The sequence below is a fragment of the Actinomycetota bacterium genome (assembly GCA_040881665.1).
Lineage (GTDB): Bacteria > Actinomycetota > UBA4738 > UBA4738 > HRBIN12 > JBBDWR01.
In genome coordinates this window covers 57,672-115,342 of record JBBECT010000005.1, presented here as the reverse complement: position 1 = coordinate 115,342, position 57,671 = coordinate 57,672, and the positions used below count along the sequence as shown (strand labels likewise).

The following is a 57,671-nucleotide window of genomic DNA, read 5'->3' as shown; positions in this document are numbered from 1 at the left end:
CGAGGGGTTCGGAGAGTCGAGGGCTCGTCGATCGAGGGGGAGAGACGATGAGGAAGCTGCTGGCCGTCCTGGCCGTGAGCGCGTTGGTGTTCGCCGCGTGTGCGGAGGATGACGACGGAGCCGAAGACCAGCCGACCGCCGGTGCGACGACGGCCGCCTCGTGCGAGAAGGACTCCCTCAACCTCTTCGAGGACGGCCAGCTCACGATCGCGGCCTCGAACCCCGTGTTCCCGCCCTGGTTCCAGGGCAGCGTCGCCGGCAGCGACTGGAAGGACCCCTCTCCCGAGAGCGGTGAGGGCTTCGAGAGCGCCCTCGCGTACGCGCTCGCCGACGAGCTCGGCTTCACCGAGGACGAGGTCGTCTGGGTCGAGGAAGGCTTCAACAAGACCTACGCGCCCGGCCCGAAGGACTACGACTTCTCGATCCAGGAGATCTCGATCACCCCGAAGCGTGCCGAGGCCGTGACCTTCAGCGATGGGTACTACAACGCGAACCAGGCGTTGATCGCTCTGGACGACGGGCCACTGCAGGACGCCGAGACCCTCGAGGAACTCCAGAGCGCCAAGCTCGGCGCGCAGATCGGGACGACCGGCCTGACGTTCATCGAGGAAGTCATCGTGCCGGACGATGAGGCCGCAGTCTTCGACGACACGAGCGCCGCGAAGCAGGCATTGGAGAACGGTCAGATCGATGGGATCGTCGTGGACCTGCCGACCGCGTTCTTCATCACCGCCGTCGAGATCCCGAAGGCCGAGGTCGTCGGTCAGTTCGAGAGCACGCCCGACGTCGTGGAGGAGGAGCAGTTCGGCCTCACCTTCGAGAAGGACAACCCGCTCGTCGAGTGCGTGAACCAGGCCCTTACGTCGCTACGCGACTCGGGAGAGCTGCAGGCGATCCAGGACGAGTGGCTGTCGGAGACGGTGGACGTCCCCGTCCTGGGGTAACGATCGGGACGGCGTACGCTCCGTGAGCCTCGCCGGCCCCCCCGAGGGAGCAGGGTCGATCGACCCGGGCTTGCCACCACCACGCCGGCCCCGCCTGCGCGACGGGCTCCGCGCCGAGGGTGGCCGTGGCGCCCTCATCGCGACGGTCTCGACCGTCGTGTTCCTCGCGGTCGTGGCGGTCCTCGTTCTCAATTCACCCGGCTGGGACCGCGTCCGGCAGGCGTTCTTCGACGGGACCGACTTCGCCGCTTCTCTGCCCGACGTGCTCAGCGGGTTCTGGGTCAACGTCCAGATGTTCATGATCGCTGAAGTGCTCGTGCTCGCGTTCGCGTTGCTGCTCGCCGTGATCCGCGCGATCCCGGGACCGGTGTTCTTCCCGTTGCGCGCGTTATCCACGATCTACACGGACGTCTTCCGTGGGATCCCGACCCTGCTCGTGATCCTGCTGCTCGGGTTCGGCATGCCCGCACTCGACCTGCAAGGCGTCCCCGACTCGGAGATGTTCTGGGGCATCGTCGCGCTCGTGATCGTGTACTCGGCATACGTCGCGGAGGTCTACCGGGCGGGCATCGAGTCGATCCACCCGAGCCAGCGAGCCGCCGCGCGTTCTCTGGGACTCAGCCAGTGGAAGGCCCTGCGGTTCGTCGTCGTGCCGCAGGCGGTACGCCGGGTGATCCCGCCCCTGCTCAACGACTTCGTCGCGATCCAGAAGGAGACGGCGCTCGTCGCCATCCTGGGCGTGCGGGAAGCGGTGCGTGAGGCACAGATCTATTCGACGTCGACCTTCACGTTCACGAGCTACGTCGTTGCGGCGCTCCTCTTCCTGCTGGTCACGATCCCGCTCGCGCGCTTCACCGACTACCTCCTCGATCGAGAACGCCGGCGCCGCCAGGCGAGCTCCGGATGAGCTCCGACCGCGCCGGAGAGGTTCTCCGGATCCAGGGACTCCGCAAGTCGTTCGGAGAGCTCGAGGTGCTGCGGGGGATCGACCTGTCGATCGCCGACCACGAGGTCGTGTGCCTGATCGGTGCCTCCGGATCCGGCAAGTCGACGTTGCTGCGATGCGTGAACCTGCTCGAGCGGATCGACGCGGGCCGGATCGTCGTCGAGGGGGAGGAGATCACCGCGCCGGGGGTCGATGTGAACCGGATCCGGCGCCACCTCGGCATCGTGTTCCAGTCGTTCAACCTGTTCCCGCACATGACCGTGCTGCGCAACGTGACGCTCGGGCCGATCGAGGCGGCCGGACTGTCGAGGGACGAGGCACTGGACCGTGCGCGCTCGCTGCTCGACCGGATCGGTCTGCTCGACAAGCAGGACGAGTACCCGGACCGGCTCTCGGGCGGTCAACAGCAGCGCGTCGCGATCGTCCGCGCGTTGGCGATGCAGCCCAACGTGCTGCTGCTCGACGAGATCACGAGCGCCCTGGATCCCGAGCTGATCGCGGAGGTGCTCAACCTCGTCCGTGAGCTCGCGGGACAGGGGATGACGATGCTGATCGCCACCCACGAGATGGGCTTCGCTCGCGACATCGCGAACCGGGTCGTGTTCCTCGACGAGGGCGTGATCCTGGAGGAGGGGCCTCCCGAGCAGATCTTCAACGCCCCGCGGGAGGAGCGCACGAAACGCTTCCTCCAACGGATCGTCGAGGCCGGACGCCTCTGACCAGTTCCCCTCCCCGAGGGCCGGCCGACGACTGTGAGAGTCGGCCTACGACTGTTGATCGATGTGGAGCTTCGCGGTCCCGTCCTCGGCGACCTTGATGCGGGCCACGGCGTCGAAGCGTCGCGTCCCCGGGGCCCATCGGGTCGCGACCTTCTCGGCGGACCAGGTCGTGTTCCCGGTCGTGCACACCTGCGCGCCACCCTGACCATCGAGCGTCGGAATCTCCGAGAGCACCGACCCGGTTCCCTGCCGCGATCCGAGACGCCCGTCGAAGGCGAAATGCACCTCGGGGAACGAGTAGTCGTCCGAGAATCGGCGGTCGAAGTCCATCCGCATCCCACGGCCTGGGTACGACACCCCGACCAACCATTCGTAGGTCGTGGCGTCCGGGCATTCCATCTCCACGACGAAGTCGATGAACTTCAGGGACTTGCGACCCGTGGCCGGTCGATCGACCAGCGCAGCCATCGGAACCGACTGCGTCGTCTCTCCGAGGTAGAGCACTTGGCGGCGCCGTTCGGTGGTGATGGCGGAGGCCGATGTGCCGAGGTCCACGGCCGACAGGCCGGCCAGCAGGGAACAGGCGCGCAGCGTTCGGATCGTTCTGCGCACGGTGAGGCTCCTGTCGTGTCGACGATGTTGGGGGAGTATCCCCCGCTCGTGGTGTCCCAACAAGCAACTCGCGTCCGTGCGTGGTGGTCACCCCATCGCTGTCGGCGGGCGGGCCTACAATCGCCGCGTGCCCCCCTTCCGCATCGCATCCGAGTTCCGGCCCTCCGGCGACCAGCCGGAGGCGATCGATGCCCTGGTCCAAGGCGTTGCGGCGGGCGAGGACCGGCTGACACTGCTCGGAGCCACGGGGACAGGCAAGACCTACACGGTCGCTCATGTCGTCGAGCGGGTCCAGAAGCCCACCCTGGTGATCGCGCCGAACAAGTCGCTGGGAGCGCAGCTCGCGAACGAGTTCCGCGAGGTGTTCCCCGACAACGCGGTCGAGTACTTCGTCAGCTATTACGACTATTACCAACCCGAGGCCTACGTTCCGCAGACCGACACCTACATCGAGAAGGACTCCTCGATCAACGACGAGATCGACCGCCTGCGGCATTCGGCGACGAACGCCCTGTTGACGCGCCGCGACGTCATCATCGTCGCGAGCGTGTCGTGCATCTACGGCCTCGGTTCCCCGGAGGAGTACGAGGGCCAGCTCCTCCGCGTCCACAAGGGCGTCCCGATCGACCGAGACTTCGCGATCGGGCGGCTCGTCGACATCCAGTACGAGCGCAATCAGGTCAGCCTGGCTCGCGGGAAGTTCCGCGTGCAGGGGGACACCTTGGAGATCCATCCTGCCTACGACGAGCGGGCCGTGCGGATCGAGTTCTGGGGTGACGACATCGAACGGATCACCCTGTTCGACCCACTCACGGGCGAAGTGGTCGCCGATCTGCCGGAGATCACCGTGTATCCCGCGTCGCACTACGTGGCGTCCGAGGAGCGGATGACCCGCGCGATCACCTCGATCGAGGACGAGCTGCGCGAGCGCCTCCGGACCTTCGACGCGCAGAGCAAGCTCCTCGAGGCCGAGCGGTTGAAGATGCGGACGAACTACGACCTGGAGATGATGCGCGAGGTCGGGTTCTGCAGTGGGATCGAGAACTACTCGCGCCACATCGACGGACGCTCCGAGGGCGAGGCCCCGTACACGCTCCTCGACTACTTCCCGGACGACTACCTCGTCGTGATCGATGAGTCGCACGTCACCGTCCCGCAGATCGGTGCGATGTACGAAGGGGATCGCAGTCGGAAGGACACCCTGGTCGACTTCGGGTTCCGGCTGCCGAGCGCCCGCGACAATCGACCACTGACCTTCGACGAGTTCACCGGGCGGGTCAACCAGGTGGTGTTCCTGTCGGCGACCCCGGGTTCCTACGAGCTGCGCACATCGAAGCGTGTGGTCGAGCAGATCGTCCGGCCGACCGGCCTGGTGGACCCGGAGGTCCAGATCCGCCCCACGCGCGGACAGGTGGACGACCTGATCGAACAGATCCGGGCGCGTGCCGAGAGCGATCAGCGGGTGCTCGTCACGACCCTGACGAAGAAGATGGCCGAGGATCTGACCGACTACCTGCTCGAGATGGGGATCCGCGTTCGGTACCTCCACTCGGAGATCGACACGTTGCAGCGGATCGAGATCCTGCGCGATCTGCGACTGGGGGAGTTCGACGTACTCGTCGGGATCAACCTGTTGCGCGAGGGACTCGACCTTCCCGAGGTGTCGCTCGTCGCGATCCTCGACGCCGACAAGGAGGGTTTCCTCCGGTCCGAGACCTCGTTGATCCAGACGATCGGGCGCGCGGCGCGCAACGTCGACGGCACGGTGATCATGTACGCGGACGAGGTCACCGACTCGATGAAGCGCGCGATCTCCGAGACGCAGCGCCGCCGCCAGATCCAGCTCGCCTACAACCGCGAGCACGACATCGATCCCCAGACGATCCGCAGGAAGGTCTCCGACATCCTCCTCGGGATGCAGGCGGATGTTCGCAGCGGGAAACGTGCCCCGATCCCCGAGCGGACCGGCCGGCGAGCGACGGCGGGAACGTCCGAGCTGCCGCGGGACGAGCTGACCCGCCTGATCCAGAGCCTGGAGGACGAGATGCACGAGGCCGCGAAGGATCTCCGGTTCGAGTACGCAGCCAGGCTCCGAGACGAGGTCAACGATCTGCGCAAGGAGCTGAAGGCGCTCCAGGACGCCGGCGTGCGCTGACGGAGGGTCGGGCGCCCCTCGGTCGTGCTCGTAGGCACCCCGCGATCCATCGTCGCGGTATGGGGTGAGGCCGACCGGTCACAACGGGCTACGCAGTTCCGAGCAAGGCCGTCGGCAGGCCTCAAGCCCCCCCCCGAGCAGCCGATTCAGCCTGCATGGGGCGGACCAACCTCAGCCGCGGTCGCGGTACCGCGCTCGGCCTGATGCTGCTCGCCGCCGTGATGCTCGCGGCGGGGGTGGGCTTGGCCATGCAGCAGCGTGCCGCAGCCGCGAGCGAGCTCGACGACACGCTCGTCTCCGCCGCCCGGCACGAGTCGCAGGTGTTGGCGAACCAGTTCGACCGCGCGCGAGCGATCGCACTGCTGAGCGCCGACAACCCCGCGTTCCAACGCTTCTACGAGATGGGCGGTTCCCGTCTGCGTCGTATCTCCGGCGGTGGACGCACGATGGACGACATCAACAGCGCCCTGATCTACCTGCAGCGGTTGTATCCGGACATCCTGACCGCGAGCTTCGTCGACCGCGAAGGCGGTGAGAACGCGCGGGCCGATCGGCTGCTGCGCGCGCCGGTCACCGGACTCTCGCGGGACCAGCGCGAAGCTCCCTTCTTCATCCCGGCGTTCTCGATGGAGACCGGCGACGTGTATCAATCGGCACCCTTCGTGTCCCCGTCGACGGGGCAGTGGGTGATCTCGTTCGCGACGCCGGTGCCGAGCATCGACGGCGTGACACGAGGGATCGTGCAATACGAGATGCCGGTCGAGACGTTCCGGATCGAAGCCTGGGCGGTCGTTCCCGATGGGATAGAGATCCGGGTCGTGGAGGCGCCGACATCCTCGGTGGTGATCGACGCGGCTGTTCGTCAGGGATCGGGAGCGACGATCGTGGACGGATCGGACGCGGGCAGCGGCAACGACGACCTCTCGGGGTTCGCCCTCGGTGATCCGACCGACGAGCGCTTCGACTGGCTCCGTTCCGCCGGAACGCGAGGCCTGAGCGACGCCGCCGGTGTCCGTGTCGCCTACGAACCCGTGATCGGTGGAGTTGGGAACGAGAACCACTGGGTCGTGGCCGCCGAGCCCGCCGAGCCGCTGGGCCTGTTCGCCGGCGTCGGTCCGGGAACGGCGTCGCTGGTCGCGGTCGGCCTCGTGCTGTTGTTCGCGGGAGCGCGGTCGTACCGTGCGGTGAACCGGGAACTGGCCGACGCCGTCACCAGCGACAGCCTCACGGGGATCGGGAACCGTCGCAAGCTCATGGCCGACCTGGACGAGATGGTCGAAACGGGAGCGCCGTTCGCGCTCGGGATGTTCGACCTCGACGGCTTCAAGCACTACAACGACACGTTCGGTCACCCGGCGGGAGATGCCCTGCTGATCAGGCTCTCGGCCAAGCTCACCGAGGTGATGAGCGATCGCGGCTGTGCGTACCGGCTCGGGGGCGACGAGTTCTGCATCCTCACCGAACGGACCGGCGAGGATCTGGACGATCTGCTGGGCGCGGCCATGCTCGCCCTCTCCGAGCAAGGTGACGGATTCGAGATCGGCTGTTCCCACGGCATCGTCCGGATCCCCGACGATGCGGCCGACGCGGAGGATGCGCTGCGCCAGGCGGACAAGCGGATGTATGCGGAGAAGCACGGCCGCCGGCTCACCGCGGAAACCCAGAGTCGCGACGTGCTCGTGCGCGCGCTGCTCGAACGTCATCCGCAGCTGGGGGAGCACCGCGACGAGGTCGCAGACCTCGCGGAGGCGATCGCCCGCCGGTTCGGCGCCGAGGACTACGAGCTCGCTCGTGTGCGTCGTGCCGCGGAGCTGCACGACATCGGGAAGGTTGCGATCCCCGAGGAGATCCTGTCGAAGAACGGCCCCCTCACGGATGAGGAGTGGCGATTCATGATTCGGCACAGTGAGATCGGGGAGCGGATCCTGGACGCGGCTCCGGCGCTTCATCAGGTCGCCGAGCTGATCCGTCACCACCACGAGCGGTGGGACGGTAGCGGGTACCCGGACGGGCTCGCCGCCGACTCGATCCCACTCGGCGCCCGCATCGTGGCGGTGTGCGACGCCTACCACGCGATGCTGTCCCCGGATCGCGCGTACGGGAAGCCGCGCACGCGCAAGGAGGCTCTCGACGAGCTGCGTCGCTGTGCCGGAAGCCAGTTCGATCCAGAGGTCGTCGAGGCCCTGTGCGCGCTCCTGGATGACCGGCGCCCCGCCAGCACGACCACGGCCGCCTCGGCCTGACCCACGCGGGCAAATCCCCCGTCCCGCCGGTCCCCCCACTAGCGTCTGGCGGATGGAAGACCTCCTCGTTCGAGCTGCCTCGGCATGGATCCGGCCGGGAGAGACGATCCACCACGCCGCGATCACCGCGTCGGCGGGCTCGCTCACATACGTGGGCCCGACCGCCGCCGCACCCGACGCCCGAGATGTCGTCCGCGTCGACGGCGTGCTGATGCCGGCGATCGCAGACCGGCACGTCCACATCGGTCTCGCCGATCCCACCGCGGTCCTGCTCGGTGGGGTGACGGCGGTCCGCGACCTCGGGTGGCCCGCCGACCGGATCTTCGGACTGACCGAGGCATCCGAGCTCGTGACCTACAACGGACCGTTGATCCGTGCGGCGGGTCCGTTCCTGACCGCCCCCGGCGGCTATCCCACCCGTGAGTCGTACGCGCCACCGGGGTACGCGCACGCCGTGGCGGATGCCGACGAGGCCGGGCGAGCCGTCTCGGTGTTGCTGTCGCAGGGCGCCGCCGCGATCAAGGTCTCGCTCAACGCCGTCGACGGGCCCACTCCCGGTGACGCGGAGCTCGCCGAGATCTGCCGCGTCGCGGCGGACGCGAACATCCCCGTGACCGTTCACGCACAGGGCGCCGGGCAGGTGGAGCGTGCACTCGGAGCGGGGGTCCAGGAGCTCGCGCACGCGCCGTTCTCCGAGCGCCTGTCCGAACAGATCGTCGGAGCCCTCGCCGGGCGTGTTCGGATCGTCTCGACACTCGATCTGATCCGGATCCACCATGGGAACGACGCTGTGCGGATCGCACTCGACAATCTCGCACGGTTCCGAGAGGCGGGCGGTTCGATCGTCTACGGCACCGACATGGGCCCACCCGAGTGGGGTCTGCCCCCGGGGATCGATGTCCGGGAGGCACTGCTGCTGCGGGAAACGGGGATGGATCACGACGACGTCCTCGGGGCGATGGTTCGCAGTCCGCTCGAGGTCGGCGCTCCGGCGGACCTGATCGCGATGGCGACCCACCCGGGGGAGCGGCTCGAAGCACTCGCCGAACTCACGCTCGTCGTGCGCGCGGGCCGAGTGATCCTGCGCAGGGAACGACCTCGGGTCTAGCTTTCGGTGCGCCGGTTCAGTCCGCGGCGGGATCGTTCGGGTCGGTCCCGGGCGAAGCGGGTGGCACCTTCTCGTGCTTGTCGAGATAGTCGAGGTAGTAGGGGCGGAGCGCCTCGGCCAGGTCGCCCTCGTCCGCGCGGCCGAGATCGTTGAGCAGCGCGGACAGCCACATCACGTCGGCCTTGCTCTCCTCCATGTTCCCGGCGGCGACTTCCGCTTCCGGGATCGTGCGAACCAAGCCCCAGAGGAACCGGACGTCGAGGCGATGCCGTGCCAGGGAGAGGGCCCGGTCGGCAAGCTCGTCCGGGGGCAGCTGCTCGAGCTCTGATCGGGTGGTCATCCACGCCGAGCCTACCCCGGCGCACGGGAGTATCCGCGCACGCCCGTACAATCGCGGCGTGGGCAAGCACCGCACCCCCTCCGACCGCGATCTCGAGCGCAACGCCCCCGGCCCCGTGGGTACCGATCGCCTGGTGATCCACGGGGCTCGCGAGCACAATCTGCGCAACGTCACGCTCGAGCTCCCGCGCGACCGGTTGATCGTGTTCACGGGCCTGTCCGGGTCGGGCAAGTCCTCCCTCGCGTTCGACACGATCTACGCCGAGGGTCAGCGGCGCTACGTCGAGTCGCTCTCCTCCTATGCCCGCCAGTTCCTGGGGCAGATGGAGAAACCCGACGTCGACTTCATCGAGGGGCTCTCACCGGCGATCTCGATCGACCAGAAGAGCACCAGCCGCAACCCGAGATCCACCGTCGGCACGATCACCGAGATCTACGACTACCTCCGGGTGCTCTACGCCCGCGTGGGGCATCCGCACTGTCCGAAGTGCGGGCGTCCGATCGGGCGCCAGACCCCCGACCAGATCGTCGACCAGGTGATGGAGCTGCCCGAGGGAACGAAGTTCCAGGTGCTCGCCCCTGTGGTGCGTGGCCGGAAGGGGGAGTACGAGAAGCTGCTGGCCGACCTCGCGTCGCGCGGGTTCGTGCGTGCGCGGATCGACGGCGACGTTCGCGACCTGGGAGAGAACATCAAGCTCCCGAAGACCTACAAGCACACGATCGAGGTGATCGTCGACCGCCTCGTGGCCAAGCCGGACATCCGTCGCCGCGTGGCCGACTCGATCGAGTCCGCGCTCGAGCTCGCCGAGGGAACGGCGGCCGTGGCGGTCGCGACGCACGACGAGACCGAAGAGGTGCAGACCTTCTCCCAGCACCTCGCCTGCACCTTCGACGGACTCAGCTTCGACGAGCTCAATCCTCGCAACTTCTCGTTCAACTCTCCGTACGGCGCGTGTCCGACGTGCGACGGGCTCGGGACCCATCTCGAGGTCGATGCCGAGCTGTTGGTTCCCGATCCGGATCTGTCCCTGGCCGAAGGGGCGGTGGCGATCTGGTCCAGCGGCCGCCTCGAGTATTGGGACCGTGTGCTCGAGGCGGTCGCGGACGCCCACGGATTCTCGGTCGATACGCCGTGGAAGAGGCTCTCGAAGAAGGCCAAGGAGATCGTCCTGCACGGCTCGGACGAAGAGATCTACGTCCGGTACAAGAACCGCTACAACCGGCAACGCTCGTACTGGACGACGTTCGAGGGCGCGGTGTACAACGTCGAACGCCGTCACGGCGAGACCGACTCCGAAGCGCAGCTCGAACGGCTCGAACAGTTCATGCGCGAGATCCCGTGCCCTTCGTGCGGGGGTGCGCGCCTCAAGCCGGAGAGCCTCGCGGTGACCGTCGGCGGCATGAGCATCTCCCAGCTGACCGACCTCTCGATCAGCGACACCCTGGCCTTCGCCGACGACGTCGAGCTCAGTGAGCGCGAGCGGATGATCGCCGAGCGGCTGCTGAAGGAGATCCGATCCCGTCTCGGGTTCCTCATCGATGTCGGCCTGGATTACCTCACCCTCGACCGCGCCTCGGCGACCCTCGCCGGCGGCGAGGCGCAACGGATCCGGCTCGCGACCCAGATCGGTTCGGCACTCGTCGGGGTGCTCTACGTGCTCGACGAACCCTCGATCGGGCTGCACCAACGCGACAACCGACGCCTGATCGACACGCTGATCCGGCTGCGCGACCTCGGGAACACGCTGATCGTCGTCGAACATGACGAGACGACGATCGAGGCGGCCGATCACGTCGTCGACATCGGACCGGGGGCGGGGGAGCACGGTGGCGCGATCGTGTACACGGGCGACGTGAAAGGCCTGCTCGAGGACGAGGGGTCGATCACCGGGCAGTACCTCTCCGGCCGTCGCGAGATCGCGATGCCCGAGGTCCGGCGGGCTCCCTCCGGACGGTGGCTCAAGGTGCAGGGCGCCCGCGAGCACAACCTGAAGAACGTGAACCTGAAGATCCCGCTCGGAACGTTCACCTGCGTGACGGGGGTCAGCGGGTCCGGGAAGTCGACGTTGGTGCAGGACGTCCTGCTGCGGGCCCTGATGCAGAAGGTTTATCGATCCCGGGTGCTCCCGGGGCGGCACCGCAAGCTCGTCGGATGGGAGCAGGTCGACAAGGTGATCGACATCGACCAATCCCCGATCGGGCGCACACCCCGCTCGAACCCAGCGACCTACACCGGTGTCTTCGACCATGTGCGCAAGCTCTTCGCACAGGTGCCCGAGGCCAGGGCGCGCGGGTACCAGCCCGGACGCTTCTCGTTCAACGTGAAGGGCGGGCGCTGCGAGAACTGCGCGGGCGACGGGCAGATCAAGATCGAGATGCACTTCCTGCCCGACGTGTACGTCACGTGCGAGGTCTGCAAGGGACACCGCTACAACCGCGAGACGCTCGAGGTGAAGTACAAGCACCGCTCGATCGCCGACGTGCTCGAGATGAGCGTCGAGGAAGGCCTCGAGTTCTTCCAGAACATCCCCGTGATCTCGCGCCACATGCAGACGCTCTCGGACGTGGGTCTCGGCTACATCAAGCTGGGACAACCGGCGCCGACGTTGTCGGGCGGCGAGGCCCAGCGGATCAAGCTCAGCTCCGAGCTCCACAAACGGGCGACGGGCAACACGCTGTACGTGCTCGACGAACCGACGACGGGGCTGCACTTCGAAGACATCCGCAAGCTCTTGGGTGTGCTCCAGCGGCTCGTCTCGACCGGCAACACGGTCCTGGTGATCGAGCACAACCTCGACGTGATCAAGACCGCCGACTGGATCGTCGACCTCGGCCCGGAGGGCGGCCACGGAGGAGGCGCGATCGTCGCCGAGGGGCCGCCCGAGCAGATCGCGATGCATCCCGACTCGCACACCGGACGCTTCCTGGCGGAGGTGCTGGGCACGCTGTCGGTCGAGCCCGAACCTGCCGGCGCACGGTGACCGACGCGCGGCGGTGACGCCGATCCGGCTGCCGAGGACGTGCCTACGATCGCGGTTGCCCGGGCGGAACCTTGCTAGGATGCGCCTCGCCGTGACCAGCAAGCTCCTCCTTCTCGCAGCCTCGATCGCCGTCGTCGCGAGCGCGTGCGCCGGACCGTCGGAGCCGACGATCGACCTCGGTGAGGGCCGCCGATTCATCCCCGAGGTCGTCGATTTCGTCGGGGACGTGGGCAGCTACCCGTCGATCACGCTGAACGCCGACGCCGCCCCGTATGCCACCTACTGGGGCTTCCCCGAGGTCCTCGAAGAGGGGGGCATCCCCGCGACCCGTCCGATCCAGTCGCCCACCCCGCCGGGCGTGTTCCTCGTCAGCGACAAGGAGGGTCTGTTCAGCCGGGGCGCGATCGCGCAGGGCGCACCGGTCGCCTCCGGGGTGAAGGTCCCCTTCGTACCCGTCTACGAGAAGGCGTTGCAGACCGCGACCCCGGAGAACTCTCAGGGGACCGCGGTCGTCGTCGGTGGCGACGGGACGATCCACTCCGCGTGGGTTGCGGACAGCGGGCTGTGGTACGGCACCACGACCGACGCCGGGCCCTCGGAGGCCGAGCTCGTCGTGAGATTGGCGAAGAGGCCGAAGGTGGCGGGACCGATCGGATGGCCTGCGATCACGCTCGGGGACGACGATGTTCCCTGGATCGCCTGGGGTGACGCGACGGGCGCCGGGCAGACGATCGAAGCGGCGATCAAGGACGGAGACGGCTGGAGGTTCGAGACCGTCGCGGACCTGGGTGCATGCGGTGGCTGCCCCGACCCGCAGCGTGTCGCGGTCGAGTGGACCCTTGATGGTCCGATGGTCGCCTTCGCCGACACGGCGGCCGAGCAGCCGGTGTCGGCGGTGCAAGGCGAGCGCGGCTGGGAGCTCCAGACGATCGAGCCGCAGGGAGGAGGTCATGGGCTCTCCCTCGCGGTGAACGGCGACGAGACTCGCGTCTCGTACTTCACGGGCGACGGCGCGGTTCACGAGGCGCGATGGGCGAGCGGATCCTGGGCGCGCGTCGAGGTTGCAGCACCGGCCGATCCCTCCCCGGCTCTCGACGTGGAGCAGGTCGACCGATTCCGCACCACCGGGATCGCGATCGACGACGACGCGACGAGCTGGGTGACCTGGTTCGACGCTGCGATCCCCGGCATCAAGGTCGCATCGTCGGCAGACGGGGAGGCGTGGGAGGAGGTCCAGACGTCGAACACGGCCGGAGGCGCGATGCCCGACATCGCGGTCGCGCCCGACGCCTCGGTCGTGTATACGACCTGGTACGACAGCGAGAATCAGAACTTCGTTCTCGGCACCTACGCGGACGAGACGGAGCTTGCCCTCGCGAATCCGAGCCCCACAGCGACGGGGCCACCGGCGGCGGCCGAGCCCACCGGGGAGCCGACCGGTCAGGCCGAGACCGAGCTGACGATCGTCGCTCCACCCGGAGCCATAGGGACCGGGTTCGACACGGCGAGCCTGCTTGCGGCGGCGAAAGAGGATCTCACCGTCACCTTCGACAACCAGGACCCGGGTGTTCCGCACAACTGGAAGCTGTTCGACGGGGCCGATGACGCCGCGCCCGAGATCGCGAGCAGCGCCGACCTCACGGGCCCGGCCAGCGAGGACGTCTCCGTCGAGCCCCTCGATCCCGGCGACTACTTCTACCTCTGTTCCTTCCACCCGACGACGATGACGGGAACCCTGACCGCCGCGTAGCTCGAGCGCCGAAACGCCCTCCCCGGGATCGCTCCCCGGGCATCGCGGAACCGCTGGGTAGGATGGGTCGTGTGAGCGTCCCGAAACCCGCCGCGTCGACGATCCCCGACGAACCGGGTGCCTACCTCTTCCGGGACGGTGACGGGCGCGTCGTCTACGCCGGCAAGGCGCGATCCCTCCGCAAGCGCCTGGCCTCCTACTGGGGCAAGCCCTTGCACCCACGGACCGCCGCGATGACCGAGGCGGCCACCTCCGTGGAATGGATCGTGGCGGGATCCGAGCTCGACGCGCTCATGCTCGAGTACAACCTGATCAAGGAGCATGTTCCCCGGTTCAACATCCGCTACCGCGACGACAAGTCCTATCCCTACCTCGCGATCACCGTCGGGGAGCGGTGGCCCCGGGCGCAGGTGCTGCGTGGATCGAAGCGCAAGAAGGTGAAGTACTTCGGTCCGTACGGTCACGCGTACGCGATCCGCGAGACCCTCGACAGTCTGACTCGCGTGTTCCCGGTTCGGACGTGTTCGAACGCCTTCTTCCAGCAGCGGGAGCGGGCCCGCCGGCCTTGCCTCTACTACGACATCGGTCGCTGTTCGGGTCCGTGCGTTCCTGAGCGGACCGGGGTCACCGACGAGCGCTACCGCTCTGACGTCGACGCGATGATCGACTTCCTCACGGGCAACCATCGCGAGGTGCTCCAACGGCTCGAGCGCGAGATGGCGGAGGCGTCCGAGCGCAAGGAGTACGAGCTCGCCGCGAAGCTGCGCGATGCGCTGACGGCGGCCCGGCGGGCGATCGAGAACCAGGAGATGGTGCTCACCCAGGACGAGAACCTCGACGTTATCGGGCTCGTCGAGGACGACCTCGAAGCGGCCTTCCAGGTGTTCTTCGTTCGGCGTGGGCGCGTGATGGGCCGCAAGGGCTGGATCGTCGATCGCGTCGAGGAACTCGACCGCCCCGGATTGATCGCCTCGTTCTTCGGAGAGCTGTACCGCGATCGGGACGACATCCCGCCCCGCGTGCTCGCGCCGGAGATCCCCGCGGACCGAGAGGTCCTCGAACAGTGGCTCGCCGACCGGCGTGGGAGCTCGGTGACGATCGGGGTGCCCGAACGCGGTGCGAAACGGAAACTGATGGAGACGGTCACGCGGAACGCCGGCGAGGCGTTCCAACGTCACAAGCTGAAGCGCGCCTCGGACTTCGGTGCGCGTTCCCGGGCCCTGTCCCAGCTCGCGGAGGAGCTCGGCCTGCCGCAGGCGCCGCTCCGGCTCGAGTGCTACGACATATCGAACCTCGGTCCGACCGACACGGTCGCGTCGATGGTGGTGTTCGAGGACGGTCTTCCGAAGCGTTCGGACTACCGCCGATTCTCGATTAAGCAGGTCGAGGGACAAGACGACTTCGCGAGCATGGATGAGGTGCTGCGCCGCAGGTTCGGGCGGCTGCTCGAACAGCGCGACGAGCCATCGAACGCCGATGGGAAACCCCGGCGCTTCGCCTATCCTCCGCAGCTCGTCGTGGTCGACGGCGGCCGGGGGCAGCTCAGCGTCGCGGTGAAGGTGCTCGCCGACCTCCGCCTCGAGATCCCGGTGATCGGCCTCGCGAAGCGACTCGAGGAGGTCTACGTGCCGGGTGATCCTGAGCCGTTGATGATCCCGCGGGGCTCCGAGGCGCTCTTCGTGCTCCAGCACCTCCGGGACGAGGCGCACCGCTTCGCCGTCAGTTACCACCGACAGAAGCGCGCGAAGCGCGCGCTCGTCTCACCCCTGGACGAGATCCCGGGCGTCGGTCCTACACGGAAAAAGGCTCTGCTCCGCACCTTCGGGTCGCTCACGCGGCTCCGCGCGGCCTCCGTCGACGAGATCGCCGGCACCCCAGGCGTAGGCCCCGCGCTGGCCGCCACGATCGTCGAGCGATTGCACGCGCCCGCGTCTGCCGGCAGGGAGAGCGCCTGATGGCCGAGCGTGCTGTGAAGGGCGAATCTCCCGCCGATCAACCTCCGCTGTTCGAAGCCCCGGACACGGGTCCCGGGTTCACGATCATCACCGGCCTGTCCGGCGCCGGCCGGTCCGAGGCGGCGCGCAGCTTCGAGGATCTCGGCTGGTTCGTCGTCGACAACCTCCCGCCGGAGCTGCTCGCCAAGATGGCGGAGCTCGCCGACCGGCCGGGAGGCCCGGCCCGTGTCGCGATCGTCGTCGACGCGCGAGGCGGCGTGTTCTTCGGGGAGCTCGCCACAGCGCTGGACGAGCTGAAGGCCCTCAAGATCGGCTACCGGATCTGCTACCTGGAGGCATCCGACGAGGATCTCGTTCGCCGATACGAGGCCACGCGGCGGCGGCATCCGTTGGCTCCCGCCGACCGGGTCGTCGAGGGCATCCGCAAGGAACGCTTGATGATGGAATCCCTGCGCGGCGACGCCGACCTGATCATCGATACCAGCGGCCTGAAGCCGCAAGGGCTCCGCGATCGGATCCGGGGCGCGTTCTCCGACGATCTCCCCGAGACGTCCCTGCAGGTGTCGCTGGTGTCCTTCGGCTACAAGTACGGGACGCCGCGCGACGCCGACATCGTGATCGACGCCCGGTTCCTGGCGAACCCGTACTGGGTCGACGAGTTGCGTCCGCAGACCGGCCTGGAGCCGGCGGTCCAGGAATTCGTGGCCGGCCAGGATCGGTATCGGGACTTCATCGTGCGGCTGTGGGATCTGGTCGAGCTCGTGCTGCCCGGGTACCTGACCGAGGGGAAGTCCTATCTCACGATCGCCGTCGGCTGCACCGGCGGCCGCCACCGCTCCGTCGTCGTGGTCGAGGAACTCGCCCGATCCTTCCGGGAGCGCGGTCTGCCGACCGCGGTCGACCACCGAGACGTCGACCGGGGTTAGGCGCACCGACCGGCGCCTCCTATCGCCGCGGGACGATTGCCGGAAGGCGTGGATAGGATGGAGGTCCGCCGCACCCAGGAGGATCCATGTCCATCAAGATCGGCGTGAACGGCTTCGGCCGGATCGGCCGCAACTTCCTTCGAGCCGCGATCGAGCGAGGCGAGGTCCTCGACCTCGTGGCCGTGAACGACATCACCGACCCCGCAACCCTCGCCCACCTGCTGAGATACGACTCCGTGCTCGGCCGCTTCAAGGGAGAGGTCGCCGCCGAGGGCGACACGATCACGGTGAACGGCGACGCGATCAAGGTGCTCGCCGAGCGCGATCCGGCGAACCTACCGTGGAAGGACCTCGGCGCCGAAGTCGTGATCGAGTCGACCGGTCTGTTCACCAAACGCGACGATGCGGCAAAGCACCTCGCGGCAGGGGCGCAGAAGGTCCTCATCAGCGCCCCCGCGAAGGGGGAGGACCTCACGATCGTGCTCGGGGTCAACGACGACGCCTACGATCCCGCGAACCACCACATCATCTCGAACGCCTCCTGCACGACGAACTGCGTCGCCCCCATGGTGAAGGTGCTCGACGATGCGTTCGGGGTCGAACAGGGCTTCATGACGACCGTCCACGCGTACACGAACGACCAGCGGATCCTCGATCTGCCGCACTCGGATCTGCGTCGCGCGCGCGCCGCGGCGGTCAACGTGATCCCGACGTCCACCGGTGCGGCGAAGGCAGCCGGTCTCGTGCTGCCGCACCTGCAGGGCAAGCTCGACGGGATGGCGTTGCGGGTGCCCGTCCCCGACGGGTCCGTGACCGACTTCGTCGCCACCGTGCGCGGCACTCCGGACGTCCGCGAGGTCAACGCCGCGTTCGCCGCCGCGGCACAGGCCGGTTCGCTCGCGGGCAAGCTCGTCTACACCGAGGACCCGATCGTCTCCTCAGACATCGTCGGTAGCCCCGCGTCGTGCACCTTCGACTCGCTCTCGACGATGACGATGGGAAGCACGGTGAAGATCCTGGGTTGGTACGACAACGAGTGGGGATACTCGAACCGGCTCGTCGACCTCGTGAAACTCGTCGCCGCGACGTGAGCCTCCCGACCCTCGACGACGCAGGAGACGTCGGCGGTCGGCGGACCTTCGTCCGCGTCGACTTCAACGTCCCGCTCGCCGGGGGAACGATCACCGACGACGCACGGATCCGGGCGGCACTCCCGACGATCCGCGAACTCCGTGATTGCGGAGGGATGCTCGTACTCGGCTCGCACCTCGGGCGTCCGGACGGGAAGCCGGTCGATGCCCTGCGCATGGAACCGGTCGCCCGGCGTCTCGGCGAGCTGCTCGGGGTCCGGGTCGAAGCCACGCAGCGGATCACCGGTCGCGAGGTCTCCGCGGCGGTTCGGGAGTTGCCGGACGGAGGGGTCCTGGTGCTCGAGAACCTGCGATTCGATCCGCGTGAAAGCCAGGACGACCCGGGGTTCGCCGCCGAGCTGGCCGACCTCACGGAGGTCTACGTGGACGACGCGTTCGGCGCCGTTCATCGGGCGCACGCGTCGGTTCACGCGCTGCCGCGCGCGATCCGCGAGGCGGCCAGACCGGCGGTCGCCGGCAGGCTGCTCGAACGCGAGCTCACCGTGTTGTCGCGTCTGCGCGACGGGGATGTCGAGACCCCGTACGTCGCGGTGCTCGGGGGAGCGAAGGTTTCGGACAAGCTCTCCGCGATCGATGCTCTGCTCGACCGGGTCGACGCGATCCTGGTCGGTGGAGCGATGGCGTTCACGGTGATCGCCGCCCAGGGAGGGGAGATCGGCACCAGCCTCGTCGAGCGCGACCGATTCGAACAGGTCCGGACGACGCTGTCACGTGCCGATGAGAAGGGCGTCCTGATCCAGCTCCCCGAGGACGTGATCGCCGCCTCCGAGATGTCCGCCGACGCCCGAAGCGAAACGGTGAAGGCGGCGTCGGTCCCCCGCGGACTGATGGGGCTCGACATCGGCCCGCGCAGCGTCGAGGAGTTCGCGCGGACGATCGCCGACGCCCGGACGATCCTGTGGAACGGCCCGATGGGCGTGTTCGAGCTCGAACCGTTCTCCGCGGGAACCCGTGGGGTCGCGAAGGCGATCGCGGCCACGACCGCGTTCAGCGTCGTGGGCGGGGGAGACAGCCTCGCGGCCGTGAAGAAGTTCGAACTGACCGAGGACTTCGACCACCTGTCGACCGGGGGAGGGGCGTCGCTGGAGTTCCTCGAAGGCGCCGAGCTCCCGGGCATCGCGGTACTGGAGGAGTAACAGATGGCTGAGCCCGACCGGCGCCCGATCATCGCGGCGAACTGGAAGATGCACAAGACCCACCTCGAGGCGATCCGGGACGTCCAGAAGCTGAGCTACCTGCTCGATGCCGAGGACACCGAACAGGTCGAGGTCGTGATCTGTCCCCCGTTCACCGCGACGCGTGCGGTCGGAACGCTGATCGAGAGCGACAAGCTCTCCTACCGGGTCGGCGCACAGAACGTCCACCCGAAGGACGAGGGAGCGTTCACCGGCGAGATCTCGCCGCCGATGCTCACCGCCCTGAAGGTCGCCTACGTGATCGTGGGACACTCCGAGCGCCGTGCCCTGTTCGGCGACACCGACGAGCTCGTCAACCAGAAGGTCCGGGCCGTCTTCAAGCATCTGATGACGCCGATCCTGTGCGTGGGGGAGTCGCTCTCCGAGCGCGAGGCGGGCGGAACCGAGCAGAAGGTGGGGGAACAGCTCCGCGCCGACCTGAAGGGTGTTGACGCCGAGCAGGCCGCCTCGCTCGTCGTCGCCTACGAACCGATCTGGGCTATCGGCACCGGCCGGAACGCCGCCCCGGCGGACGCGGGCGCGGTCGTTTCCCACATCCGCACCGTGCTGACCGACCTCTACGGCGGTACGGTCGGATCGAGCGTACGCGTGCAGTACGGCGGCAGCGTCAAGGCCGGCAACGTCCGGGACTTCATGGCACATCCGGAGATCGACGGCGCCCTCGTGGGCGGCGCGAGCCTCGACCCCGAGGAGTTCGCACTGATCGTGAAGTACCGATAGGAGCCCGACGTGTATCGACTCCTCTATGTCTGCCTCGACGGACTCGGGGATGACCCCGTGCCCGCTTTCGGCGGACGCACCCCGCTCGAGGAGGCCGACACCCCGTTCCTGGACGACCTCGCGCGACGAGGCCGCACGGGTTCGTGCGTGACGGTGGGTCCAGGGATCGCCCCGGAGTCCGACATCGCTGTCTTCGCGATCCTCGGCTACGACCCACGCGAGGAGCACCCCGGGCGTGGTGTCGTCGAGGCGGTCGGATCGGACATGGAGTTCCGTGACGGGGACCTCGCCTATCGGATCAACTTCGCCACCGCCGACTGGCCGCGCATCGTCGATCGGCGGGTCGGCCGCGACCTGTCCTCGGAGGAGTCTCAGGCGCTCGCCCTCGAGGTCCATCGCAAGCTCCGCCTGCCGAACGCGTCGTTCGAGCTGCAGGCGACGGTCGAACATCGGGGTGCCCTGGTGATCCGGGCCGACGACGGACCTCTCTCGTCCGCGGTGACGAACACCGACCCCGCCTACCGCAAGGACGGCTCCCTGGGCGTCGCGCTCGAGACCTTCGAGCCGGAGGTGGTTCGGTGCGAGCCACTCGAGGAGACCGAGGCGGCGCACCACGCGGCAGAGCTGACGAACCGGTTCGTCGAGGGAGCCGCGAAGATCCTCGACGCGTCCGAGGTGAATCGGGAGCGACGGGTCGCGGGCGAGCTGCCCGGCAACCTGATCCTGACGCGGGACGCCGGCGACCACCTGCCGAAGCTCCAGCGGATCAAGGACCGCTTCGGACCGACGTGGGGTTGCTTCGTCGAGATGCCGGTCGAGCGGGGGATCGCGAAGATGCTCGGGATGGTGCCGGTCGCCGCTCCGCGGTTGAAGGTCGACGCTCCCGGGCGGGCGGCCGACGCCGAGTACGTGAAGTGGGCGGAGCTGGCCGTGGAGGCGCTGAACGGGTTCGATGCCCTCTACGTGCACATCAAGGGGCCCGACGTTCCCGCCCACGACGGGCGATGGGACGACAAGCGCGACGTGATCTCGACGATCGACCGCGCCTTCTTCGGGGAGCTCCTGCCGCAGCTCGACATCGACCGCACGATCATCGCCGTCACCGCCGACCACTCAACCTCGTGCGTTCGGAAGGCACACACGGCCGAGCCGGTCCCGTTGCTGGTGAGCGGGGGTCCCGTGCGGCCCGACGGATCTCCGGCGTTCGGTGAGACTTCGTGCCGCGACGGGTCCCTGGGTGAGGTCCGCGGGGTCGGGATCGTGCCCCGGCTGACCCAGCTGATGCGCTCCTGACACCATCCCGTTCCCTCTGCCCCGGCGTACCAATGAGCGACGCGGTTGCGTCGCGCGGCGTGTGGGTAGCTGTTACGCTGCGACGATAGGGACCTGAGTGCAGACCAGGGGCACGACCAGGGCATAAGGAGGGGACCCGTGAGTCGATATTCGCGCGTGGCTCGGTTGGTTGCGGTCGCGATGACGGTCACGTTCATCGCCGCGGCATGCTCGAGTGATTCGGGCGGCGGAGACGCGGACGGAGACGGCGGAACCCCGACGACGGGGGGTAGCGCGGTCATCGGGGCAGAGCAGTGGATGGTCTGTCTGAACCCGATCACCTCCTGCGCCTTCTCCGCGTGGTACGCGTACGCGGTCCAGTACGGCGTGATGCCGCGGCTGCTCGAACTCGACACGAACGGGAACTACGTCCCGTCCGCGGCCGAGGCGGTCCCCACGCTCGAGGACGGCACCGTTACGGAGGACCCGTTCTCGGTGACGTTCACGATCCGGGACGACGCGGTGTGGGACGACGGGAGCCCGATCACCTCCGAGGACGTTGACTTCACCTGGCGCGCGATCATGAACACGTCGGGCGCGATCGGCCGAAGCGGGTACGACCTGATCACGTCGATCTCGACCGATGACCCCAAGGAGTTCACCATCGAGTTCAGCGACGTCTACGTCGACTGGGTCGATCTGTTCGGCGGAGGGCTCCAGTTCATCTTGCAGAAGGAGGCGTTCCCCGCGTTCGCCGACGATCCCAAGCCCGACCTGTCCGAGGAGATGACCGACGAGATCCCGTTCTCGGGCGGCCCCTGGACGCTCGAGTCGTGGGACAAGCAGGAGCTCACGCTCGTGCGCAACGACAACTACTGGGGAGACCTTGCGTTGATGGACGAGGTGACGTTCGTCCGGAGGCAGAACCAGGAGACGGAGCTGAACTCGCTGAAGAGCGGCGAGGTGTCGGTGATCTTCCCGCAGCCGTCGAACGAGAGCATCGCCGACCAGGTCGTGGACACCCCGTCGATCTCGACGATCGGCGGTGGGTCGCCGTTCTGGGAAGCGCTCCACTTCAACCATGACTCCCCACCCCTCGACGACGAGAACGTGCGCCGCGGCATCATGTACGCGATCAACCGGCAGGCCGTCGTCGACGCCCTCGTCAAGATCAACGCGCCCGACACCGAGCTGTTGAACTGCTTCGGCTGGGTGCCCGGTGTCGGGGATTGGTGCGATCAGACCGACTTCGCCGAGTTCACCTTCGACCCGGCCAAGGCGATGGCCGAGTTCGAGACCGCGGGCTACGACTGCTCCGGTGTCGCGAACGGTGACTTCTGCGAGAAGGACGGCGAACCGCTCTCGATCGAGTACACGACGACGGCCGGGAACGCTCGACGCGAGGACACGCAGGCGCTGTTGCAGGAGTCGGCGAAGGAAGCGGGACTCGACCTGCAGACCAAGACCGACGACGCCGCGGTGTTGTTCGGTGACCTGCTGAACACCGGCGCGTACCAGATCGCGGACTACGCGCTCGGTGGCTCTCCCTCGCCGAGCGTTACCGAGATCCTCGCGTGCGAGGGCGGGCAGAACACCGACTTCTGGTGCGACGAGGAAGCCAGCAAGTTGATGCTTCAGGCGGACAGCGAGCCCGATCCGGCCGTGCGACTCGATCTGACCCAGCAGGTCGGGGACATCGTCGCCGAGCAGGCCGTTGGCGTCCCGTTGTACATCCTCCCGCAGCTGACCGCGTGGCGGACCGACATCATCGCCGGTCCGATCGGCGAGTGGAACGCCACGATCTACGGCTCGTTCTTCAACATGAACGAGTGGTATCTGGTCGAGGGTGGCGGTTGACCGGCCCGCGAACGAGGAGCGAGACGACGATCGAGCAGCATCGCGACCGGCCGGAGGTGGAACGGGACCGCCTCCGGCCGGAGGGAACGGGAGCCTAGATGGGCCGATACGTGATCCGCCGGCTGCTGTTCTCGATCCCCGTCTTGTTCCTGTCGAGCATCCTGGTCTTCTGGGTCACCCGCGCGACGACCGATCCCTCGACCGCCCTCCGGACCAACCCCCGCGTCACAGCCGAGCAACTCGCCGAGTACCAGGCCGAGCTCGGCCTCGACGCGTCGCTCCCCGAGCAGTACTTCACCTGGCTCGGCGACTTCGTGACCGGCAAATGGGGCACCTCGCTGATCTCCAACGAGGAGGTCACCGGCGACCTGATGGACGCGCTGATCAACTCGGCCGTCCTCGGCATCACGGCGACCGTCGTGTCCCTCGTGCTCGGCATCGCCATCGGGCTCTACTCGTCGCTGCGTCCCTATTCCAAGTTCGACTACGTGGCGACGACGGGCGCGTTCGTCGGGCTCTCGATGCCCGTCTTCTGGTTCGCCCTGATCGTGCAGCTCGTCCTCGGGATCTGGCTCACGCGATGGGTGGGAGCCAACGAACCGATCTTCTTCATCGCGGGGGTCACCTCCCCGAACCCGGAAGGGTTCGACCTGCTGGATCGCACGCGGCACCTCGTGCTCCCGGTCATCGTGCTTTCGGTCCAGGTCGTCGCGATCTACAGCAGGTACTTCCGCGCGAGTATGCTCGAGGTGCTCCAGAGCGACTACATGCGGACGGCGCGCTCGAAGGGCCTCCGGGAGCGGCGGGTGATCCTGCATCACGCGATGCGCAACGCCCTGATCCCGATCACGACCCAGCTCGCGATCGACGCCGGCGCGATCGCCGGGGGCCTCATCGTCACGGAGCAGATCTTCTCCTACCCAGGGATGGGCCAGATGTTCCTGGACGCGTTCGATCTCGGGGACTACCCGGTGATCCTCGCGTGGCTGATGGTGACGGTCATCTTCGTGATCGTCTTCAACCTCATCGCCGACCTCTTGTATGCAGTGCTCGACCCCAGGATCCGCTATGCCTGACGCGAGGGGGGAGTTCGAACGGCAACGCGCCCTCGAGCAGCAGGCGAGCGCCGAGGGAGGGTTCCACGGCCAGGCCTTGCAGCGCGAGATCGCGGACATCGGTGAAGTCGGGGTCCCGGAATCGGGCGTCCCGGGGCACGTCGATGAGGTGCCGGTCGAGACGGGCGAGATCGCGACGATGTCGCAGGGCAAGCTCGCCTGGCGCCGGTTCCGCCGGCACAAGCTCGCGATGGGCAGCGCGATCGTGCTCATCCTGATCATCCTCGCGGCGGTCTTCGCGCCCTTGATCTCGCCCTATGCGTTCACCGACCAGGACCTCACGGCGGCACGTCAGGGCCCGAGCTGGAGCCATCCGTTCGGGACCGACACCCTCGGGCGCGATCAGTTCACACGTGTCCTCTACGGGGGGAGGATCTCGCTGTTCGTAGGATTCGCCGTTGCCTTGTTCGCGACCGCGATCGGCATCGCGGTGGGGGCGGTCGCCGGCTACTACGGAGGACGGACCGACAACTTCCTGATGCGGCTGACCGACCTGTTCCTGTCGATCCCGCTCATCATCGTGTTGATCCTCGGCTCGGCGATCGTGGGGGGGTCGGTGCTCGGGATCGTGGGGGTGCTCGCGTTGTTCCTCTGGATGGTCGACGCGAGGATCATCCGGGGGGTGTTCCTCTCGATGAAGGAGAAGGAGTTCGTCGAGGCGGCGCACGCCTCCGGGGCCACGAATCGCCGGATCATCGTCCGCGAGATGCTCCCCAACGCGATGGGCCCCATCGTCGTCGCGACGACGCTGAGCGTCGCCGTCGCGATCCTCACCGAGTCGGTGCTGTCCTACCTCGGGTACGGGATCCAGGGCCAGACCCCGACCTGGGGCAACCTCCTGGATGACGCGCAGAACTCGATGGTCACCTCCCCGTGGCTCATCATCTTCCCCGGCCTCGCGATCCTGATCACGGTGATCTGCGTGAACTTCCTGGGCGACGGGTTGCGGGATGCCTTCGATCCGCAGGGGGCGGCCTCCGTCGGGAGCAAGCGCCGGAAGCGGAAGAAGCGGCGGGACGCGTGAGCGCTCCGCTGCTGGACATCCGGAACCTGGCGGTTCGTTTCGACACCGACGACGGGGTCGTACGTGCCGTCGACGGAGTGTCGGTGTCGGTGGGTCCCCACGAGACGCTGGGCATCGTGGGGGAGTCGGGATCGGGCAAGACCGTGACCTTTCAGACCGTCATGGGCCTGGTGAACCGGGACCAGGCGAACGTGGAAGTCGACGGCGAGATCCTGTTCCGCGACGAGGATCTCCTTCAGCTGCCCCCCGAGGAGTTCCGCAAGCTGCGCGGCAGCCAGATCGGGATGATCTTCCAGGACCCGCTCACGGCACTGAATCCCGTGCACCGCGTGGGCGACCAGATCGCGGAGGTCTACCGGGCCCATCGCTCGATCTCGAAGGCCGAGGCGCGGCGCGAGGCGGTATCGATGCTGGAACTCGTCGGCATCCCGAAACCGGAGGAGCGCGCCCGCCACTACCCGCACGAGTTCTCCGGGGGGATGCGGCAGCGGGCGATGATCGCCATGGCGCTCGCCCTGCGGCCCGCCCTGCTGATCGCCGACGAGCCGACGACGGCCCTCGACGTCACCGTGCAGGCGCAGATCCTCGAGTTGATCGACGCGATCCAGGACGAGCTCGGGACGGCGGTCGTGATCGTGACCCACGACCTCGGCGTCGTCGCCGAACATTGCGACGCGATCGCCGTGATGTACGCGGGCAAGATCGTCGAGTTCGGCGATCGCGACGACATCTACTACCGCTCACATCATCCGTACACGTGGGGGTTGCTGAACTCGATCCCGCGCCTGACCGACGACGCCGAGCGGCTCGTTCCGATCGCCGGTCGCCCGCCCTCGCTGATCCAGGTGCCGCCCGGGTGCGCGTTCCATCCTCGATGCCGGTATCGCTTCGAACCCTGCGCCGGATCGGTGCCGTCGCTGGTACCGACGGACGGGCACCACGCGGACGCGTGTTACCTCACCCTCGCCGAGAAGGAGCGGATCCTCGGCGAGGAGGTCATGACGCCCCGATGAGCACCGTCACCGGCGCACAACGCGTTCCGCCGCCGCAGACCGGAACTCCACTGATCAAGCTCGAGGGCGTCAAGAAGCACTTCCCGATTAGGCGCGGCATCATCAGGCAGAAGCAGATCGGAGCGGTGCACGCCGTGGATGGGGTCGACCTGGAGATCTACCCGGGCGAGACCCTCGGACTGGTCGGTGAGACAGGGTGCGGCAAGTCGACGCTCGCTCGGGTGCTGATGCGCCTGTACGACCCGACGGAGGGGCGGATCTGGTTCGAGGGCCGTGACATCACCGAGCTGGCCGGTGGAGGGCTTCGTGAGCTGCGTCGCGACATGCAGATGGTGTTCCAGGACCCCTATGCGTCGCTGAACCCGCGCAAGACCGTGGGAACGATCATCGGCGAGCAGCTCAAGATCCACAAGACGATCACCGGCGACGGGGTCAAGCCGCGGGTCCAGGAGTTGATGGAGCTCGTGGGTCTCAACCCCGAGCACTACAACAGGTATCCCTTGGCCTTTTCCGGGGGCCAGCGGCAGCGGATCGGCGTCGCGCGTGCGCTCGCCCTCAATCCGAAGCTGATCGTGTGCGACGAGCCCGTGTCGGCACTCGACGTCTCGATCCAAGCGCAGATACTCAACCTCCTCGAAGATCTCCAACGTGACCTCGCCCTCACCTACCTGTTCATCGCGCACGACCTCGCCGTGGTACGGCACATGTCGGACCGGGTCGGAGTGATGTACCTGGGCAAGATCGTCGAGTTGGCCGACAGCGCGACCCTGTATGCGACCCCGAAGCACCCGTACACGGGCGCGCTGCTCTCGGCGGTCCCGGTCCCGGATCCACGCCTGGCTCTGGTCAAGAAGCGGATCGTGCTCGAAGGAGACGTTCCGTCACCGATCGATCCACCCTCGGGGTGCCGGTTCCACCCCCGGTGCCCGAACGCGCAGTTCCCGACGTGCGCGGAGGTCGAACCCGAGTTGGAGCCGCGGAACCCGGGTCAGGTCGCCGCCTGCCATTTCCCGCTGCAGGGCCCGATCATCGTCGACCCCGCCGGGCCCGGGTAGAATCATCGACGATGCTGACCGCCATCGTCGTCGTGATCGACGTCATCACCGCTCTCTTCTTGATCGTGTTCGTCCTGCTGCACTCCGGGAAGGGGAGCGGTCTGTCGGACATGTTCGGAGGCACCTCGACCCTGTCGGGGGGCACGTCGCTCGAGAAGCGCCTCGACCGCTTGACGGTGATCTCCGCGATCGTGTTCGGGCTCTGCACCTTCTACCTGTCCTGGCAGTGGACCCCCCGCTAGGACCGCATCCGACCTCCAGGCCGTCCGCACCCCGCTGCTAGACTCCCCATCGCTGCACGTCGGAGTGGCGGAATTTGGTAGACGCGCTAGGTTGAGGGCCTAGTCCTCGCAAGAGGGTGGGGGTTCAAATCCCCCCTCCGACACCACTTACTTCAGGGTCCGGCTCTTCGGGTCGATGTGTGCGGGAACGAAGATCGACCCGCGACCCGAAGGAGCCGAACACATGTACTGCGCCGAGTTCACGCTGCACGCCAAGCCGGGCCACTACCGAGAAGTTGCCGACCTCTACTCGGTCTTCACGGCCGAGTTCCTCAGCACGCACGAGGCACTCGAGTCCGTACTCGTCCTCGGGGACCAGGGGAGCGGCACCGTCCGCGGGATCGGGGTCTTCACCGACCGCCCCGCGGCAGACGCCGTCAACAGCGATCCGGAGTTCGCCTCGTTCAACGACGCCGTGGGACCGCTACTCGCCGAACCCCCGACCCGGGTGGAGATGGACCTGCTCCACCTCTTCAGCAGTGATCCTGCCTGAGCTCTCCACTCGGAGCGCGTTCCGCTCGAGAAATATCGGAACATCCACCTGCCGCATACGCGTGCGAGGGAACGGCATCTCCGTGTCTAGGTCCTTCGACCTAGGGACGGGGCCCGTTGTGGCATCACCCGGGGCTACGTAGCATCTCGCAGGTCGGATCGTTCCCCGAGCTACAGGAGGTTCCGTATGCCCAAGCATCGTCGGATCGTCGGAGCGCTGGTTTCGGTGGCGCTCGCGGCCGGTCTGTTCGTCGGTCTGATGCCGTCGGCAGGCGCCGTGAACATCGGCGAAGAGGGCTGCACGCCCGGTTATTGGAAGAACCACACGGACAACTGGGAGGAGTACACGCCCGGGTCCAAGCTGGGGAACCAGAACTGGGACATCCCTGCGTCGCTGTCCGACCTGAACGGCAAGACGTTCGAGCAAGCTCTGAGCTTCAAGGGCGGCACCGGTCTCTCGGGTGCTGCCAAGGTCCTGTTCCGGGCCGTCGTGGCCGCGTATCTCAACGCTGCGCACGAGGGCGTGGGGTACCCGTACCGGAGGTTCGACGAGCCGGGCAACCTCCAGACGTGGATCCGCGACACGCTCGCGACCGAGAACCGTGCCGCGTACCTGGAGCTCGCCGCGGAGCTGGACGCCGCGAACAACCTCGGATGCCCCCTTTGATCTGAGCGGCATCTCGAGCTGAGCACGAGCGAAGGGGCGGCCTCCGGGCCGCCCCTTCCGCGTTCCCCGGCGACGCACCGGTTAGCGTGGAGATATGAGCACTCTCGAGGTCCGTGACCTCACCGTGGTGGTGGCCGGGCGCCCCGTCGTGTCGGGGCTCGACCTCACCGTTACCGCGGGGGAGAAGGTCGGTGTCGTCGGCCGCAACGGCGCCGGGAAGACGAGCACACTCCGTGTGCTGGCGGGCAAGGACCCCCCGGCCCGAGGAACGGTCCGCATCCGCGGAGCGCTCGGCTACCTGCGCCAGGACCCTCGCCACCATCGCGCCGACGATCGTGCGACCGGGCTCACGCACATCCTGGCGGCTCGGGGGATCGACGAGCTCGCGACCCGCGTCGAGAAACAGCGGCTCGCCTTGGAGGAGGACCACACCGACGAGGCGGTCGCGCGCTTCGCCAAGCTCGAGGAACGCTTCGCGACTCTCGGAGGGTACGCGGCCGAAGCGGAGGCCACGCGGATCGCGACGGGACTCGGGTTGCCGCAGGATCGCCTCGGATTGCCGGTCGACGCGCTCTCCGGTGGAGAACGCCGGCGCCTCGAGCTCGCGAAGATCCTCTACGGCGGCAGCGACCTGCTGCTGCTCGACGAGCCGACGAACCACCTCGACGTGGACGCGAAGCAGTGGCTCATGGGATTCCTGGCGACCTACGGCGGCGGCCTGCTGGTCGTGAGTCACGACATCGCGGTGCTCGACCGATCGATCACGCGCGTGCTGCACCTGGACCACGACGGGGTCGTGACCTACAAGGGGACCTACTCGCAGTACCGGACCGCCCGCGCGGCCGACGAGCTGCGACTCGAGAAGCTGGCCTCGCGCCAGGCCGCCGAGGTGGAGCGACTCTCGCGGCTCGCCGACTCGATGCGCGGCCAGACCGCGAAGCGCGCGCGCAAGGCCAAGACCCTCGACACCCGCGTCGCCAAGCTCCGGGAGCGACAGGTCCAGGGTCCGCGCCGTGAGCGGTCGGTCGCGTACCGGTTCCCACCACCTCCGCACAGCGGCAAGCGGGTCCTCGACGTCCGCGAGCTAACGAAGGGCTACGGAGGGCCCCCGGTGTTCAGGGACGTCTCGTTCGACCTCGGACGCGGGGAGCGCCTGCTCGTGCTCGGGCTCAACGGAGCGGGCAAGACCACCCTGCTGCGGATCCTGGCCGGGGAGAGCGATCCCGACGCCGGTTCTTTCTCGCTCGGGCCCGGCGTAACGTTCGGCTACTACGCCCAGGAACACGAGGGGATCCACGAGGGCGAGTCGGTCTTCGCACATCTCAGGAGGGGAGCGGAGGCGAGCGATCAGGACCTGCGCGCGCTTTTGGGGATGTTCGGACTGACGGGCGCGGTTGCCTTCCAGGACGCCGGCACCCTCTCTGGTGGCGAGAAGACGAAGCTCGCGCTCGCCCAACTGGTCGCCGGTCGCGCGAACCTCGTGCTGCTCGACGAGCCGACGAACAACCTCGATCCGCCCTCCCGCGCAGCCGTGGGGGCCGCCCTGTCGACCTGGCCGGGAGCGATGCTCCTGGTGAGCCACGATGTCGAGTTCGTCCGAGAGCTTGCTCCGTCACGTGTGCTGCTCATGCCCGACGGAACGATCGATCACTGGAGCGACGATCTCCTCGATCTCGTCGCCCTCGCGTGAGGAGACGCGCCGGAGGAAGCGCGGCGGCGGTATCCTCTCGCGATGCCTGCAGATCTCGCGTTCGTGTCCGGGGCGATCTGGACCGTCGACCCGGGGCGACCGCGCGCCGAGGCCGTCGCGATCTCCGGGGGACGGATCGTCGCGGTCGGCACCGACGACGAGATCCGAACCCACGTCGACGCCACGACCCAGGTCCACGACCTTCGCGGCCGGTCCCTGCTGCCGGGTTTCCAGGATGCCCACGTCCATCCCGCGCCGAGCGGTGTGGAGATGCTCAATTGCGATCTGTCCGAGGCGCATTCGATCGCCGAGTACCGGGAGATCATCGCGCGCTATGCCGCCGCGCATCCGGACGAAGAGTGGATCCGGGGGGGCGGATGGTCGATGGACGTGTTCCCCCGCGGGATCCCGACGAAGGAGGAGCTCGACGCGATCGTGCCGGACCGCCCCGTGTATCTCCCGAACCGGGACGGACACGGGGCGTGGGTGAACACTCGCGCGCTCGAGCTGGCCGGTGTGACGCGCGACACCCCCGATCCGGAGGACGGCCGGATCGAGCGCGATGGCACCGGCGAGCCGGTCGGCACGCTCCAGGAAGGTGCGACCGACCTCGTAGGGAAGCTCCTTCCGGCGATCACCGACGAGCAGTGGCTCCAGGGGCTCCTCACCGCGCAGGCCCATCTGCACTCGCTCGGTATCACCGCCTGGCAGGACGCGATCGTCGGAGGGCCGTACGACTCGTTCACCGCTCACTGCACCGCAGCCGAGCGGGGCCTGCTGACCGCGCGGGTCGTCGGTGCGCTGTGGTGGGAGCGCTCGTTGGGCATCGAACAGATCGACGGTCTGATCGAGCGTCGAACGACGGGCTCGGTGGGTCGGTTCGCGCCCACGAGCGTGAAGATCATGCAGGACGGCGTGTGCGAGAACTTCACGGCCGGGATGCTCGACCCCTACCTCGGCAGCGATGGCACCCCAACCAGCGAGCGGGGCAAGAGCTTCGTAGACCCCGAACGGCTGAAGGGCTACGTCCGGGCGCTGGCGGAGGCCGGCTTCCAGGCACACTTCCACGCGATCGGCGACCGGGCCGTCCGCGAATGCCTCGACGCGATCGAGGCGGCCTCCGATGTCGCCGGCTCGGCGGACCTCCGCCATCACATCTCCCACATCCAGGTCGTGCACCCAAACGACATCCCTCGGTTCGCCGCGCTCGGTGCCGTCGCGAACGGCCAGCCGCTGTGGGCCGCGTACGAACCGCAGATGAGTCAGCTGACGATCCCGTTCCTCGGCCAACCCCGCGCGTCGTGGCAGTACCCCTTCGGGAGCCTGCTGCGTTCGGGCGCTCGACTGGCCTTCGGCAGCGACTGGTCGGTCTCGAGCCCGGATCCGCTCGAGGAGATCCACGTCGCCGTCAACCGGATGCAGCCGGCCGACTACCCGTACGGCTCGGACGATCCGCTCGAGTCCGAGCCGTTCCTGCCCGAGGAACGGATCTCCCTGGCCGCGGCGGTCGAGGCGTTCACGCTCGGCACCGCGTACGTGAACCATCTCGACGAGCAGACCGGCACGATCACCGAGGGGAAGCTCGCCGACCTGGCCGTGCTGGACCGCGATCTGTTCGAGGAGGGGGACGAGCACATCTCGGAGGCCTCCGTCGAGCTCACGCTCGTCGAAGGCGACGTCGTGTACGAGGCACCGTCGTTCCGGTAGGACGGAGCAGGGAGATCGGGGGTGCCGCGGAGCGCCCGGATCCGCTGAACCCGGTTCAGCCCCACTCGGTGCGGGTGGGCTCGTCGACCGGCATCTGAACCCGGTTCAGGCTGGGGTCCCGGATGCAGATCGGGGAACCGATGGTCATACTTCGGGTCAAGAGGCCTGTCGGGAGGTGTTCGTCGCCCGTGCTAGCATCTCGATTCGAACCAGTCTTTGACTGACTGTTCAAACAGGACCACGGGGCGTGCAGGCCCCCGAGACGATCCCAGGAGGCACGGACATGACCGACGCTTCGGCGGCCCCGATCGACCCAACCCTCCTGGATCCGGTGCTGGCGACCGATCTGGCCAAAGCGCTGACCCTCCCGGCGGAGGCCTACGTCTCCGGTGACGTCCTCGAGTGGGAACGAGAGCACTTCTTCGAGGGCTCCTGGGTCTGCGTCGGGCGGTCCGACGACCTCGCAGAGGCGGGCGACCAGAAGGCGGTCCGGATCGGGCGGGAGGGCATCCTGCTGGCCCGTGGCCAGGACGGCGGTCTCCGCGGGTTCTTCAATACGTGTCGCCACCGCGGCCACGAGCTGATGGCGTGCGGCGAGATGCGCAACATGAACGGGATCAAGTGTCCCTATCACGCGTGGGTCTACGGGCTCGAGGGTGAGCTGAAGGGCGCGCCCCGTTTCGGCAAGATCCCCGGTTTCGACAAGACCGAGTACCCGTTGATCCCCGCACGCACCCACGAGTGGCTCGGATGGGTGTTCGTCAACGCCGACGGAGGGGCTCCCGAGTTCTCCGAGTACGTCGGCAACCTCACCGAGCTCGTCGCCCCGTGGGAGCCCGAGCGGGCCTTCACAGGGGACGCGCACGACTACACGGCCGACGCGAACTGGAAAACGATCGCCGAGAACTACCAGGAGTGCTACCACTGCCCGAGCATCCACCCGGCGCTGTGCAAGGTGACCCCGGTCGACTCGGGGGAGTACTACCAACACACGGGAGCCGTGATCGGCGGTTCGATGGAGCTGATGGACTTCGCCGACACGATGAGCATGACCGGGGCCTCGAAGGGCGTTGCCTTCCGCGGCCTCAGGGACAAGCAGAAGCGCGAGGTCTACTACTACGGGGTGTTCCCGAACCTGTTGATCAGCCTGCACCCCGACTACATCATGACCCACCGGTTGGACCCGGTCTCGCCCGGGAAGACGGCGATCGAATGCGCCTGGCTGTGGGCGCCGGAGTCCAAGGAGCGGCCCGACTTCGACACCTCCTACGCCTCGGAGTTCTGGGACGTGACCAACAAGGAGGACTTCGACGCCTGCGAGTCGGTCTTCCGCGGGCTGTCCTCGGAGGGGTACCGGCAGGGCCCGTTCGCCGAGGAAGAGGACGAGGTCCACGCGTTCATGTTCATGATCGCCCAGGGGTACAAGGACGGACGGATCACCAGAGCTCCCGACCTCAACTACCGCCACGCCGTCGACGAAGCCTCCTAGGTCCCAGGCGCTAGATCTCGGCCTCCTCCGCTCGGACTCGCAGGGGGCTCGACTTCCCCCCTCAGGTGCGCTATCCACTGACCCAGCGCTATGCGAAGGGGGTCGGAGTGGCTAAGCAGCGGAGCAGTTTCGCGGTCGGTATGACGATGTTCGCCGCATTCATGCTGATCTTGATCGGCGCCTTCCAGGCCGTGATCGGGCTCGCGGGGATCATCGAGGACGAGTTCTTCGTGGTCGGGCAGAACTACACCTTCGAGTTCGACGCCACCACGTGGGGATGGATCCACCTGCTCGCGGGGGTGATCATCCTGCTGGCGGGCTTCGGATTGTTCTCCGGCGCCGTCTGGGCGCGAACCCTGGCGGTGATCCTGGCGACGATCAGTGCGATCGCGAACTTCGTGTTCCTCCCTGTGTCGCCCGAACCGTTCTGGGCGATCGTGGTCATCGCGATCGACGTGATCGTGATCTGGGCACTGACCGCCCACGGCCGCGACATCACCGAGTAGTCCCACGCCGGTCCCAGACCGGCTGCCGCGCACGACGAACGCCGGCGTCGCACGGGCGCCGGCGTTCGTCAGCCCGGCTCTCGGCCCGTTGACCCCAGGTCAAGGGCGGGCCTTGTCCGGACCGCGCACCGGGGCGAAGATGCCCTCCGAACCGGGGGAACGGCTCTCAGGGAGCGCCTCGCGGCGGATCCGACCGCCGATCACCTCAGACCGCCGATCACCTCAGGAGGAACAGATGGCCGAGCCGTTCGACATGAGCCTGGTCCAGCGGGGCGCACGCAACCGACGCACCCCCTACTACGAAGCGACACAGAAGTACGGACCGAAGGGCTTCACCGTCTACAACCACATGTACTTCCCGATCCGCTTCGACGACTTCGAGAAGGAGTTCGACACCCTCCTGAACGACGTCACGCTGTGGGACGTCTCGGTGGAACGGTGCCTGGAGATCAGCGGCCCCGACGGGTTCACCTTCGCCCAGCTGATGACCCCGCGCGATCTCAGGAAGTGTCAGGTCGGACAGGCGAAGTACGTGCTCGTGTGCGACAGCGACGGTGGCATCATCAACGACCCGGTGCTGACGCGGATGGACGAGAACACGTTCTGGTTCGCTCTCGCCTCGAGCGACACACTGCTATGGGCTCGCGGCCTCAAGAACGCCTACCCGGAACTGGATGTGACGATCAAGGAGGCGGATGTCGCGCCCCTGCAGGTCCAGGGACCGAAGTCGAAGGACCTCATGGTCGACCTCGTCGGGGAGTCGATCCTGGACATCAAGTACTACTGGTTCACGAACGCCGAGATCGCCGGAGCTCCGGTCGTGATCACCCGGACCGGTTGGACCTCCGAGGTGGGCTACGAGGTGTACCTCACCGACGGTTCCAAGGGCACCGAGGTCTACGAAGCGCTCATGAAGGCCGGCGAGAAGTACAACATCAAGCCGACCGGACCCAGCGACATCCGTCGGATCGAAGGTGCGATCTTCAACTGGGGCGCGGACATGACCTACCAGGAGAACGCCTTCGAGCTCGGCCTCGAGCGGCTCGTCGACCTCGACACCGTGTCCGAGGACGCCTGCATCTCGATCAAGGCCTACAAGGACATCAAGGCCAAGGGCGTGAGCAAGAAGATCAACGGCGTCGAGTTCGACGGCGACCCGTTCCCTTCGCTGAACAATGTGAAGTGGGACATCCGCGAGGGCTCGGCGAAGATCGGCAAGATCACCTCGGCGATCTACTCGCCGCGACTGAAGAAGAACATCGGGTACGGATGGCTGCCCGCCGACAAGTCCGTGCTCGGCTCCACGATCTCGGTCGAGACCGAGTGGGGCCCCCGCACCGGCACGGTCGTCGAGATGCCGTTCGTCGACCCGAGCAAGCAGATCCCCGTCTCCTAGTTCCACCTCGGAGACGGCGCCGTCGCGCGGCCCCGGGACCGGCAACCGCCGGATCTCCGGGGCCGTCGTCGCTGAGGGGTGCGCCCACGGGAAACCCGCGCCCTAGGCCGGGCAGGGGATCGGGCACCTGAACTTGCGTTCGAGCGGTTGTTTGAACCATCATTCAGTTCTGGTCGGGCACCGGGCCCGGCGGAGCTGAACAGGGAGGACCCGGATGGTCAACGAGCGCCAAGAGATGCTCGAGAAGAGCGCGACCCTGTATTTCGGGCCGTGGTATCGCAAGTCCCCGTACTTCGAGGCGACCCGCGCCGCGGGCTGCACCTCGTATGACATCTACAACCACATGTACCTGCCCGGCTACTACGACGACCCGGTGACCGAGTACTGGGCCCTGCTGAACGACGTGACCCTGTGGGACGTCGCCGTGGAGCGAACCGTGCAGGTGAGTGGACCGGACGCCGACAAGCTGATCGACATGATCACGTGCCGCGACCTGAGCAACGTTCAGGTGAACCAGGGCAAGTACATGCTCGTGACCGCACCGGACGGCGGCATCGTGAACGACCCCGTCCTGCTGCACCCCGAGGAGAACGTGTGGTGGATGCAGCTCGCCGACTCCGATGCCGGCCTGTACGCGCTGGGCGTGGCCGCGACGTCCGGACTCGATGTCGAGGTCACGTTGCCGGACGTCTATCCCTGCCAGGTCCAGGGAGCGAAGGCCGCCAAGACCCTCGAGAAGCTCGTGGGTCCGGGGATCTACGACCTGAAGTACTACTGGACCGGGAAATTCGAGATCAAGGGCATCCCCGTCGTGATCAGCCGCACCGGCTGGACGGCCGTGCAGGGCTTCGAGGTGAACCTGCTCGGTTACGACGAGGGCGTGAACCTGTGGAACACGATCATGGAGGCCGGGGAGGAGTTCAACATCCGGCCGATCGCTCCGTGTGAGGCGCGACGGATCGAGGCCGGGATCTTCAACTACGGCTCGGACATCCGCCTGGAGCACAACCCGTTCGAGGTCATGGGCCTGGAGCGTCTCGTCCAGGAGCAGTCGCAGGATTACATCGGCAAAGGCGCCCTGGAGTCGATCCGCACGAATGGGGTCAAGCGCAAGCTGGTCGGGATCGAGATCGAGGGTGACGAGCTCCGTGCCGAGATGAGCGAGTACTGGCCGGTGCACAACGGGGGCAAAGAGGTCGGGTACATGACCGATGCCGTCTGGTCGCCGAAGCTGGAGAAGAACATCGGCTACGTGTGGGTGCCGATCGAGCTCTCGACCCCGGGGACCAAGATCGACATCGAATCCGAGAGCGGCTCGCTCGTGGGAAGCACCGCGGCGATCCCGTTCGTCGATCAGAAGAAGGAGGTTCCGGCCGCCGACCTGAAGTCCTAGGCGGCCACGGGCGCAGGAGGCGCCCCCGCAGGTGGGCCAGCGACTCGACAGACGACCCCCGGCGAGCGCGCCGGAGCCGAAGGGCTTCCGCAAGGCGTTGCTGCTCGTCGAGAAGGTCGCGAAGGAGAAGGCATTCGACTGCCGCATGTGCGGGCAGTGCATCCTCCATTCCACGGGGATGAGCTGCCCGATGCGGTGCCCGAAGAACCTGCGGAACGGTCCCTGCGGGGGCGTCCTCCAAGACGGGACGTGCGAGGTCCTCCCGGACCGGCCCTGCGTCTGGGTGCAGGCCTTGGAGGGCGCTCGCGCGCTCCCGATCTGGCGCGACCATCTCGATCGCGTGAACCCTCCCGTCGACTGGCGGCTGCAGGAAACCGCCTCGTGGGAGAACGGCCTGACCGGGCGAGACAAGCTCGTCCCGGCAGCATGGCGTGTGCGGCCGGAGACCCCCGCAGCGGCGCCTGCGTGGGCGCATCCTCACCCCGACGCCGAGGGGCCCGCATGACCCTCGGATCGCAGGTCGCCGAGACGGCAGGGCCCCGGAGTCGCCTCCACGAGGTGTTCCTGTCCGGCGCGTTCGCCGTCACCTCCGAGTTGCAGACGACCGACGGCGGCGATCCGGAGTCGGTCTTCGAGGCGGCTGTGCCGCTTGCCGGGAAGGTCGACGCCGTCAACTGCACCGACAACAGCGCCGCGCACCCGCACATCTCGCAGGTCGCTGCGGGGCGCTTGCTTCTCGAACGCGGGATCGAGCCCGTCGCTCAGTTCGGCTGCCGCGACCGCAACCGCCTCGGGCTGCAGGCCGACCTGCTCGGTGCGCACGCGCTCGGGATCCGCAACGTCGTCCTCATGACCGGCGACGACGTCACCGCCGGCGACCACCCCGAGGCCAAACCCCTCTTCGACCTGGACGCGATGCACCTGATCAGGATCGCGAGGATCCTGCGAGACGAAGGCACCTACCTCAGCGGGCGTCCGCTGAGCTCCGCTCCCACGTTCCTTGTCGGCGCGGTCGAGAATCCGTTCGCTCCACCGGTGGAGTTCCGCCCCGCGCGGCTGGAGAAGAAGATCGAAGCGGGGGCGGAGTTCATCCAGACGCAGTGCATCTTCAACCTCCAGCGGATGCGTTCGTTCATGCGTGCGGCCGTCGACCTCGGCTGCACGGAGCGTGCGTGGATCCTCGCGGGCGTCTACATCCCTCGCTCTGCTCGCGCGGCCGCCTACATGCGGGACATCGTGCCGGGGATCGATGTTCCCGAGGACGTCGTCCGGCGCCTCGAAGGCGTTCCGAAACAACGGCAAGAGGCCGAGGCCTTGGAGATGACCCTCGAGCTCTGCGAGGAGCTGCGTGCGATGGAGGGGATCGCCGGTCTGCACCTGATGTCGATCAAGGGCGATCACCTGATCACCGAGGCGATCGAGCGCCTCGGCCTGCTCCCGCGTCCCGCGTCCGTCGACGAGACCGGCGCCGCGTCGGACCGCGCATCGACCGGCTGAGTCGATCTGGACTCCCACACCGGGCTGTTCCCGCGTCGGAGAGGCTTTCGCCGATCCGAGGCGAACCCAGGCCGGCACGGTGTCGGATAGGGGGTTGACGGTACCCTGAGGGGAACGTCCGTCGCTCCCCGACTCACGGACGAGAGGAATCCGCACGATGCACACGACCTTGAGGCGTTCGCTGCTGGCCGTCCCACTCGCGTTACTGATGGGGCTCGCCGCGTGCACGGTCGAACAACCGGCCGCAACCAACCAGGGCCAGGGGCAGGGCCTCGAGTTCCCCGACCCCGTTCCCGCACCGGACACTCGCGGGACCGAAGGACGGATCGTCGGCGTCGTCCGCAAGGTGCTCCCGGCCGTCGTCAACGTCTCCGTCCGTGGGATCCAGGGGCAGGGGACCGGCACCGGGTTCGTGGTGCGCTCGGACGGTATCGCGGTCACCAACTACCACGTCGTCGAGGGCGCCCAGGAGCTCACGGTCCGCACCTCCCACGTGGACGACCCGGTGACCTACGACGCGCGGGTGATCGGAGGTGACGCCGAGGCGGACCTCGCAGTCCTACAGATCGATACCGACGATCAACTCGCCACGGTGCCGATCGGCGACTCGGACAGCCTCGATCTGGGCCAGCAGGTCGTCGCGATCGGCTACGCACTCGGTCTCGAAGGAGGTCCGTCGGTCACGACCGGCATCGTGTCCTCACTCGACCGCGTGGTCACCGCCCAGGATCCCAACTGCCAAGAGTGTGAGAACGCACAGCGCGTCTACGACGATATCGTGCAAACGGATGCCGCCATCAATCCCGGTAACTCGGGCGGACCGCTCGTGGACCTCGCCGGACAGGTCATCGGCATCAACACCGCAGGCGCCGGAGCGGCAGCGGCCGAGAACATCGGCTTCGCGATCCAGATCAACGCGGTCCGAGACACGATCCAGAGCGCGGCAAGGAACCCGCTGGCGCCGGCCGCGTACATGGGGGTGTCATCCGCGGACGCCGCGAACCCCGAGGTGCAGTTCGACTTCGACGTGCCCGTCGAGGAGGGTGCGGTCATCGTCGGACTCGACAACGACGGCCCCGCGGAGAACGCCGGCGTCGAGGTCGGAGACGTCGTCGTGGGCTTCGACGGTTCGAGCGTCGAGACCTCCGACCAGCTCGGGGATCTGATCGGGGAGCGCTCGCCCGGCGAGCTGGTCGACGTCGAGCTCGTCCGCGCCGACGGCTCCGAGGAATCCGTCACCGTGGAGCTGGGCTCCCGCCCCCTGCCGGCCCCCGCCTCCTAACCGGGGCCGGACCGCCGGCTCCGCGCAGGCTGGCGGGCGACGCCTCCGACCCCGCTGGAGCCGGGAGCGGGTGCGTTAGCCTTGGGACCTGATGAGGATCCGGCTGCGCACCCCTGATCGTGAGACCCCGTGACCGCGCCGTTCGAGGTGGGCGAGCGGGTCCTGTTGATCGACAACAAGGAACGGCACTACCTCGTGAAGCTGGCGGCAACCGAGACGTTCCACACCCACGGCGGAGCGCTGGCGTTGGACGGCATCATCGGACACGAGGAGGGCGTTCAGGTCCGGGCCGACGGCGGGATGGTGTTCCGCTGCTTCCGTCCGAGGCTCGCCGACTGGGTCCTGAAGATGCCACGGGGAGCGCAGGTCGTCTATCCGAAGGACCTCGGGCAGATCGTGATGTGGGGAGACATCGCGCCGGGCAAACGGGTGCTCGAAGCGGGGACCGGCTCCGGCGCGCTGACGCTGACGCTGTGCCGGGCCGTGGGAGCGCAGGGCCGTGTCGTCAGCTACGAGGAACGCGAGGAACATCGCACCCAGGCGATCGCCAACATCGAGGGCTTCGCGGGCAAGCTGCCCGATCACCTCGAACTCCGCGCCGGCGAAATGGCGCAGGTGGCCCGGTCGGGTGACACGTTCGATCGGTGCGTGCTCGACCTGCCGGATCCGTGGGAGCAGCTCGCCGTGATCGCACCGGTCCTCGAGCCGGGTGCGATCCTGTGCGCATACCTGCCGACGGTCCTGCAGGTCCAGCAGCTGGTGCTCGCGTTCGAGCAGCACGGGCTGATCCACGCCGAGACGATGGAGGTCCTGCTCCGGACATGGCACGTGACCTCACGCTCCGTGCGTCCGGACCACCGGATGGTGGCCCATACGGGGTTCCTGAGCCTGGCCCGCAAGCTCGGCTGAACCTCACCCCCTCGGTGTTCTCAGGCCAACCGCATCGGTGCCGAGGACGTATGTGCAGGCAAGGGAAGCCGACGCTCGAGTGTTCCGGAGATGGGAGACCCAGCCAGTAGGATTGGACGCAGGACGAGGGAAGAGGTCGCTGACATGCCGCTCGACCCCGAACAGCAGGAGATGCACGAGAAGCAGGTCCACGAATTGCAGACGCAGGTCACGTTCCTCGAGGACGAGATCGCGCTCCTGCGCCGAAGGCTGACGAACGCGCCGCGCCAGGTGAAGATCCTCGAGGAGAAGCTGCTCGAGACCAAGGGCGAGCTCGCGCGCGCGATGGGCCAGAACGAGAAGCTCGCGACGACGCTGCGCGCCGAGAAGGAGAAGATCGAAGGGCTGCGCGACGAGGTCGAGAAGCTCTCTCAGCCGCCCGCGACGTTCGGCGTGTACCTGCGGACGAACGACGACGACGGCTCGATCGACGTGTTCACCTCCGGCCGGAAGATGCGCGTCAACGTCGCCCCCGAGATCGAGGCCAGCGCGCTCGTCAAGGGGACCGAGGTGATCCTCAACGAGGCGCTGAACGTGGTCGAGGTGCTCGACCCTGAACGCCAGGGCGAGGTCTTCAAGGTGAAGGACCGCCTCGACGACGACCGCGTCGTCGTGATCGGTCGCGGCGAGGAAGAGCTCGTCGCCACCCTGTCCGCCGCGCTGCGGGGCGAGCACATCCGCGCGGGCGACCCCTTGATGCTCGACGTGCGCTCCGGGGTCGCGCTCGAGAAGCTTCCGAAGGAAGAGGTCGAAGAGCTCGTCCTCGAGGAGATCCCCGACGTCAGCTACGAGGACATCGGTGGTCTGGAGAGCCAGATCGACTCGATCCGCGACGCCGTGGAGCTGCCGTTCCTGTACGCGGAGCTGTTCCACGAGCACGAGCTCGAGCCCCCCAAGGGCGTGCTGCTGTACGGACCGCCGGGGTGCGGCAAGACGCTGATCGCCAAGGCGGTCGCGAAGTCGCTGGCCGAGAAGGTCGCCGAGCGTACGGGTCGCGAGGACGCGCGCAGCTACTTCCTCAACGTGAAGGGGCCCGAGCTGCTGAACAAGTACGTGGGCGAGACGGAGCGTCAGATCCGCGAGATCTTCCAGCGCGCGAAGGAGCGCAGCGAGGAGGGTCTGCCGGTGATCGTCTTCTTCGACGAGATGGACTCGATCTTCCGCACCCGAGGAACGGGTATCTCCAGCGACGTGGAATCGACGATCGTTCCCCAGCTGCTCAGCGAGCTCGACGGGGTCGAAACCCTCAAGAACGTGATCGTGATCGGAGCGTCGAACCGGGAGGATCTGATCGACCCGGCGATCCTGCGCCCGGGGCGGCTCGACGTGAAGATCAAGATCGAGCGCCCCGACCAGCAACAGGCCTCCCACATCATGTCGAAGTATCTGCACCCGGTCGTCCCGATCCACCCCGAGGAGGCCGATCGCTCCAGCGGCGACCTGTCCGACGCCACGCGGCGCATGATCGAGCGCACCGTCGAGAAGATGTATGCACCCAGCGACGAGAACCGGTTCCTCGAGGTGACCTACGCGAGCGGCGACAAGGAGATCCTCTACTTCAAGGACTTCAACTCCGGCGCGATGATCGAGAACATCGTCCGCCGCGCGAAGAAGGACGCGATCAAGCGGTTCCTGTCGACCGGCGAGAAGGGCATCAAGGGCGAGGATCTGTTCCACGCGATCCGGGACGAGTTCAAGGAGAACGAGGACCTCCCGAACACGACGAACCCCGACGACTGGGCCCGCATCTCGGGCAAGAAGGGGGAGCGGATCGTCTACGTGCGCACCCTGCTGTCGGGCGACGGCGACGAGGGTCGTCAGGTCGAGCGCGTGAGCGCCGGACAGTACCTCTAGCGGTACCCTGACGCCTATGGCCATCCCCAAGGTCGTCGGCACCGAGACCGAGTACGGGATCTCCGCGGTCGGCCAGCCCGACTTCAACCCGGTGCTCTCGAGTTCGATGCTGATCAGCGGCTACGCCGGTGCGCTGCGCCGCATCCGCTGGGACTACGAGCAGGAATCGCCCTTGCGCGACGCCCGTGGCTACGAGCCCGTGCAATTGCGGGAGCCGGTCGAAGAGGACCTGGGTCTGGCGAACGTGATCCTTCCCAACGGAGCGCGCTACTACGTGGACCACGCCCACCCCGAGTACTCGACGCCGGAATGCGCCTCGCCACGCGCGCTCGTGATCCACGACAAGGCGGGGGAGCGGATCCTGGAGCGATCGCTCGACGAGCTCGGCCCGATGCTGCCTCCCGGCCAGCGGATCGCCATCTACAAGAACAACTCCGACGGCAAGGGGAACTCCTACGGAACACACGAGAACTACCTCGTCGACCGCGCCACGCCGTTCGGCAACATCGTCCGCGACCTGACCCCGTTCTTCATCTCACGACAGGTGTTCACCGGCGCCGGCAAGGTGGGGTCGGAGGGGCAGTGGGACGAAGCTGATGACGTGGACTACCAGCTCACGCAACGGGCGGACTTCTTCGAGACCGAGGTCGGACTCGAGACGACCCTGAAGCGGCCGATCATCAACACGCGCGACGAGCCGCACGCCGACCCGGACAAGTACCGGCGGCTGCACGTGATCGTCGGGGACGCCAACATGTGCGAGGTCGCGACGTTCCTGAAGGTGGGCACGACCGCGATCGTGCTGAAGATGGTCGAGGACGAGTTTCTGCCGGATCTGTCGCCGGCGAGCCCGGTCCAGGCGCTCCACCGCGTGTCCCGCGACACGAGCTGCCGATCCGCGACGATCGAGCTGACCGACGGCCGCACCCTGTCCGGGGTGCAGCTCCAGTGGGAGTACCTCGAGCACGCGAAGAAGTACGTCGAGGCCGAGGACGACTCGGAGGAGAACCTCGAGGTGCTCGAGCGGTGGGAGGACGTCCTCACCCGGCTCGAGGAAGACCCCCTCCAGCTGCATCGCGAGCTCGACTGGGTGGCCAAGCGCCGGGTGCTCGAGGGCTATCGCGAACGCGACGGCCTCGCCTGGAGCGATCCGAAGCTGCGATTGATCGACCTCCAGTACCACGACGTGCGCCAGGACAAGGGGCTCTACTACCGGCTGGTCGCGACGGGCGAAGTCGCGAGGATCGCGACGGACGAACAGATCACTCGCGCCGTGATGGAGCCTCCCGAGGACACCCGCGCGTACTTCCGCGGACGCTGCATCGCCAAGTACCGCGACGCGATCGCGGCAGCGTCGTGGGACTCGCTGATCTTCGATACGGGCCGCGACGCCCTGCAGCGCGTGCCCACGCGCGAACCGCTCAAGGGAACCCGCGAGCACGTCGAGGGTTTGCTCGCAGACTCACCGGACGCCGCGACCCTGGTAGACAAGCTCCAGGGCTGACCGAGAGAGGTCGCAGGGCCGCGGTAGGATGCCCGTGCCCCCCGCGAAGGAGACGGAACCGTGCCGCAGGAACAGGAACAGAAGCGCACACAACGCAAGGGTGGAGGTGGCGACGGCGAGCAGGCCGACGACGCCGGCCAGGCCAAGACGACCGACAAGGGCGAGAAGCTCAAGGGAGAGATGGACGACATCCTCGACGAGATCGATTCTGTCCTCGAGGAGAACGCCGAGGAGTTCATCAAGAGCTACGTCCAGAAGGGCGGCCAGTGAGCGACGACGGGTTGCAGGCCCCCCTGTCGCTCGGCGGTCCGATCGGCGCGAATCCCTCGTTCTTCGACCTCGTCGCGCGTGAACGTCCCGAGGCGCTGCCGAAGCCGCCTCCCGTGGGGGTCACCGTGCCGCACGGGACTACCGTGATCGGGCTGCGGTTCGACGGCGGCGTGATCGTCGCCGGCGACCGGCGGGCGACCTCCGGGTTCTCGATCGAAGACGACAAGATGCGCAAGGTCTTCGCGGCCGACGACTACTCCGCGATCGCGATCGCGGGTGCCGCCGGTCAGGCGATCGAGATCGTGAAGCTCTTCCAGCTCGAGCTCGAGCACTACGAGAAGATCACCGGCGACCGGGTGAGCCTCGAGGGCAAGGCGAACCGGCTCGGCCAGATGATCCGCGGCAACTTCCCGCTCGCTGTGCAGGGCCTTGTCGTCGTCCCGCTGTTCGGTGGGTTCGACGAGCTGCGACGAGAGGGACGGCTGTTCCACTACGACGCGACCGGCGGACGCTGGGAGGAAGACGACTACGTCGCGACCGGTTCGGGCGGACGGCCCGCGAAGAGCTCGCTGAAGAAGCGCTGGCGCCCCGGGATGTCGCGCGAGGACGCGGTGAAGGTGTCGGTCGAGGCGCTGCTCGACGCCTCGCAGGAAGACGCCGCGACCGGCGGGCCCGACCCGTCCCGCGGGATCTATCCGACGATGCAGATCGTGAACGCCGACGGCGCGAACGAGGCCTCCGAAGAGGAGATCCGCGTGGGCTACGACGCGGTCGTGGGGGAGCGTGAAGGCCGATGAGCTTCATGCCCTACGTTCCACCGGAACAGCTGATGAAGGACCGCTCCGAGTACGCCCAGAAGGGCATCGCCCGGGGAAAATCGGTGATCGGGCTCGAGTACGCCGACGGCGTGCTCTTCATCGCCGAGAACACGAGTGCGACCCTGCACAAGATCTCTGAGATCTACGACGAGATCGCCTTCGCCGCGGTCGGCAAGTACAGCGAGTTCGAGGACCTCCGGATCTCGGGCGTCCGGCTGGCCGACCTCCGCGGGTACTCCTACGGCCGGGACGACGTGAAGGCCCGCGACCTCGCGAACGCGTACTCGCAGACGCTCTCGACGATGTTCACCCAGCAGATGAAGCCCTTCGAGGTCGAGCTGCTGATCGGCGAGATCGACGGCCAGGCCGGCAAGAGCGAGATCTACCACCTGCTGTTCGACGGCAGCATCAACGACGAGCACGAGTTCGTGGCGATCGGCGGCAGCGCCGAACAGCTGACCGAGCACCTGCGCGGTGGCTACAGCGAGCGGATGTCGCTGGCGGATGCCGTGAAAGCGGCTGTGGGAGCCTTCTCCGCGGTCGAGGACAAGCAGCTCGTTGCCGAGGCGGTCGAAGCGGGCGTGCTCGACCAGACGCGCTCCCAGCGGCGCAAGTTCCGTCGCCTGAGCGACGAAGAGGTCGCGGGCATCCTCGTGGGTTCCTGACTAGGCCGGGATCCGGATCGAGTCGAACATCTGCTCCGCTTGCGGAAGCAGCTGTTCGAAACTCTCGGGCTTAGCCTGAAACGCAGCGATCAAGATGCCAGGTGGGAGGTTGGCTGTGCACACGAGCAGTTCGATCCTCTCTAGCCGCCCCATGGCAGGTAGCTCCTGATGGAATCTCGCGCAGTCAGCCGCATGGCCCCCAAGCTGTCGCGTCGTCGGCTCGATGCCGGTCGCTGAACCTCCGACTCCCTCGGCGAAGGACACAGCCTCTTCCAGGGTGACCCGCGCAAGGTCATCACCAGAAGACGTTCGATCGAGGGCAATCGTGACGTGGGCGTTGTCATCCCTTGCCGGCGTCTCGAAGGAGATCCCGTCGATGGCAGGCGGCACCCCGATCCATTCTTGCTCCACGTGATCCCAACCCGACGGTACGAGCACGGAGAATGAATAGCCGACACTGTGGTACAAGACTGAGCCCTTCGCGACGAGGACGACGAGCATCACGGCGGTGATCGCTGCAGCGAGCGCGACTCCTCCTCCGCCTTTCGTTGGGCGCATCTCGGCACTGTATTGGAGTTCACCCTGCTGTGAGCGGAGAGGCCTACACTGGCTGCATGGACCGGCGGATCTTCGGGCTCGAGAACGAATACGGCGTGACCTGCACGTTCCGAGGCCAGCGTCGGCTCTCGCCCGACGAGGTGGCGCGGTACCTGTTCCGGCGGGTCGTGCACTGGGGACGATCCTCGAACGTGTTCCTCGAGAACGGGGCACGACTGTACCTGGACGTCGGCTCCCACCCCGAGTACGCGACGCCCGAATGCGACGCGATCCCCGAGCTCGTGACCCACGACAAGGCGGGGGAGCGGATCCTCGAGGCGTTGCTCGCCGCCGCCGAGGTGCGATTGCACGAGGAAGGGATCTCCGGCCAGGTCTACCTGTTCAAGAACAACACCGACTCCGCCGGGAACTCCTACGGCTGCCACGAGAACTACCTCGTCGCGCGCCAGGGCGAGTTCGCGCGCATGGCCGACACCCTGATCCCGTTCCTTGTGACACGGCAGCTCTACTGCGGAGCGGGCAAGGTGCTTTTGGGGCCGCGCGGAGCACAGTACTGCATCTCCCAACGCGCCGAGCATATCTGGGAGGGGGTGTCGAGCGCCACCACGAGGTCCCGCCCGATCATCAACACGCGCGACGAGCCGCACGCCGACGCGGAGCGGTTCCGGCGGCTCCACGTGATCGTCGGGGACTCGAACATGAACGAGTGGACCACGTTCATGAAGGTCGGGATCACCGACCTCGTGCTCCAGATGCTCGAGGGCCAGACCGTGATGCGCGATTTGACCCTGGAGAACCCGATCCGTGCGATCCGAGAGATCTCCCACGACGTGACCTGCAAGCGCCGCGTGAAGCTCGCGAACGGTCGTGAGCTGACGGCGATCGAGATGCAGCGCGAGTACCTGGACAAGACCGCCCGCTTCTTCGACCGCCGCGACCCGAGCGAGACGGTCAAGCGCCTGCTCGCCGAGTGGGCGGACGCGCTCGACGCGCTCGAGGCGCAGGAGCCGGAGCGTCTCGGCCGGAAGATCGACTGGGTGACCAAGATGATGATGATCGAGTCCTACCGTGGGAAGCACGATCTCGCGCTGTCGAGTCCGAAGGTCGGCATGCTCGACCTCGCCTACCACGACGTGAACCGCACGCGCGGGCTCTACTACCTCCTCGAGAAACAAGACCGAGTCGAGCGGGTCGCGTCCGAGGCCGACATCACCAGGGCGATGCGCGAGCCACCACAGACCACGCGGGCGAAGCTCCGCGGAGACTTCATCAAGACGGCGAAACAGAAGCGTCGCGACTACACGGTCGACTGGGTTCACCTCAAGCTGAACGATCAGGCGCAACGCACCGTTCTCTGCAAGGACCCGTTCCGCAGCGTCGACGACCGGGTGGAACAACTGATCGCCCACATGTGAGATGGGCTCAGGACCGGTTCCGCCAGGCTCGCGCCGCGGCGGCGATCCGGCCGGCGAGCACCCCCGCCGCGCCGGCCGCCAGGAAGAACGCGCGGTCGTCGATCGGGGAACGGCCCATCGAGCGCACCTGGATCCCGCGGCGCTCCAGCTCCCCGAGAGCGGGACGGCCGTCGGCCTCCACGAGCTGATGACGGTCCTCGAGACCGTCTGCGCGCAGGGCATCCCACACGGTCGCTCGCTGCGCGTCGTCCTCGAGGGTAGGGACCGCCACGTCGACCCCTTCGGTCGCGACCTCCCGCAGGATCGTCCGGGAATGATGCGACAACCCTCGGTGGCGCGGGCGCTCGTCGGCGAAGCTGATCCGCAGGGCGGCGACGGGGCGGCCCTGCAGCGTCGTGGCCGCCTGGAGGGCGTGGCCGCCCGCCAGCGCGCTCACGCCCCAGGTCGTGTCCGTCCCGAGGTTCCCGGGTCCGTCCGCGACGACGATCACCTCGGCATCGAGCACCTCCACTGCCGCGAGCAGCGCCGTCCAGATCGTCACCGCCTCCAGCTCGCCGCCGAACGCCTGGCCCGAGGAGATCCACCCGTCGAGGAGCCCGTCGGCGCGGGTGGTCGCCACGAGGCGGGACAGCGCTCCGGGTAGTGCGGCGCCGTCGGTCATCACGTACACGACGCGAGCGTCGCCGCTCGCCTTCGCCCCGGCGGCGATCGGAGCCAGCATCGAGTGCAGCGGCGCGACGACGACCGGGGTGCCCCGCAGACCCGGCGAGGCTTCGAGCACGTCGCGGTGCGTCTCCTCGACCGATCGGACAACGGTCTGCCCAGGGGTGTAGCGGGCCTTCATCACGCGTCCCCCGTCCCGGGACAGATCGGTGTCGGGTCCGCCCTCGACGGCGACGACGACGTGCAGGCCGCCCGTTCCCAGCTCGAGAGCGACCGCGGTCGTGTTCAGGACGACGACGTCGCCGGCGCCGACGGGTCCGCACACATCCGGGTAGGCGATCGCCACGGCCCTTGCCCCTTCGACCTCGACCTCCACCTCGAGCGCCCCAGGGCGTTCGGCGTTCACACCGAGCACGCGGCCGCGACGGAGCCGGTTCACGCGGACACCCCAGGCACGCGGCCGCGACGGAGCCGGTTCACGCGGACACCCCAGGCACCGGGGGCCGGAACGAGAGGGGCGTTCGTCTGAGGCACAGCATGCGGGGATTATGATGCCCCGGCGATGAACCAGCTCGAACGCCTGCTGAACCTGGTCGGACTGCTGTTGGACTCACGTCGCCCGCTCACCTTCGAACTGATCCGCGAGCAGATGGAGGGGTACGAGGCGGGGGACTCCGGCAAGCGCAAGTTCGAGCGGGACAAGGACATCCTCCGCGACAACGGGATCCCGATCGAGCTCGTCACCGTGGACCCGTGGGAGGGCGCTCCGCAGGCCTACACGATCCCGAAGGACGCCTATTACCTGCCCGAGATCGCGTTCACGCCCCAGGAGCTCTCCGCCCTGTTCCTCGCCGCCCGCTCGGCGCCGGAGGACGACGCATCCGCCGAGCAGGCCGTCCGCAAGCTGCTGTCGGGCGCCGAAGGCGGCGTGTTTTCGGGAGCGGGTCCGGGACCGCTGGGGATCGGCCCCGACGCGGACGCCGGCCGCTTGACCGCCACCGCGGAGGCGGTGCTGCGCGGGGGCCGGCGGGTCTCCTTCGCCTACACGACCGCGCGTGGCGACCGCTCCCAGCGGATCGTCGACGCGTGGGGACTCGCGTGGCGCGCCGGCCACTGGTATCTCGTGGGCCGCGACGTCGAACGCGAGGAGATCCGCGCGTTCCGCCTCTCCCGGTTCGACTCCGATCCCAAGGATGCGGGAGAGGGGAGCGAGCCTCCCGATGACTTCCATGCGGCCGGTCACGTCGAGCTCGGGCTGTGGGGACCCGGCGAACCCACGACGTCGGCCACCGTGGCGTTCTCTCCGGACGTCGCCTGGTGGGCGACGAAGGGGATCCCCGAGGCGCGCGTGCGTGAACCCGGAGCGGACGGCTGGGTCGAGGTCACCGTCCCGTCCGCATCCGACGAGGGACTCGCCTCGTGGGTCCTCGGGTTCGGGCCGCAGGCGCGGGTGATCGCTCCCGAGGGATTGCGAACGGCCGTCCTTTCCCGGCTCGAGAAGGTCCTCGATGGCTGACGAGCTGTTCGACACCCCCGAGAAGACCCGCAAGCCTCGCCGGGGCAAGGCGCGCCAGGCGAAGGCCTCCGAACGGCTCGCGCGGCTGCTCGTGATCGTTCCATACCTCGTGGAGCACCCCGGGACCCATGTGGACGAGGTCGCCCGTCTGTTCGGGATCGACCGGGACGCGCTCGTCGACGATCTCGAGATCGTGTTCCTCTCGGGGCTCCCGCCGTATTCGCCGGGCGACCTGATCGATGTGGCCCTCGACGAGGACGGGACCGTCTCGATCACGATGGCCGATCACTTCTCTCGGCCCCTGCGCCTGACCCGCAACGAGGCCCTCGCGCTGTACCTGCAGGGAACGGCGCTGGTGGGCACCCCCGGGGTCCCGGAGGCCACCGCCTTGACCACGGCGCTCGCCAAGCTCCGTGAGGGTCTGGGCGAGGAGACGCTGGGCGCCGCCGATCGGGTCGAGGCGGCGGCTGCGGGACGGCCCGCCGAGCTCCTCGACACGATCCGAGACGCGGTCGCCGCGAGGGAGCGGCTCGAGATCGATTACGTCGCCCTGTCGACGGGCGAGGCGACCACGCGGACGATCGATCCCGAGGAGGTGTTCTCCGCGCTCGGCAACTTCTACGTGGCGTCGTGGGACCACTCGCGCGACTCCGAGCGGCTGTTCCGCGCCGATCGGATCCGGTCGGTGCGGGCGACCGGGGAGCGGTTCGAACCGCGGGGGCTCGAGGGCGCGGGCCGTGCGCTCTACACACCCAGCGAGCACGACGTCGAGGTGCACCTGCGACTGGCTCCGGAGGCCCGCTGGATCGCCGAGTACCACCCGGTGTCCGAACCCCTCGATCTCGACGGGGGCGCTATGGAGGTCATCCTGCCCGCGAAGGAGCTCGACTGGGCCGCGCGCCTCGTGCTGAGGGTGGCTCCGCATGCGGAAGTCCTTGCACCGCAGAGCTTGCGGGATCGGGTGAGCGACCTCGCGCGGCGGACCCGGGACCAGTACATCTAGGGTAGCCCCGCTCGGGACCCCGACCCTCAAGGCACCTGGAGGGGGGGCCGATACGGGTGGGGAGATGACAACGATCCGGACGACGTGCCCCCGGTGCGGGGAAGTGGACATGGGCCCCGAGATGATCCTGCTGTCGGTCCAACAGGGCGGCTCGGAGGGCACCTACAAGTTCACGTGCCCGGTCTGCACCTCCGACGTCGAGAAGCGTGCCGACCGCAAGATCGTCGCGCTGCTCGTCTCGGCCGGGGTCGGGGTGGACGGCCAGGAGCAGCGGATCGAGGAGGAGCCGACCTTCGAGCCGATGTTCGACGACATGGACCTCGACGACCTACGCGGCGATCTGCCGGAGGGTCCGAGCTTCCAGCTCGACGACGTGATCGACTTCCACTTCCTGCTCGAGGACGAGCGGTACATCGAAGACTTCCTCGAAGCGCAGCGTTCCCAGCGCTGACGGCCCTCTCGGGTCTCGACCGCCGTCCACCGGTACCTCGGAGACCCCGACCGACCCGAGCTCAGCGGCTTCGCGTAGCATGAACCTGTGACCACCTGGGTGCTCGTCTGGCTCGTGATCGGCCTGGTGACCGTGCTGGCGCTGCTGGCGATGCTGATCGGTCTGGCCCGGAACGCCGCCGTGCTCGCCCGCAGCGCAGCCCGGCTGCAACGTGAGCTCGCGCCGGTGGCGGAGGAGCTGAACGCCGAGGCCGCCGAGACGAGCGATCGGGCGGCGTCCCTCTCGCAGAAGGCGCCGGGGCGCCACTCCGACTGAGCCATGCTGAACATCGGTCCCCTCGAGCTGATGCTGGTCGCGATCGTCGCGCTGGTCGTCGTAGGTCCCCGGCGACTCCCGGAGATCGGCCGGCAGGCGGGCAAGATGATCCGCGACCTCCGCAAGATGCAGGACGAGGTCAAGGACACGATCCGTTTCGACCTCGACCCCGACGAGGACGACGAACCGCCCACGGCACGCGTGAAGTCGTCCGCGCGCGATCAGCGGGCGCATCGTTCCCGCGTCGCCGTGGCGGAGCAGGACGACGACGGTGATGGGGTGGACGACGACGAGGAGCCCGACACCGGCGGGATGGAGCGCGACGAACGCACGCCCCCGATCCGGGCCTCGGACGCCGCCCGGGCAGAGTCCCGTGCGAAACAGCGACAGGCCGATGCCGGGCAGAGCTCGGACGATGGCGAAGGCGAAGCGGAAAGCGAAAGCGAAAGCGACCAGAGCGGGTCGAACACCGGCGCCTCCGACCCCGCGAGCAACGGTGCGAATCCCTCGACCAACGGCTCGGCTCCCCCCGACGCCGACGAGGACGACTAGGAACACCCCGACCGATGTCGATCATCCCGAAGATCCTCCGTCGTCCGACCCGGCCGCGCGACGGGTCGATGACCCTGATCCAGCACCTCGAGGAGCTCCGGCATCGGTTGGTTCTCGCGTTCGGCGCGATCTTCCTCGGCGCGATCGCGGGCTGGTTCCTCTACCCCCCCGTGATCAGGCTGTTGCAGGACCCGTACTGCCAGACGATCACAGCGCTGCCGACGGAGAACCGTCCGGACTTCGGCGGAGACGGCTGCGCCTTCGTCTTCAACGGCGCCGTCGACGGTGCGCTGCTGAAGTTCAAGGTCGTGATCTTCCTCGGGCTGATCATCGCTCTGCCGATCGTGCTGTATCAGCTATGGAAGTTCATCGTGCCGGGGTTGACCAAGCGCGAGCGACGGATGTCGGTGCCGTTCATCGGATCCGCGACGGCGTTGTTCCTGTTCGGGGTCTTCCTCGCCTACGTCACGCTGCCGAAGGCGCTGGAGTTCCTGCTGGGGTTCGCGGGAGAGGGGTTCGTACCCCTGTTGACGGGCGACAAGTACCTGAGCTTCTTCATCTTCGTCTCGCTGTCGTTCGGATTGGCGTTCGAGTTCCCGATCCTGCTGATCTTCCTGACCTCGGTCGGTGTGCTCACGAGCCGGCAGCTGCGCGACGCCCGTCGTTACGCCGTACTCGGGATCGCGGTCTTCGCCGCCGTGCTCACCCCGAGCCAGGATCCGTACACGATGCTCGGGATGATGATCCCGATGGTGATCTTCTACGAGGTCGCTATCATCGTGGCCCGGCTGATGAAGCGGTAGGGATGCGAGATGGCGCTCAAGAGCAAGAACAGGGGCAGGGGGCACTCCTCCAGGCAGGTGACGCGGGGACCGAGGTTCCAGCCCAAGGCCCCGCCCACGCCGTGGTTCCGTCGCCGCCGGGTGCAGGTGATCGGGGCGTTCCTCGCGGGGATCGCGCTCGTCGTGTTCGTCACCTGGGTACGTGACGGCCTGCGGGCAGGATCCGTGAACGACGAGGCCGACGCCCGCGCTGCGGCGCTGCGGCGCTCCGTGCAGGAGTTCACCAACCTCGTCCAGCCCGTCGTCACCGAGGTCGGAACACCCGTAGGTGCGACGGTCGACCCGTTCCCTCGGATCACCCAGGATCTCGAGGCGTTCCTCGACGGCGAGGCCGACACCGCCGAGATCGAAGCGTCGGCCGATGCCACCGCCGACGTCGCGGCCGACGGGATCCCCAAGCTGCGCGACATCGACGTTCCGGGGATCTTCGGCGACAAGGGCCTCGCGGCCGACGACGTCTCGCTCGCCGTGAACGCCCGGGACCGCCTGCTCCACGCGCTCCAGGTGTACGAGGAGTCCGCAGCGCAGGCGCTCCGTGCTGCGGACTTTTCCGGAGGCGCGCAACGGGAGCTCGCGGCCAGCGCCCTCGCCCTGTCGGAGACGGCCCGCGAGGAGTTCATCGGGGGCTACGCGGACTACGTGGCGCTCCAGGAGGCCGCCGGGACGTTCACCCCTCCGGCACCGCCGCAGCAGGGGCTGCCTCCGGGGACGATACCGACCGACGAGCTCCCGCCCGGGGCCCTACCGCCCGGGGCCCTACCGCCCGACGCCGTCCCACCCGGCTGAGATGACCGACGGCCTCCTGCTGCTGCACGCCTGGCCGGTTGACGCACGGATGTGGGAGGCCGAGGTCACGGTGCTCGAACCGACCGTGCAGGTCGTGGCACCGCATCACCCCGGCTTCGGCGGCCGCTCGGTGGGTGCGGTGCTCTCGATGGAAGCGGCCGCGAACTCCGCTCTGTCCGCGATCGATGCGGCCGGCGTCGACCGGGCCGTCGTCGTGGGGTGCTCGCTCGGTGGCTACGTCGCCTTCGAGCTCTGGCGCAGAGCACCCGAACGCGTACTGGGCCTCGGTCTGGTCAACACACGCGCGGTCGCCGATCCCCCGGAGGCGGTGCAGGGGCGACACGAGCTCGCCGGACGGCTCCGTTCGGACGGTTCCACCTTCCTGGTCGAGGATCCACCACCGTTGCTGTCCGAGGGTGCACCGCGAGAGGTGGCCGAGCGCGTTCGTGGATGGATCGCCGAGCAGCCGGCGGACTCGATCGCCGCGGCGGCGCTCGGCATGGCCGAGCGCCCGGACTCGACGCCGGACCTGCCCGGCATCGTTGTTCCCACGCTCGTGCTCACCTCGACCGAGGACCGACTGATCCCCTCCTCGGTGAGCCTGGCGATGGCCGAGCTCCTCCCCGACGCCGAGAGCGTCGTGCTCGGCGGGGCGGGACACCTGTCGAACCTCGAGGCGCCGGGGCCGTTCCTCGAAGCCCTCCGCGGGCTGCTCCGTCGCAGCGGGCTGATCGCCGGCGCCGACTGAGCCTCGCAGGCGACGTCCGGCGGTCCGAGGACGGATCGGGAGGGCTGTAGGCTCGAAGGACCGTGACCGATCTCGAACACTTCTCCGAGCGGTACCCCTTCCCGCTCGATGGATTCCAGCGGACGGCGATCGACGCCCTCGGGGAGGGCGAGTCGGTCCTCGTCGCGGCCCCGACCGGCGCGGGGAAGACCGTGGTCGCCGAATTCGCGATCGAACGGGCGCTCGACCTCGCGGGCAAGGCCTTCTACACGACCCCGCTGAAAGCGCTCAGCAACCAGAAGTTCGGTGACTTCGTCGCGCGGTACGGGGCCGACCGGGTTGGATTGCTCACCGGCGACAACTCGATCAACTCCGAGGCACCGATCGTCGTGATGACCACCGAGGTGCTGCGCAACATGCTCTACGAGCGCAGCGACACCCTCGACGGGCTCGTGAGCGTCGTGATGGACGAGGTCCATTACCTCCAGGACCCCTATCGCGGCGCCGTCTGGGAGGAAGTACTGATCCACCTCTCGCTGTCAGTGTCGGTGGTGTGTCTGTCGGCCACGATCTCGAATGCGGAGGAGTTCGGCGAGTGGATCGGGACGCTCCGTGGACCGACGCGCGTGGTGATCGAGGAGAAGCGCCCCGTCCCCTTGGAGCACCACTACCTCGTGGGCCGAACGCTCCATCCGATGCACGTCGAGCGGGACGGACAACCGGCGCCGAACCCCTACGTCGTCTCGATCGAAGAGCCGGAGGTGCGCTCGAAGCAGTACCGACGGCGCGGCGGCGGCGTGTACCACCAGCAACGCTCGCGGCCGCGCGAGGGGCATCGTCGCGTGTACGTGCCGCGACGCGAGGAGGTCGTCGAGGTCCTTGCCGACGAGGGGATGGTGCCGGCGATCTACTTCGTCTTCTCCCGCGCGGGGTGCGATCGGAGCGTGCAGTGGATCCTCGACTCGGGGATCCAACTCACCTCGCAGACCGAGCGGGTCCGGATCCGCGAGGTCGCCGAGCAGCGCGCCGCGTGGATCGACGAGGACGACCTGGAGGCCTTGCGGTTCTGGACGTTCCTCGAGGGGGCGATGGCCGGGGTCGCGGCTCACCACGCGGGCATGCTCCCGGTGTTCAAGGAGATCGTGGAGCATCTGTTCGGCCAGGGGCTGATCAAGATGATCTTCGCGACCGAGACACTCTCGCTGGGGATCAACATGCCCGCCAAGACCGTCGTGATCGAGGATCTGTGGAAGTTCCAGGGGGAGCGGCACGAGCTGCTGACACCGGGGGAGTACACGCAGCTGACCGGGCGGGCCGGCCGGCGAGGGATCGATGAGATCGGCCATGCGGTCGTCGTCTACCAACGCCAGGTGCCGTTCGAACGGGTCGCCGGATTGGCCGCGACGCGCACCTACGAGCTCCGTTCCTCGTTCCGGCCCTCGTACAACATGGCGGTCAACCTCGTCCGCAACTACTCGCCGGATGAGGCGCACCATCTGCTCAACTCCTCGTTCGCTCAGTTCCTCGCCGACCGTGGCGTCGTCACGCTGGAGCGTCAGCTGGAGCGCGACAAGGCGTTCCTGGAGGGCTACCGCGAGCAGATGCGATGCGACCGGGGTGACTTCGCCGAGTACTGGTCCCTGCGCGACCAGGCCCAACAGATCCGCGAGAAGGCTCGCAAGGGGTTCGAATCGCAACGGCAGGACGCGGTCCGCGAGGCCGTGGCCAAGCTGCGCCCCGGCGAGGTGATCTACGTCCCCCCCGCCAAACGCCGGGGGCTGGCGGTCGTCCTGTCCTCACGGGAGGGGCGGCCGACGGTGCTCACATCCGATCGGCGGTACTTCCGGGTGTCCGCACGGGACTTCACCGAGCCGCCGACGGTCCTGACGCGCGTGCAACTCCCGCGTTCCGGGAACGCTCGCAGCGCGCGGTACCGCCGAGACGTCGCGGCACAGCTCGTCGCACTCAACGTGCGCCCACCGCGGTCGGGCACGGGGCACGTGGACGGCAAAGCCGAACGCGACGCCGTGCGCCTGGACAAGCGCGCGGCGGAACATCCCTGTCATGCGTGTCCCGACCGGACCGAGCACGAGCGCTGGGCGGCCCGCGCCACCGGGCTGACCCGGCAGATCGAAGGGGTCGAACGACGGATCCGCGCCCGGACCGAGACCTTGGGCCGGCAGTTCGATCGTGTCCTCGCGGTCCTCGAGGAGCTCGGGTACGTCGACGGCTTCGCGATGCTGCCCAAGGGGGCCGTCCTCGCACGGATCTACGGCGAGGGCGACGTGCTGATCTCCGAGGCGATCTCCGAGGGCCTGCTCGAGGGACTCTCGGCCTCCGAGGCGGCCGCGGTCGTGTCGACCGTGGTCTACGAGTCACGGGAGCGGGTGCCGCGGATAGGGGAGATGCCGACGGCGTCCGCGGTCGAGGTCTTCGACCGCATGATGGGCCTGTACCGCTCGATCCGGCGAGCCGAGGACGCGCACCACGTGGAGTTGTGCCGCGAACTCGACGCCGGGTTCGCGACGCCGGTGTTCCACTGGGCGGAGGGCAAGCCGCTGGAGGACGTCCTCCACGAGATGGACATGGCCCCCGGCGACTTCGTCCGGACCTGCAAGATGCTGCTCGACCTCCTGCGCCAGATCGCGGACGTCGCTCCGGAGCCCACCGCGACGGTGGTGCGCGACGCCGCCGACGCCGTCAACCGCGGGGTCGTGGCCTACACCGGCGTGTAGGCGGCTATCCTTCGGCGCGATGGGTGCGACGGGAACCCCGTTCGGGGAGCTGACGGTGATCGTGAACCCCCACGCGGGGCGCCACCGCGTAGCCCAGCAGATCCCCGCGCTCGAGAAGGCCTTGGCGGATCGCGGTCTGCCGTACGCGCTCGAGGTGACACGATCCCCGGGTGAGGCCACCGCGATCGCCCGCCGGGCGCTGGAGGCGGGCGGACGCTTCCTGGTCGCCGTGGGTGGAGACGGAACCGTGCACGAGGTCGTCAACGGGATGTTCGCAGACGGGGAGCCGATCGTGGAGGATCCCGTGCTGGGGGTCGTGGCCGCGGGTTCGGGATGCGATCTCGTGCGAACGTTCGGACTGCCGGGCGACACCACGAGGTCGTGCGCCCACCTCACCGGTGACAACGTGTATCCGTTCGATGTGATCAAGGTGACCTACACCGACGCCGACGGCGGAGAGGCCGTCCGGTACTGCGCGAACATCACCGAGGCCGGACTCGGGGCCGCCGTCGCCGCGAGAGCGATGCGGCTCCCGGCGCGGTTGGGTCAGTCGCGGTACTTCTTCGCC

52 protein-coding genes and 1 tRNA gene (1 of these 53 only partly in view) are annotated in these 57,671 nt (G+C 67.9%); 49 read left to right on the top strand and 4 right to left on the bottom strand.

Features of this window, described 5'->3' with window-relative positions; genetic code table 11:
- Positions 1-47: 47 nt before the first annotated feature.
- The 3 genes from WEF05_06280 to WEF05_06270 are packed head-to-tail and all read left to right on the top strand — an operon-like array spanning position 48 to position 2,609.
- The gene (locus tag WEF05_06280) at positions 48-944 is read left to right on the top strand and encodes an ABC transporter substrate-binding protein (protein ID MEX1101491.1); all 897 of its coding nucleotides are present in this window, start codon (positions 48-50) and stop codon (positions 942-944) included.
- 22 nt (positions 945-966) lie between these two features.
- Positions 967-1,851, top strand: a complete 885-nt coding sequence (locus tag WEF05_06275; GenBank protein ID MEX1101490.1) for an amino acid ABC transporter permease — start codon at positions 967-969, stop codon at positions 1,849-1,851.
- Positions 1,848-2,609, top strand: coding sequence for an amino acid ABC transporter ATP-binding protein (locus WEF05_06270; GenBank protein ID MEX1101489.1), 762 nt, complete (start codon positions 1,848-1,850; stop codon positions 2,607-2,609). Before WEF05_06275 ends, WEF05_06270 begins: the two co-directional genes overlap by 4 nt.
- 45 nt (positions 2,610-2,654) lie before the next feature.
- Here the strand turns inward: WEF05_06270 and WEF05_06265 are convergent, their stop codons facing one another.
- The gene (locus WEF05_06265; GenBank protein ID MEX1101488.1) at positions 2,655-3,221 is read right to left on the bottom strand and encodes a hypothetical protein; all 567 of its coding nucleotides are present in this window, start codon (positions 3,219-3,221) and stop codon (positions 2,655-2,657) included.
- A 127-nt stretch (positions 3,222-3,348) separates the two neighbouring features.
- On the opposite strand from WEF05_06265, the gene uvrB reads away from it, so the two are divergent.
- The 3 genes from uvrB to WEF05_06250 all read left to right on the top strand — a co-directional run bounded on the left by uvrB (position 3,349) and on the right by WEF05_06250 (position 8,727).
- A complete protein-coding gene (gene uvrB, locus WEF05_06260) occupies positions 3,349-5,376 on the top strand; it encodes an excinuclease ABC subunit UvrB (GenBank protein ID MEX1101487.1) in 2,028 nt (675 codons plus the stop codon).
- Positions 5,377-5,531: 155 nt separating this feature from the next.
- Positions 5,532-7,619: an HD domain-containing phosphohydrolase gene (locus tag WEF05_06255; GenBank protein ID MEX1101486.1), complete on the top strand. Its 2,088-nt coding sequence runs from the start codon at positions 5,532-5,534 to the stop codon at positions 7,617-7,619.
- Between the two features lie 52 nt (positions 7,620-7,671).
- Positions 7,672-8,727, top strand: coding sequence for an amidohydrolase family protein (locus WEF05_06250; protein MEX1101485.1), 1,056 nt, complete (start codon positions 7,672-7,674; stop codon positions 8,725-8,727).
- 16 nt (positions 8,728-8,743) lie between these two features.
- Here WEF05_06250 and WEF05_06245 read toward each other — a convergent pair whose 3' ends face one another.
- Positions 8,744-9,067: a hypothetical protein gene (locus WEF05_06245; protein MEX1101484.1), complete on the bottom strand. Its 324-nt coding sequence runs from the start codon at positions 9,065-9,067 to the stop codon at positions 8,744-8,746.
- Positions 9,068-9,182: 115 nt separating this feature from the next.
- Between WEF05_06245 and uvrA the strand changes: the two genes are divergently transcribed.
- The 32 genes from uvrA (at position 9,183) to prcA (ending at position 45,540) form a co-directional block, all read left to right on the top strand.
- Positions 9,183-12,047: an excinuclease ABC subunit UvrA gene (uvrA, locus tag WEF05_06240; protein ID MEX1101483.1), complete on the top strand. Its 2,865-nt coding sequence runs from the start codon at positions 9,183-9,185 to the stop codon at positions 12,045-12,047.
- A 91-nt stretch (positions 12,048-12,138) separates the two neighbouring features.
- Positions 12,139-13,797, top strand: a complete 1,659-nt coding sequence (locus WEF05_06235; GenBank protein ID MEX1101482.1) for a cupredoxin domain-containing protein — start codon at positions 12,139-12,141, stop codon at positions 13,795-13,797.
- A 71-nt stretch (positions 13,798-13,868) separates the two neighbouring features.
- The gene (uvrC, locus tag WEF05_06230; GenBank protein MEX1101481.1) at positions 13,869-15,752 is read left to right on the top strand and encodes an excinuclease ABC subunit UvrC; all 1,884 of its coding nucleotides are present in this window, start codon (positions 13,869-13,871) and stop codon (positions 15,750-15,752) included.
- On the top strand, positions 15,752-16,678 hold the full coding sequence (gene rapZ, locus WEF05_06225) for an RNase adapter RapZ (protein ID MEX1101480.1): 927 nt from the start codon (positions 15,752-15,754) through the stop codon (positions 16,676-16,678). The genes uvrC and rapZ overlap by 1 nt, the downstream gene beginning before the upstream one ends.
- Positions 16,679-16,764: 86 nt before the next feature.
- Positions 16,765-17,769, top strand: coding sequence for a type I glyceraldehyde-3-phosphate dehydrogenase (gene gap / locus WEF05_06220; GenBank protein MEX1101479.1), 1,005 nt, complete (start codon positions 16,765-16,767; stop codon positions 17,767-17,769).
- Positions 17,766-18,965: a phosphoglycerate kinase gene (locus WEF05_06215; protein MEX1101478.1), complete on the top strand. Its 1,200-nt coding sequence runs from the start codon at positions 17,766-17,768 to the stop codon at positions 18,963-18,965. Before gap ends, WEF05_06215 begins: the two co-directional genes overlap by 4 nt.
- 3 nt (positions 18,966-18,968) lie before the next feature.
- A complete protein-coding gene (tpiA, locus tag WEF05_06210; GenBank protein MEX1101477.1) occupies positions 18,969-19,745 on the top strand; it encodes a triose-phosphate isomerase in 777 nt (258 codons plus the stop codon).
- 9 nt (positions 19,746-19,754) lie between these two features.
- Positions 19,755-21,038, top strand: coding sequence for a 2,3-bisphosphoglycerate-independent phosphoglycerate mutase (gene apgM / locus WEF05_06205; GenBank protein ID MEX1101476.1), 1,284 nt, complete (start codon positions 19,755-19,757; stop codon positions 21,036-21,038).
- Positions 21,039-21,176: 138 nt separating this feature from the next.
- Positions 21,177-22,874, top strand: coding sequence for a peptide ABC transporter substrate-binding protein (locus WEF05_06200; protein MEX1101475.1), 1,698 nt, complete (start codon positions 21,177-21,179; stop codon positions 22,872-22,874).
- 98 nt (positions 22,875-22,972) lie between these two features.
- Complete coding sequence (locus WEF05_06195) at positions 22,973-23,950, top strand: ABC transporter permease (GenBank protein MEX1101474.1); 978 nt, start codon at positions 22,973-22,975, stop codon at positions 23,948-23,950.
- Positions 23,943-25,013 carry an ABC transporter permease gene (locus WEF05_06190; protein MEX1101473.1) on the top strand — a complete coding sequence of 357 codons (1,071 nt, stop codon included), beginning with the start codon at positions 23,943-23,945 and terminating at the stop codon, positions 25,011-25,013. The genes WEF05_06195 and WEF05_06190 overlap by 8 nt, the downstream gene beginning before the upstream one ends.
- Positions 25,010-26,026 (top strand): ABC transporter ATP-binding protein, encoded by a 1,017-nt coding sequence (locus WEF05_06185; GenBank protein MEX1101472.1) that lies wholly within the window; start codon positions 25,010-25,012, stop codon positions 26,024-26,026. The genes WEF05_06190 and WEF05_06185 overlap by 4 nt, the downstream gene beginning before the upstream one ends.
- Positions 26,023-27,081 (top strand): oligopeptide/dipeptide ABC transporter ATP-binding protein, encoded by a 1,059-nt coding sequence (locus WEF05_06180; GenBank protein MEX1101471.1) that lies wholly within the window; start codon positions 26,023-26,025, stop codon positions 27,079-27,081. The genes WEF05_06185 and WEF05_06180 overlap by 4 nt, the downstream gene beginning before the upstream one ends.
- Positions 27,082-27,092: 11 nt before the next feature.
- A complete protein-coding gene (gene secG, locus WEF05_06175; GenBank protein ID MEX1101470.1) occupies positions 27,093-27,323 on the top strand; it encodes a preprotein translocase subunit SecG in 231 nt (76 codons plus the stop codon).
- Positions 27,324-27,381: 58 nt separating this feature from the next.
- A tRNA-Leu gene (locus WEF05_06170) sits at positions 27,382-27,469 on the top strand.
- Between the two features lie 29 nt (positions 27,470-27,498).
- The gene (locus WEF05_06165) at positions 27,499-27,855 is read left to right on the top strand and encodes a hypothetical protein (protein MEX1101469.1); all 357 of its coding nucleotides are present in this window, start codon (positions 27,499-27,501) and stop codon (positions 27,853-27,855) included.
- Positions 27,856-28,041: 186 nt separating this feature from the next.
- Positions 28,042-28,521, top strand: coding sequence for a hypothetical protein (locus tag WEF05_06160; GenBank protein MEX1101468.1), 480 nt, complete (start codon positions 28,042-28,044; stop codon positions 28,519-28,521).
- A gap of 94 nt (positions 28,522-28,615) precedes the next feature.
- Positions 28,616-30,211: an ABC-F family ATP-binding cassette domain-containing protein gene (locus tag WEF05_06155; protein MEX1101467.1), complete on the top strand. Its 1,596-nt coding sequence runs from the start codon at positions 28,616-28,618 to the stop codon at positions 30,209-30,211.
- A 42-nt stretch (positions 30,212-30,253) separates the two neighbouring features.
- Positions 30,254-31,918, top strand: coding sequence for an amidohydrolase (locus tag WEF05_06150; protein MEX1101466.1), 1,665 nt, complete (start codon positions 30,254-30,256; stop codon positions 31,916-31,918).
- A 283-nt stretch (positions 31,919-32,201) separates the two neighbouring features.
- On the top strand, positions 32,202-33,407 hold the full coding sequence (locus WEF05_06145; GenBank protein MEX1101465.1) for an aromatic ring-hydroxylating dioxygenase subunit alpha: 1,206 nt from the start codon (positions 32,202-32,204) through the stop codon (positions 33,405-33,407).
- A gap of 107 nt (positions 33,408-33,514) precedes the next feature.
- On the top strand, positions 33,515-33,913 hold the full coding sequence (locus tag WEF05_06140) for a hypothetical protein (protein MEX1101464.1): 399 nt from the start codon (positions 33,515-33,517) through the stop codon (positions 33,911-33,913).
- A gap of 235 nt (positions 33,914-34,148) precedes the next feature.
- Positions 34,149-35,309, top strand: a complete 1,161-nt coding sequence (locus WEF05_06135; protein ID MEX1101463.1) for a glycine cleavage T C-terminal barrel domain-containing protein — start codon at positions 34,149-34,151, stop codon at positions 35,307-35,309.
- Between the two features lie 235 nt (positions 35,310-35,544).
- On the top strand, positions 35,545-36,702 hold the full coding sequence (locus WEF05_06130; GenBank protein MEX1101462.1) for a glycine cleavage T C-terminal barrel domain-containing protein: 1,158 nt from the start codon (positions 35,545-35,547) through the stop codon (positions 36,700-36,702).
- Between the two features lie 31 nt (positions 36,703-36,733).
- Positions 36,734-37,207: a methylenetetrahydrofolate reductase C-terminal domain-containing protein gene (locus tag WEF05_06125; protein MEX1101461.1), complete on the top strand. Its 474-nt coding sequence runs from the start codon at positions 36,734-36,736 to the stop codon at positions 37,205-37,207.
- Positions 37,204-38,199, top strand: coding sequence for a methylenetetrahydrofolate reductase (locus WEF05_06120; protein ID MEX1101460.1), 996 nt, complete (start codon positions 37,204-37,206; stop codon positions 38,197-38,199). Before WEF05_06125 ends, WEF05_06120 begins: the two co-directional genes overlap by 4 nt.
- Before the next feature lie 157 nt (positions 38,200-38,356).
- Entirely contained in the window at positions 38,357-39,481 is a 1,125-nt protein-coding gene (locus tag WEF05_06115; protein ID MEX1101459.1) for a trypsin-like peptidase domain-containing protein, read from the top strand.
- A gap of 129 nt (positions 39,482-39,610) precedes the next feature.
- Positions 39,611-40,390 (top strand): tRNA (adenine-N1)-methyltransferase, encoded by a 780-nt coding sequence (locus tag WEF05_06110; GenBank protein ID MEX1101458.1) that lies wholly within the window; start codon positions 39,611-39,613, stop codon positions 40,388-40,390.
- Between the two features lie 144 nt (positions 40,391-40,534).
- Positions 40,535-42,283: a proteasome ATPase gene (gene arc / locus WEF05_06105; GenBank protein MEX1101457.1), complete on the top strand. Its 1,749-nt coding sequence runs from the start codon at positions 40,535-40,537 to the stop codon at positions 42,281-42,283.
- 16 nt (positions 42,284-42,299) lie between these two features.
- Positions 42,300-43,787 carry a depupylase/deamidase Dop gene (gene dop / locus WEF05_06100; GenBank protein MEX1101456.1) on the top strand — a complete coding sequence of 496 codons (1,488 nt, stop codon included), beginning with the start codon at positions 42,300-42,302 and terminating at the stop codon, positions 43,785-43,787.
- Positions 43,788-43,847: 60 nt separating this feature from the next.
- A complete protein-coding gene (locus tag WEF05_06095) occupies positions 43,848-44,057 on the top strand; it encodes a ubiquitin-like protein Pup (GenBank protein ID MEX1101455.1) in 210 nt (69 codons plus the stop codon).
- Positions 44,054-44,854 (top strand): proteasome subunit beta, encoded by an 801-nt coding sequence (prcB, locus tag WEF05_06090; GenBank protein ID MEX1101454.1) that lies wholly within the window; start codon positions 44,054-44,056, stop codon positions 44,852-44,854. Before WEF05_06095 ends, prcB begins: the two co-directional genes overlap by 4 nt.
- Positions 44,851-45,540, top strand: coding sequence for a proteasome subunit alpha (gene prcA, locus WEF05_06085; protein ID MEX1101453.1), 690 nt, complete (start codon positions 44,851-44,853; stop codon positions 45,538-45,540). The genes prcB and prcA overlap by 4 nt, the downstream gene beginning before the upstream one ends.
- On the opposite strand, the gene WEF05_06080 is transcribed toward prcA, so the two are convergent.
- Positions 45,541-46,098, bottom strand: coding sequence for a hypothetical protein (locus tag WEF05_06080; protein ID MEX1101452.1), 558 nt, complete (start codon positions 46,096-46,098; stop codon positions 45,541-45,543).
- Positions 46,099-46,154: 56 nt separating this feature from the next.
- Here WEF05_06080 and pafA point away from each other — a divergent pair, with 56 nt between their 5' ends.
- Positions 46,155-47,513 (top strand): Pup--protein ligase, encoded by a 1,359-nt coding sequence (gene pafA / locus WEF05_06075; protein MEX1101451.1) that lies wholly within the window; start codon positions 46,155-46,157, stop codon positions 47,511-47,513.
- Positions 47,514-47,520: 7 nt separating this feature from the next.
- Here pafA and WEF05_06070 read toward each other — a convergent pair whose 3' ends face one another.
- Positions 47,521-48,615, bottom strand: coding sequence for a DUF3866 family protein (locus WEF05_06070; protein MEX1101450.1), 1,095 nt, complete (start codon positions 48,613-48,615; stop codon positions 47,521-47,523).
- A gap of 123 nt (positions 48,616-48,738) precedes the next feature.
- Here WEF05_06070 and WEF05_06065 point away from each other — a divergent pair, with 123 nt between their 5' ends.
- The 10 genes from WEF05_06065 to WEF05_06020 all read left to right on the top strand — a co-directional run.
- The gene (locus tag WEF05_06065) at positions 48,739-49,692 is read left to right on the top strand and encodes a WYL domain-containing protein (GenBank protein MEX1101449.1); all 954 of its coding nucleotides are present in this window, start codon (positions 48,739-48,741) and stop codon (positions 49,690-49,692) included.
- Entirely contained in the window at positions 49,685-50,695 is a 1,011-nt protein-coding gene (locus WEF05_06060; GenBank protein ID MEX1101448.1) for a WYL domain-containing protein, read from the top strand. The genes WEF05_06065 and WEF05_06060 overlap by 8 nt, the downstream gene beginning before the upstream one ends.
- 64 nt (positions 50,696-50,759) lie before the next feature.
- Entirely contained in the window at positions 50,760-51,146 is a 387-nt protein-coding gene (locus WEF05_06055; protein MEX1101447.1) for a hypothetical protein, read from the top strand.
- Between the two features lie 87 nt (positions 51,147-51,233).
- Positions 51,234-51,461, top strand: a complete 228-nt coding sequence (locus WEF05_06050; protein ID MEX1101446.1) for a hypothetical protein — start codon at positions 51,234-51,236, stop codon at positions 51,459-51,461.
- 3 nt (positions 51,462-51,464) lie between these two features.
- Complete coding sequence (tatB, locus tag WEF05_06045) at positions 51,465-52,013, top strand: Sec-independent protein translocase protein TatB (GenBank protein ID MEX1101445.1); 549 nt, start codon at positions 51,465-51,467, stop codon at positions 52,011-52,013.
- Positions 52,014-52,027: 14 nt separating this feature from the next.
- Positions 52,028-52,816, top strand: coding sequence for a twin-arginine translocase subunit TatC (tatC, locus tag WEF05_06040; protein MEX1101444.1), 789 nt, complete (start codon positions 52,028-52,030; stop codon positions 52,814-52,816).
- 9 nt (positions 52,817-52,825) lie between these two features.
- Positions 52,826-53,641 carry a hypothetical protein gene (locus WEF05_06035; protein ID MEX1101443.1) on the top strand — a complete coding sequence of 272 codons (816 nt, stop codon included), beginning with the start codon at positions 52,826-52,828 and terminating at the stop codon, positions 53,639-53,641.
- A gap of 1 nt (position 53,642) precedes the next feature.
- On the top strand, positions 53,643-54,389 hold the full coding sequence (locus WEF05_06030; protein ID MEX1101442.1) for an alpha/beta fold hydrolase: 747 nt from the start codon (positions 53,643-53,645) through the stop codon (positions 54,387-54,389).
- Between the two features lie 62 nt (positions 54,390-54,451).
- Positions 54,452-57,103, top strand: a complete 2,652-nt coding sequence (locus WEF05_06025) for a DEAD/DEAH box helicase (GenBank protein MEX1101441.1) — start codon at positions 54,452-54,454, stop codon at positions 57,101-57,103.
- Positions 57,104-57,122: 19 nt separating this feature from the next.
- A protein-coding gene (locus WEF05_06020) for a diacylglycerol kinase family protein (protein MEX1101440.1) crosses the window boundary here: on the top strand, positions 57,123-57,671 show its 5' portion. The gene runs 387 nt beyond the window's last position; the window shows 549 of its 936 coding nt (coding positions 1-549); the start codon lies at positions 57,123-57,125; its stop codon lies off the right edge, out of view.

Bases quoted from the DNA above. Each gene is read 5' to 3' on its own strand.
- WEF05_06165 (MEX1101469.1), top strand. From the start codon at position 27,499: ATGTGTGCGGGAACGAAGATCGACCCGCGACCCGAAGGAGCCGAACAC.
- WEF05_06135 (MEX1101463.1), top strand. From the start codon at position 34,149: ATGGCCGAGCCGTTCGACATGAGCCTGGTCCAGCGGGGCGCACGCAAC.
- tatC (MEX1101444.1), top strand. From the start codon at position 52,028: ATGTCGATCATCCCGAAGATCCTCCGTCGTCCGACCCGGCCGCGCGAC.
- WEF05_06065 (MEX1101449.1), top strand. From the start codon at position 48,739: ATGAACCAGCTCGAACGCCTGCTGAACCTGGTCGGACTGCTGTTGGAC.
- WEF05_06080 (MEX1101452.1), bottom strand. From the start codon at position 46,098: ATGCGCCCAACGAAAGGCGGAGGAGGAGTCGCGCTCGCTGCAGCGATC.
- WEF05_06120 (MEX1101460.1), top strand. From the start codon at position 37,204: ATGACCCTCGGATCGCAGGTCGCCGAGACGGCAGGGCCCCGGAGTCGC.
- WEF05_06195 (MEX1101474.1), top strand. From the start codon at position 22,973: ATGGGCCGATACGTGATCCGCCGGCTGCTGTTCTCGATCCCCGTCTTG.
- tatB (MEX1101445.1), top strand. From the start codon at position 51,465: ATGCTGAACATCGGTCCCCTCGAGCTGATGCTGGTCGCGATCGTCGCG.
- WEF05_06270 (MEX1101489.1), top strand. From the start codon at position 1,848: ATGAGCTCCGACCGCGCCGGAGAGGTTCTCCGGATCCAGGGACTCCGC.
- WEF05_06155 (MEX1101467.1), top strand. From the start codon at position 28,616: ATGAGCACTCTCGAGGTCCGTGACCTCACCGTGGTGGTGGCCGGGCGC.
- WEF05_06180 (MEX1101471.1), top strand. From the start codon at position 26,023: ATGAGCACCGTCACCGGCGCACAACGCGTTCCGCCGCCGCAGACCGGA.
- WEF05_06250 (MEX1101485.1), top strand. From the start codon at position 7,672: ATGGAAGACCTCCTCGTTCGAGCTGCCTCGGCATGGATCCGGCCGGGA.
- WEF05_06160 (MEX1101468.1), top strand. From the start codon at position 28,042: ATGCCCAAGCATCGTCGGATCGTCGGAGCGCTGGTTTCGGTGGCGCTC.
- WEF05_06145 (MEX1101465.1), top strand. From the start codon at position 32,202: ATGACCGACGCTTCGGCGGCCCCGATCGACCCAACCCTCCTGGATCCG.
- WEF05_06055 (MEX1101447.1), top strand. From the start codon at position 50,760: ATGACAACGATCCGGACGACGTGCCCCCGGTGCGGGGAAGTGGACATG.
- rapZ (MEX1101480.1), top strand. From the start codon at position 15,752: ATGGCCGAGCGTGCTGTGAAGGGCGAATCTCCCGCCGATCAACCTCCG.
- WEF05_06035 (MEX1101443.1), top strand. From the start codon at position 52,826: ATGGCGCTCAAGAGCAAGAACAGGGGCAGGGGGCACTCCTCCAGGCAG.
- WEF05_06060 (MEX1101448.1), top strand. From the start codon at position 49,685: ATGGCTGACGAGCTGTTCGACACCCCCGAGAAGACCCGCAAGCCTCGC.
- tpiA (MEX1101477.1), top strand. From the start codon at position 18,969: ATGGCTGAGCCCGACCGGCGCCCGATCATCGCGGCGAACTGGAAGATG.
- WEF05_06115 (MEX1101459.1), top strand. From the start codon at position 38,357: ATGCACACGACCTTGAGGCGTTCGCTGCTGGCCGTCCCACTCGCGTTA.
- gap (MEX1101479.1), top strand. From the start codon at position 16,765: ATGTCCATCAAGATCGGCGTGAACGGCTTCGGCCGGATCGGCCGCAAC.
- WEF05_06130 (MEX1101462.1), top strand. From the start codon at position 35,545: ATGCTCGAGAAGAGCGCGACCCTGTATTTCGGGCCGTGGTATCGCAAG.
- WEF05_06150 (MEX1101466.1), top strand. From the start codon at position 30,254: ATGCCTGCAGATCTCGCGTTCGTGTCCGGGGCGATCTGGACCGTCGAC.
- secG (MEX1101470.1), top strand. From the start codon at position 27,093: ATGCTGACCGCCATCGTCGTCGTGATCGACGTCATCACCGCTCTCTTC.
- prcA (MEX1101453.1), top strand. From the start codon at position 44,851: ATGAGCTTCATGCCCTACGTTCCACCGGAACAGCTGATGAAGGACCGC.
- WEF05_06255 (MEX1101486.1), top strand. From the start codon at position 5,532: ATGGGGCGGACCAACCTCAGCCGCGGTCGCGGTACCGCGCTCGGCCTG.
- WEF05_06245 (MEX1101484.1), bottom strand. From the start codon at position 9,067: ATGACCACCCGATCAGAGCTCGAGCAGCTGCCCCCGGACGAGCTTGCC.
- WEF05_06030 (MEX1101442.1), top strand. From the start codon at position 53,643: ATGACCGACGGCCTCCTGCTGCTGCACGCCTGGCCGGTTGACGCACGG.
- pafA (MEX1101451.1), top strand. From the start codon at position 46,155: ATGGACCGGCGGATCTTCGGGCTCGAGAACGAATACGGCGTGACCTGC.
- WEF05_06190 (MEX1101473.1), top strand. From the start codon at position 23,943: ATGCCTGACGCGAGGGGGGAGTTCGAACGGCAACGCGCCCTCGAGCAG.
- arc (MEX1101457.1), top strand. From the start codon at position 40,535: ATGCCGCTCGACCCCGAACAGCAGGAGATGCACGAGAAGCAGGTCCAC.
- dop (MEX1101456.1), top strand. From the start codon at position 42,300: ATGGCCATCCCCAAGGTCGTCGGCACCGAGACCGAGTACGGGATCTCC.
- WEF05_06280 (MEX1101491.1), top strand. From the start codon at position 48: ATGAGGAAGCTGCTGGCCGTCCTGGCCGTGAGCGCGTTGGTGTTCGCC.